The organism is Sphingomonas sp. URJC2 (genome assembly GCF_059803575.1).
Map to the genome: position 1 here is coordinate 1 of NZ_JAPFGX010000019.1, position 55,870 is coordinate 55,870.

Annotated in this window: 54 protein-coding genes and 1 pseudogene; 23 read left to right on the forward strand and 32 right to left on the reverse strand. The window is 69.4% G+C overall.

The annotated features are described in order from the left end of the window. Together OPU66_RS08675 and bchI are read right to left on the reverse strand one after the other, a co-directional pair. Positions 1-990, reverse strand: a pseudogene (locus tag OPU66_RS08675) (magnesium chelatase subunit D); the annotation flags it as partial. Next, complete coding sequence (gene bchI, locus OPU66_RS08680; protein ID WP_498553227.1) at positions 987-1,994, reverse strand: magnesium chelatase ATPase subunit I; 1,008 nt, start codon at positions 1,992-1,994, stop codon at positions 987-989. The pseudogene OPU66_RS08675 and the gene bchI, both read right to left, overlap by 4 nt. 77 nt (positions 1,995-2,071) lie before the next feature. Between bchI and idi the strand changes: the two genes are divergently transcribed. The 7 genes from idi (at position 2,072) to OPU66_RS08715 (ending at position 10,586) form a co-directional block, all read left to right on the forward strand. Next, the gene (gene idi / locus OPU66_RS08685) at positions 2,072-2,626 is read left to right on the forward strand and encodes an isopentenyl-diphosphate Delta-isomerase (RefSeq protein WP_498553228.1); all 555 of its coding nucleotides are present in this window, start codon (positions 2,072-2,074) and stop codon (positions 2,624-2,626) included. Between the two features lie 66 nt (positions 2,627-2,692). After that, a complete protein-coding gene (locus OPU66_RS08690; RefSeq protein WP_498553229.1) occupies positions 2,693-4,330 on the forward strand; it encodes an ATP-binding protein in 1,638 nt (545 codons plus the stop codon). Between the two features lie 33 nt (positions 4,331-4,363). Further along, entirely contained in the window at positions 4,364-5,074 is a 711-nt protein-coding gene (locus OPU66_RS08695) for a response regulator (protein ID WP_498553230.1), read from the forward strand. Continuing rightward, positions 5,071-6,375 (forward strand): ATP-binding protein, encoded by a 1,305-nt coding sequence (locus OPU66_RS08700; protein ID WP_498553231.1) that lies wholly within the window; start codon positions 5,071-5,073, stop codon positions 6,373-6,375. Before OPU66_RS08695 ends, OPU66_RS08700 begins: the two co-directional genes overlap by 4 nt. A 102-nt stretch (positions 6,376-6,477) precedes the next feature. Continuing rightward, on the forward strand, positions 6,478-7,176 hold the full coding sequence (locus OPU66_RS08705) for a carbonic anhydrase (RefSeq protein WP_498553232.1): 699 nt from the start codon (positions 6,478-6,480) through the stop codon (positions 7,174-7,176). Between the two features lie 74 nt (positions 7,177-7,250). Further along, positions 7,251-8,744 (forward strand): SulP family inorganic anion transporter, encoded by a 1,494-nt coding sequence (locus OPU66_RS08710; protein ID WP_498553233.1) that lies wholly within the window; start codon positions 7,251-7,253, stop codon positions 8,742-8,744. A gap of 255 nt (positions 8,745-8,999) precedes the next feature. Then, positions 9,000-10,586, forward strand: a complete 1,587-nt coding sequence (locus OPU66_RS08715; RefSeq protein WP_498553234.1) for a peptide chain release factor 3 — start codon at positions 9,000-9,002, stop codon at positions 10,584-10,586. Here the strand turns inward: OPU66_RS08715 and dctA are convergent, their stop codons facing one another. From dctA to plsY, 3 genes are read right to left on the reverse strand one after another with little or no spacing between them, the layout of a single operon-like run. Continuing rightward, positions 10,587-11,843 carry a C4-dicarboxylate transporter DctA gene (dctA, locus tag OPU66_RS08720; RefSeq protein ID WP_498553235.1) on the reverse strand — a complete coding sequence of 419 codons (1,257 nt, stop codon included), beginning with the start codon at positions 11,841-11,843 and terminating at the stop codon, positions 10,587-10,589. Between the two features lie 5 nt (positions 11,844-11,848). Next, positions 11,849-12,949, reverse strand: a complete 1,101-nt coding sequence (dprA, locus tag OPU66_RS08725) for a DNA-processing protein DprA (protein WP_498553236.1) — start codon at positions 12,947-12,949, stop codon at positions 11,849-11,851. Continuing rightward, positions 12,942-13,577 carry a glycerol-3-phosphate 1-O-acyltransferase PlsY gene (gene plsY, locus OPU66_RS08730; protein WP_498553237.1) on the reverse strand — a complete coding sequence of 212 codons (636 nt, stop codon included), beginning with the start codon at positions 13,575-13,577 and terminating at the stop codon, positions 12,942-12,944. The genes dprA and plsY overlap by 8 nt, the downstream gene beginning before the upstream one ends. 230 nt (positions 13,578-13,807) lie before the next feature. On the opposite strand from plsY, the gene murI reads away from it, so the two are divergent. The 3 genes from murI (at position 13,808) to OPU66_RS08745 (ending at position 16,668) form a co-directional block, all read left to right on the forward strand. Next, the gene (gene murI / locus OPU66_RS08735; RefSeq protein ID WP_498553275.1) at positions 13,808-14,590 is read left to right on the forward strand and encodes a glutamate racemase; all 783 of its coding nucleotides are present in this window, start codon (positions 13,808-13,810) and stop codon (positions 14,588-14,590) included. A gap of 87 nt (positions 14,591-14,677) precedes the next feature. Beyond that, entirely contained in the window at positions 14,678-15,892 is a 1,215-nt protein-coding gene (gene hemA, locus OPU66_RS08740) for a 5-aminolevulinate synthase (RefSeq protein ID WP_498553276.1), read from the forward strand. A gap of 2 nt (positions 15,893-15,894) precedes the next feature. Further along, positions 15,895-16,668 (forward strand): sulfite exporter TauE/SafE family protein, encoded by a 774-nt coding sequence (locus OPU66_RS08745; protein ID WP_498553238.1) that lies wholly within the window; start codon positions 15,895-15,897, stop codon positions 16,666-16,668. Here OPU66_RS08745 and OPU66_RS08750 read toward each other — a convergent pair. The 3 genes from OPU66_RS08750 to OPU66_RS08760 form a co-directional block, all read right to left on the reverse strand. Next, complete coding sequence (locus OPU66_RS08750; protein ID WP_498553239.1) at positions 16,636-17,367, reverse strand: class I SAM-dependent methyltransferase; 732 nt, start codon at positions 17,365-17,367, stop codon at positions 16,636-16,638. The two genes, OPU66_RS08745 and OPU66_RS08750, sit on opposite strands and share 33 nt — an antisense overlap. A gap of 20 nt (positions 17,368-17,387) precedes the next feature. Then, positions 17,388-18,620: a BtaA family protein gene (locus OPU66_RS08755; RefSeq protein ID WP_498553240.1), complete on the reverse strand. Its 1,233-nt coding sequence runs from the start codon at positions 18,618-18,620 to the stop codon at positions 17,388-17,390. Positions 18,621-18,702: 82 nt separating this feature from the next. Beyond that, positions 18,703-19,260 (reverse strand): YqgE/AlgH family protein, encoded by a 558-nt coding sequence (locus OPU66_RS08760; RefSeq protein WP_498553277.1) that lies wholly within the window; start codon positions 19,258-19,260, stop codon positions 18,703-18,705. Positions 19,261-19,397: 137 nt separating this feature from the next. On the opposite strand from OPU66_RS08760, the gene OPU66_RS08765 reads away from it, so the two are divergent. Both OPU66_RS08765 and OPU66_RS08770 read left to right on the forward strand, forming a co-directional pair. Continuing rightward, positions 19,398-19,880 (forward strand): peroxiredoxin, encoded by a 483-nt coding sequence (locus OPU66_RS08765; RefSeq protein WP_160593288.1) that lies wholly within the window; start codon positions 19,398-19,400, stop codon positions 19,878-19,880. A 114-nt stretch (positions 19,881-19,994) separates the two neighbouring features. Next, on the forward strand, positions 19,995-21,455 hold the full coding sequence (locus OPU66_RS08770) for an AMP nucleosidase (protein WP_498553241.1): 1,461 nt from the start codon (positions 19,995-19,997) through the stop codon (positions 21,453-21,455). 218 nt (positions 21,456-21,673) lie between these two features. Here OPU66_RS08770 and OPU66_RS08775 read toward each other — a convergent pair whose 3' ends face one another. Then, positions 21,674-22,435, reverse strand: a complete 762-nt coding sequence (locus tag OPU66_RS08775; protein ID WP_498553242.1) for an alpha/beta fold hydrolase — start codon at positions 22,433-22,435, stop codon at positions 21,674-21,676. After that, the gene (locus tag OPU66_RS08780; RefSeq protein WP_498553243.1) at positions 22,432-23,082 is read right to left on the reverse strand and encodes a 2-hydroxychromene-2-carboxylate isomerase; all 651 of its coding nucleotides are present in this window, start codon (positions 23,080-23,082) and stop codon (positions 22,432-22,434) included. Before OPU66_RS08780 ends, OPU66_RS08775 begins: the two co-directional genes overlap by 4 nt. Positions 23,083-23,289: 207 nt before the next feature. Between OPU66_RS08780 and OPU66_RS08785 the strand changes: the two genes are divergently transcribed. Genes OPU66_RS08785 through OPU66_RS08795 form a run of 3 tightly spaced genes read left to right on the forward strand, consistent with a single transcriptional unit; the run spans position 23,290 to position 25,669 of the window. After that, a complete protein-coding gene (locus tag OPU66_RS08785) occupies positions 23,290-24,303 on the forward strand; it encodes an adenosine deaminase (protein ID WP_498553244.1) in 1,014 nt (337 codons plus the stop codon). Continuing rightward, positions 24,303-24,821 (forward strand): phosphoribosyltransferase, encoded by a 519-nt coding sequence (locus OPU66_RS08790; protein WP_498553245.1) that lies wholly within the window; start codon positions 24,303-24,305, stop codon positions 24,819-24,821. The genes OPU66_RS08785 and OPU66_RS08790 overlap by 1 nt, the downstream gene beginning before the upstream one ends. A gap of 8 nt (positions 24,822-24,829) precedes the next feature. After that, positions 24,830-25,669, forward strand: a complete 840-nt coding sequence (locus tag OPU66_RS08795; RefSeq protein WP_498553246.1) for an HTD2 family dehydratase — start codon at positions 24,830-24,832, stop codon at positions 25,667-25,669. A 132-nt stretch (positions 25,670-25,801) separates the two neighbouring features. Here OPU66_RS08795 and OPU66_RS08800 read toward each other — a convergent pair whose 3' ends face one another. The 7 genes from OPU66_RS08800 to OPU66_RS08830 form a co-directional block, all read right to left on the reverse strand. After that, positions 25,802-26,191 carry a hypothetical protein gene (locus OPU66_RS08800; RefSeq protein WP_498553247.1) on the reverse strand — a complete coding sequence of 130 codons (390 nt, stop codon included), beginning with the start codon at positions 26,189-26,191 and terminating at the stop codon, positions 25,802-25,804. Between the two features lie 298 nt (positions 26,192-26,489). Beyond that, on the reverse strand, positions 26,490-27,224 hold the full coding sequence (queC, locus tag OPU66_RS08805; protein WP_498553248.1) for a 7-cyano-7-deazaguanine synthase QueC: 735 nt from the start codon (positions 27,222-27,224) through the stop codon (positions 26,490-26,492). Next, on the reverse strand, positions 27,215-27,847 hold the full coding sequence (locus tag OPU66_RS08810) for a phosphatase PAP2 family protein (RefSeq protein WP_498553249.1): 633 nt from the start codon (positions 27,845-27,847) through the stop codon (positions 27,215-27,217). The genes queC and OPU66_RS08810 overlap by 10 nt, the downstream gene beginning before the upstream one ends. Further along, on the reverse strand, positions 27,844-29,148 hold the full coding sequence (locus tag OPU66_RS08815) for a Xaa-Pro dipeptidase (protein ID WP_498553278.1): 1,305 nt from the start codon (positions 29,146-29,148) through the stop codon (positions 27,844-27,846). Before OPU66_RS08815 ends, OPU66_RS08810 begins: the two co-directional genes overlap by 4 nt. Before the next feature lie 93 nt (positions 29,149-29,241). Further along, positions 29,242-30,642: a dihydrolipoyl dehydrogenase gene (gene lpdA / locus OPU66_RS08820; RefSeq protein WP_498553250.1), complete on the reverse strand. Its 1,401-nt coding sequence runs from the start codon at positions 30,640-30,642 to the stop codon at positions 29,242-29,244. Between the two features lie 81 nt (positions 30,643-30,723). Further along, entirely contained in the window at positions 30,724-31,143 is a 420-nt protein-coding gene (locus OPU66_RS08825) for an acyl-CoA thioesterase (RefSeq protein WP_498553251.1), read from the reverse strand. Positions 31,144-31,154: 11 nt separating this feature from the next. Continuing rightward, the gene (locus OPU66_RS08830; RefSeq protein WP_498553252.1) at positions 31,155-32,429 is read right to left on the reverse strand and encodes a pyruvate dehydrogenase complex dihydrolipoamide acetyltransferase; all 1,275 of its coding nucleotides are present in this window, start codon (positions 32,427-32,429) and stop codon (positions 31,155-31,157) included. Between the two features lie 124 nt (positions 32,430-32,553). Here OPU66_RS08830 and OPU66_RS08835 point away from each other — a divergent pair, with 124 nt between their 5' ends. After that, complete coding sequence (locus OPU66_RS08835) at positions 32,554-33,009, forward strand: universal stress protein (protein WP_498553253.1); 456 nt, start codon at positions 32,554-32,556, stop codon at positions 33,007-33,009. A 12-nt stretch (positions 33,010-33,021) separates the two neighbouring features. Here the strand turns inward: OPU66_RS08835 and OPU66_RS08840 are convergent, their stop codons facing one another. The 5 genes from OPU66_RS08840 to OPU66_RS08860 all read right to left on the reverse strand — a co-directional run bounded on the left by OPU66_RS08840 (position 33,022) and on the right by OPU66_RS08860 (position 36,091). Beyond that, complete coding sequence (locus tag OPU66_RS08840) at positions 33,022-33,507, reverse strand: GAF domain-containing protein (protein WP_498553254.1); 486 nt, start codon at positions 33,505-33,507, stop codon at positions 33,022-33,024. A 77-nt stretch (positions 33,508-33,584) separates the two neighbouring features. Continuing rightward, positions 33,585-33,998: an alternative ribosome rescue aminoacyl-tRNA hydrolase ArfB gene (arfB, locus tag OPU66_RS08845; protein WP_498553255.1), complete on the reverse strand. Its 414-nt coding sequence runs from the start codon at positions 33,996-33,998 to the stop codon at positions 33,585-33,587. A gap of 4 nt (positions 33,999-34,002) precedes the next feature. Continuing rightward, positions 34,003-34,683: an RluA family pseudouridine synthase gene (locus OPU66_RS08850; RefSeq protein ID WP_498553256.1), complete on the reverse strand. Its 681-nt coding sequence runs from the start codon at positions 34,681-34,683 to the stop codon at positions 34,003-34,005. 56 nt (positions 34,684-34,739) lie between these two features. After that, a complete protein-coding gene (wrbA, locus tag OPU66_RS08855; protein WP_498553257.1) occupies positions 34,740-35,339 on the reverse strand; it encodes an NAD(P)H:quinone oxidoreductase in 600 nt (199 codons plus the stop codon). Positions 35,340-35,386: 47 nt separating this feature from the next. Then, positions 35,387-36,091 (reverse strand): pirin family protein, encoded by a 705-nt coding sequence (locus OPU66_RS08860; RefSeq protein WP_498553258.1) that lies wholly within the window; start codon positions 36,089-36,091, stop codon positions 35,387-35,389. A 105-nt stretch (positions 36,092-36,196) separates the two neighbouring features. Here OPU66_RS08860 and OPU66_RS08865 point away from each other — a divergent pair, with 105 nt between their 5' ends. Together OPU66_RS08865 and OPU66_RS08870 are read left to right on the forward strand one after the other, a co-directional pair. Then, on the forward strand, positions 36,197-37,093 hold the full coding sequence (locus OPU66_RS08865) for a LysR family transcriptional regulator (protein WP_498553259.1): 897 nt from the start codon (positions 36,197-36,199) through the stop codon (positions 37,091-37,093). Between the two features lie 3 nt (positions 37,094-37,096). Then, positions 37,097-37,762 carry an NUDIX hydrolase gene (locus OPU66_RS08870; protein ID WP_498553260.1) on the forward strand — a complete coding sequence of 222 codons (666 nt, stop codon included), beginning with the start codon at positions 37,097-37,099 and terminating at the stop codon, positions 37,760-37,762. Between the two features lie 9 nt (positions 37,763-37,771). On the opposite strand, the gene OPU66_RS08875 is transcribed toward OPU66_RS08870, so the two are convergent. From OPU66_RS08875 to OPU66_RS08885, 3 genes are all read right to left on the reverse strand, one after another. Next, complete coding sequence (locus OPU66_RS08875; protein WP_498553261.1) at positions 37,772-38,605, reverse strand: inositol monophosphatase family protein; 834 nt, start codon at positions 38,603-38,605, stop codon at positions 37,772-37,774. Then, positions 38,602-41,016: an HAD family hydrolase gene (locus tag OPU66_RS08880; protein ID WP_498553262.1), complete on the reverse strand. Its 2,415-nt coding sequence runs from the start codon at positions 41,014-41,016 to the stop codon at positions 38,602-38,604. The genes OPU66_RS08875 and OPU66_RS08880 overlap by 4 nt, the downstream gene beginning before the upstream one ends. Positions 41,017-41,214: 198 nt before the next feature. After that, positions 41,215-42,066 carry a flagellin gene (locus tag OPU66_RS08885; RefSeq protein ID WP_498553263.1) on the reverse strand — a complete coding sequence of 284 codons (852 nt, stop codon included), beginning with the start codon at positions 42,064-42,066 and terminating at the stop codon, positions 41,215-41,217. Between the two features lie 246 nt (positions 42,067-42,312). On the opposite strand from OPU66_RS08885, the gene OPU66_RS08890 reads away from it, so the two are divergent. Further along, positions 42,313-42,924 carry a DUF1826 domain-containing protein gene (locus OPU66_RS08890; RefSeq protein WP_498553264.1) on the forward strand — a complete coding sequence of 204 codons (612 nt, stop codon included), beginning with the start codon at positions 42,313-42,315 and terminating at the stop codon, positions 42,922-42,924. Between the two features lie 18 nt (positions 42,925-42,942). Here OPU66_RS08890 and OPU66_RS08895 read toward each other — a convergent pair whose 3' ends face one another. After that, positions 42,943-43,857: an MBL fold metallo-hydrolase gene (locus tag OPU66_RS08895; protein WP_498553265.1), complete on the reverse strand. Its 915-nt coding sequence runs from the start codon at positions 43,855-43,857 to the stop codon at positions 42,943-42,945. 109 nt (positions 43,858-43,966) lie between these two features. Between OPU66_RS08895 and OPU66_RS08900 the strand changes: the two genes are divergently transcribed. Genes OPU66_RS08900 through OPU66_RS08910 form a run of 3 tightly spaced genes read left to right on the forward strand, consistent with a single transcriptional unit; the run spans position 43,967 to position 45,621 of the window. Beyond that, on the forward strand, positions 43,967-44,305 hold the full coding sequence (locus OPU66_RS08900; protein ID WP_498553266.1) for an ArsR/SmtB family transcription factor: 339 nt from the start codon (positions 43,967-43,969) through the stop codon (positions 44,303-44,305). Between the two features lies 1 nt (position 44,306). Next, positions 44,307-44,834, forward strand: a complete 528-nt coding sequence (locus OPU66_RS08905) for a rhodanese family protein (protein WP_498553267.1) — start codon at positions 44,307-44,309, stop codon at positions 44,832-44,834. Between the two features lie 4 nt (positions 44,835-44,838). After that, positions 44,839-45,621 carry a sulfite exporter TauE/SafE family protein gene (locus tag OPU66_RS08910; RefSeq protein ID WP_498553268.1) on the forward strand — a complete coding sequence of 261 codons (783 nt, stop codon included), beginning with the start codon at positions 44,839-44,841 and terminating at the stop codon, positions 45,619-45,621. Here the strand turns inward: OPU66_RS08910 and OPU66_RS08915 are convergent. From OPU66_RS08915 to OPU66_RS08925, 3 genes are all read right to left on the reverse strand, one after another. Then, positions 45,618-46,391, reverse strand: a complete 774-nt coding sequence (locus OPU66_RS08915; protein WP_498553269.1) for a sulfite exporter TauE/SafE family protein — start codon at positions 46,389-46,391, stop codon at positions 45,618-45,620. The genes OPU66_RS08910 and OPU66_RS08915 overlap by 4 nt on opposite strands. A 57-nt stretch (positions 46,392-46,448) precedes the next feature. Further along, the gene (gene secA / locus OPU66_RS08920; protein ID WP_498553270.1) at positions 46,449-49,184 is read right to left on the reverse strand and encodes a preprotein translocase subunit SecA; all 2,736 of its coding nucleotides are present in this window, start codon (positions 49,182-49,184) and stop codon (positions 46,449-46,451) included. 120 nt (positions 49,185-49,304) lie between these two features. After that, a complete protein-coding gene (locus OPU66_RS08925; RefSeq protein ID WP_498553271.1) occupies positions 49,305-49,664 on the reverse strand; it encodes a hypothetical protein in 360 nt (119 codons plus the stop codon). Between the two features lie 117 nt (positions 49,665-49,781). Between OPU66_RS08925 and argJ the strand changes: the two genes are divergently transcribed. Beyond that, positions 49,782-51,008 carry a bifunctional glutamate N-acetyltransferase/amino-acid acetyltransferase ArgJ gene (argJ, locus tag OPU66_RS08930; protein ID WP_498553272.1) on the forward strand — a complete coding sequence of 409 codons (1,227 nt, stop codon included), beginning with the start codon at positions 49,782-49,784 and terminating at the stop codon, positions 51,006-51,008. Between the two features lie 98 nt (positions 51,009-51,106). Here the strand turns inward: argJ and trxA are convergent, their stop codons facing one another. From trxA to OPU66_RS08945, 3 genes are all read right to left on the reverse strand, one after another. Further along, a complete protein-coding gene (gene trxA, locus OPU66_RS08935; protein WP_498553279.1) occupies positions 51,107-51,427 on the reverse strand; it encodes a thioredoxin TrxA in 321 nt (106 codons plus the stop codon). Between the two features lie 72 nt (positions 51,428-51,499). Then, complete coding sequence (gene addA, locus OPU66_RS08940; RefSeq protein ID WP_498553273.1) at positions 51,500-55,006, reverse strand: double-strand break repair helicase AddA; 3,507 nt, start codon at positions 55,004-55,006, stop codon at positions 51,500-51,502. Further along, positions 55,003-55,870 (reverse strand): PD-(D/E)XK nuclease family protein (locus OPU66_RS08945; protein WP_498553274.1); only part of this gene is annotated, 868 nt, incomplete at its 5' end. The genes OPU66_RS08945 and addA, both read right to left, overlap by 4 nt.

Here is a 55,870-nt window from a genome sequence, read left to right on the forward strand (position 1 = left end):
CGCCCCGCGCCCGCGCTGACCGCCCTGCATCCGCCGCCGCTCGGCCGCCAGCCGCTCGAACAGCTCGGGCGGCAGGCTGGCGCGCACGGCATCGAGCACCAGATCCTCAAGCGGCAGCTCGGCCTCGGGCCGATCCTCCTCTGCCTCGGGCCGATCATCGGGCGCATCAGGCGGTTCCGGCGGCTCGGGCGGCGGATCGGCGGCGTCCTCGGGTTCGGCAGGCGGCAGGCGCGTGGCCCGTGGCCCCAGCACCAGCCGCGCGGCCAGCAGCGCATCGTCGCGCGCCACCGCATCGTGCCCGGCCAGTGCCGCGGCCGCCACCGCCGCCCTGAGCGCGAGCACGGGTGCCCGGCCCGATGCGATGCCAAAGGCGAGGCTCGCCCCGGCAAGCGCGGCCAGCGTCGTATCGTCAGCGGACGGCATCGCCCCGCCGGCAGGGGCCGCCGGACCGCCGGTCGCGGCCGGGGGCAAGGCCCGCAGCCCGCGCAGATCGACATGAAAGGCCAGCCGGTCGGTCAGCGACGCGGGCGGCACGGGATCATCCCCCTCCGCCTCTCCCGCCCGGCCGTCATCGACCAGCAGCAGCGCCACCTGCCGCGCATCGAGCGCCTGGGCGAGGCGCGCGGCCAGCCCGTCTTCGATCCGCCCGGCCCCGCGCAGGATCAGCAGCCCGCCCGCCGCCTCCTCGATCAGCCCGGCGACGCGCACCGGCCGGCCGGCGGCAAGGCTCGCCCCGATATCGATGCCGCCCAGCAGCCGGTCATCGTCGATGCCCAGCGGCAGACGCCGCCGCGCCATGGCGGGGGGCAGCGCCGCGTCGATCAGCGGCCGCAGCCGTTCGAACACCAGGTCGTCGCAGCGCAGCCAAAGCCCACCCAGGCCAAGAGGGTCGCAGGCGAACAGCCGGATCGCCGTCAGCGCATCGGCCAGATCGTCGGCCGGATCGTCAGGCTGCGCATCACCCGCAGCACCGGCCCCCGCCGCGGTCATGGCCAGAGTTCAGCCATCGCCCGGTCGATCCGGACCGTCGATCCGGTTTCGTCGAGGACGTTGCGGCGCAACCGGTGACGCAGCGCCAGCGGCGCGACCGCACGGATATGATCGCGGGTCACATCGTCCGCCCCGCCCAGCGCGGCCAGCGCCCGGGCCGCGCGCATCAGCGTCAGTTCGCCGCGCAGCCCGTCAACGCCAAGCGCGAGGCACAGCGCGGCGGCATCGGCCAGCGCCGCATCGCCGACCGAGATGGCGGGCAGCGCCGCCCGCGCCGCCGCGATCCGGCCGAGGATCGCACCGTTCTCCGCCGCAAAGCGCGCGGCAAAACCCGCCGGATCGCGGTCATGCGCGTCGCAGCGGCGCATGATCTCCACCCGTGCGTCGAGATCGGCGGGCGAGCGCACCTCGACCGCCAGCCCGAACCGGTCGAGCAATTGCGGCCGCAATTCGCCTTCCTCCGGATTGCCGCTGCCGATCAGCACGAAGCGGGCGGGATGGCGGATGCTCAGTCCCTCGCGCTCGACAAGATTCTCGCCCGACTGCGAGACGTCGAGCAGCAGATCGACCAGATGATCCTCGAGCAGGTTGATCTCGTCGATATACAGAAAGCCGCGATTGGCGCGGGCGAGCAGCCCCGGCTCGAACGCCTTTTCGCCGCCGACCAGCGCGCGTTCGATGTCGAGCGCGCCGGTGATCCGGTCCTCGGTCGCGCCCAGCGGCAGATCGACGAACGGCACCGGCACCTCGATGACCTCGCCGGCCGCGCAATCGCCGGCGGTCGCGGCACAGCCGCCCCGGTCGGGATCGCAGTTGAACCGGCAGCCGGCGGCAACCCGCATCGGCGGCAGCAGCGCAGCGAGCGCACGCGCCGCCGTCGACTTGCCGGTGCCGCGATCCCCGAACACCATCACGCCGCCGATTCGCGGCTCCACCGCCGCGATCAGCAGCGCGGTCTTCATTTCGTCCTGTCCGACGATGGCCGCAAAAGGAAATCCGCTCACCGGCACTCCACTGTCAGACTTAGTTGACACATGCTAGTGTCCGCAGCGGGCAAACGGCAAGAGCGGATCGCCGAACGATGAACGATGAAGAAGAAAGCGTCATTCTGGTCGACGAGCGGGACCAGCCAACGGGGCTGCACGCCAAGCTGAGCGCACACCGCAAAGCATTGCGCCACCGCGCTTTTTCCGTGTTCTTGTTCAACAGCGCGGGCGAGATCCTGCTCCAGCAGCGGGCGCTGTCCAAATATCATTGCGGCGGGCTGTGGTCGAACGCCTGTTGCGGCCATCCGCGCGCCGGCGAAGCCGATGCCGATGCGGCGGCGCGGCGGCTGCGCGAGGAAATGGGCCTTGCGCCCCGGCTGCATGCCGCCGGGCGGACCGCCTATCATGCCGAGCTGAACGATGGCTGGTATGAAAACGAGATCGTCCATCTGTTCATCGGCGAGACCGACGCGCCCCCGGCCCCCGACCCGCGCGAAGTCGGCGGCTGGCGCTGGATCGCGCCGGATGCGCTGGAGGCCGAATATGCGGCCCGGCCGCACCGCTTCACACCCTGGTTCGGGATTTATCTGCAAACAATCCCGGAGCTTGTGCTGGCAGCGCGGATCGGGGAACCCATGCCGGTCGCCTGATCCGCAGGCGAGTCGCACGCCGCAAAACGAGCCGGGGGGCATGTTCGCGCGCAAGGACCCGTCATCATGGCCTGGTTTTCCGAATTCCTGGAAGCGGGACGGCGCCTCGCCCCCCATGGCTATTGCCTGTTATGGGATCCCCGGCTGGTCTGGACGCATGTCATTGCCGATCTGCTGATTGCCGGGGCCTATTTCTCGATCCCGGTGGCGCTGATCAGTTTCGTCCGCCGCCGGCGCGACCTGGATTTCGGCTGGATTTTCTGGCTGTTCGCGCTGTTCATCGTCGCCTGCGGGACGACGCATCTGCTGTCGGTCTGGACGCTCTGGCACGCCGATTACGGCATCGAAGCGATCGTCAAGGTGGTCACCGCCATCGCCTCGATCGGCACCGCGCTGGTGCTGTGGCCGATGATCCCCAAACTGCTGATGGTCCCCTCTCCAGCCGCGCTGCGCGACCAGAATCTGCATCTGGAACGCACGCTGCAGCGGCTGACCCACGAGATTGCCGAGCGCAAGCGGGTCGAGGATGCGCTGCGCCAGGCCCATAAGATGGAAGCGGTCGGCCAGCTGACCGGGGGTATCGCGCATGATTTCAACAATCTGCTGCAAAGCGTCGCCGCCAGCCTCGCGCTCATCACCAAACATCCCGCATCGCCGAACGTGCCCAAATGGGCCGCGCTCGGCGCGCAGGCGGCGGACCGGGGGGCGCGGCTGACCGCGCAGCTGCTTGCCTTCTCGCGCACCCAGAGGCTGGAGTTGCGCCCCTGCGCACCCGGCCCGCTGATCGAGGCGATGCGTCCGCTCATTGGCACGGCGGTGGGCCAGGCGGTCACCATCGCCGTCGACATCGCACCGGATACGCCCGCCGTGCTCGCCGATCCGACCCAGATCGAGCTGGCGATCCTCAACCTTGCGATCAACGCCCGCGACGCCATGCCGGGCGGCGGCCGGATCACGATCCGCGTCGCCGCCGAACGGATCGCCGGCGACGCCGAACTGGCCGATGGCGATTATGTGCGGATCAGCGTCGGCGACACCGGCACGGGGATGACCGCCGAAACCGCCGCCCGCGCGTTTGACCCGTTCTTCACCACCAAGAGCGTCGATCGCGGCACCGGTCTGGGCCTGAGCATGGTCTACGGGGTCGCCCGCCAGTCCGGTGGCCGGGCGGAAATCGCCAGCCGGCTTGGCGAAGGCACGACCGTGGCGATCCTGCTGCGCGCAACCGTGCCCGGCCCCGCCGCTGCGCCGGCCGATACGGCCATGCCCGGCCAGCCCGCGAGGATCCCGCCAGCGCGCATCCTGGTGGTCGACGACGATGCCGATGTCCGTGCGATGACGGTCGCGATGCTCGAGGATCTGGGACACCGGCCGGTCGCGGCGGAAAGCGGCGCGGCGGCACTCGCCCTTGCAAGCGCCGAGCCGCCCGAGCTGATGATCGTCGATCTGGTGATGCCGGGCATGAACGGGGCCGACACCGCCCGCGCGCTGCGCGCGGCGGGGATCACCGCGCCGATCATCTTCGCCACCGGTTTTGCCGATACCGATCTTGTTCGCCGGGCGCTGGCCCCCGGCAGCCGGATGCTGCGCAAACCCTATGATCTGGCAAGCCTTGCCGCCAGCATCGCCGCCGCGCGCATGACGGCCAAGACGGGCGACGAGCCGGCCGGCCGCCCCCCGCCCGACGGACCGGCGCGTGATTGACCGGCGCCCGGCTCGTTTCTAGGTGATCAAGGGGTGAGCGCGCCAAATATCCTGCTGGTCGAAGACGATCCCGCGCTGCGTGCGCTGATGACGCGGGCGCTGCGCGAAAACGGTTTCGCCGTGCAGCCGGCCGCCGCCGCCCCCGACATGTGGCAGGCGTTCGAGCGCGGGCCGGTCGATCTTGTCCTGCTCGACGTGATGCTGCCGGGCACCAACGGCTTCGACCTGTGCCGCGCGCTGCGCCAGCGCAGCGCCGCGCCGATCATCTTCGTCAGCGCCAAGGACAGCGAGACCGACCGCGTGGTCGGGCTGGAGCTAGGCGCGGACGATTACATCGCCAAGCCGTTCGGCACGCGCGAGCTGATCGCCCGGGTGCGGGCGGTGCTGCGCCGCCCGCCTCTGGCCCCGGACCAGGGCGCGCGCGACGATGGCACATTGTCCTTCGACGGCTGGCGGCTGAGCCTGCCGCGCCGCCAGCTGCTGTCGCCCACCGGCGCGATCGTCGACCTGACCGGGGCCGAGTTCGACCTGCTTGTCGCCCTGTGCGACCATGCGCAGCGCGTGATCGCGCGCGAGCGGCTGATCGAGCTGTCGCGCGCCCGGCTGGGCGACAGTTCCGACCGCAGCGTCGACGTGCTGGTCAGCCGCCTGCGGCGCAAGCTGTCGGGTGCCGGACGCGATGCCCCGATCCTCACGGTGCGCGGCGTCGGCTATATGCTGAACGTGCCGGTGGAGCGCGGGTGAAGGGCCGGCCGCTTGGCCTGATCGGACAGATTGTCGCGATCCTGCTGCTGACGATCCTGATCGAATTTGCGATCTCGACGCTGCTTTACGAACGCGCCAGCCAGTTTTCGGTCCGCGACGACGAGGCGCGGCGGCTGGCCGAACATCTGGTGATTTCGCGCCATCTGGTCGAGGCGCGCCCCGCGGGCGAGCGGCCGGCGATGGCGCGCGACCTGACGACCGACCGTTATGGCCTGCGCTGGCAGCAGGCGGTGCCCAAGGCCCCGCCGATCGCGCCGCCGCTCGACGGGATGCGCGACCAGATCATTGCCTGGGAACCCTCGCTTGCCGACACGCGGCTGCAGGTGCGGCTGGCAGCGCCCGGGCGCAGTTCGGTCGTCACCGGTGCCTTGATGCTGAAGGATGGCAGCTGGCTGGCCTTCCGCACGCTGGAGCCGGTTCACGGCCTCAACCTCGCGACCGAACGGGTGCTGCTGGCGCTGATCCCGGCGGCGGCGCTGATTCTCTTGGGCAGCCTGCTGATCGGGCGGGTGCTCAGCCCGCTGCGCGCGCTCGCCAGCGCTGCGGACCGGTTCGGCAGCGGCGATGAACGCCCGGTCGCCGAACAGGGCCCGGCCGATGTCGCGCGCGTGATCGCCGCGTTCAACCGGATGCAGGCGCGCATCCATGCGCTGATCGCCGACCGCACCCAGGCGCTGTTCGCGGTCGGCCATGATTTCCGCACCCCGCTGGCGCGGCTGCGGCTGCGCGCCGATCATGTCGGCGATGCGGACGCGCGCGAGGCGATCCTGTCCGACATTGCCGAGATGGAGGCGATGGTCGGGTCGCTGCTCGCCTATCTGGGCGGCGACGACGATCCGGAAGAACCGGTCAGCACCGACATCGCGATCCTGTGCGCAACGGTGATCGACGATGCCGCCGACCGCGGGCTGGATGCCCGCTATCTCGGCCCGGTGCATCTGGAGGCGCTGGTCCGGCCGGTCGAGCTGAAACGCGCGCTCGGCAATCTGGTCGGCAATGCGCTGCATTATGGCGGCAATGCCGTGCTGACGCTCGCCAATATGGGCGACGAGCTGCTGATCACTGTCGAGGATGACGGCCCCGGCCTGCCCGAGGCGATGCTCGCCCGCGTGCTCGAACCGTTTGTGCGGGTGGACAGCGCGCGGCCGCGCGACACCGTCGGCTTCGGCCTCGGGCTGGCGATCGTTGCCCGCTATGCCGAGCGCGAGGGCGGGCGCATCCGCCTGCGCAACCGGGCGGCAGGGGGGCTGGCGGCCGAACTCGCCCTGCCCCGCCGCTGAACGCCCGCCAGCAACATTTCCTTACAAAGCCGCGGAGCGGCAGCAACGAACAGGCCCTAATCCTTTCACGTGAGGCATTGGGCACGAAAAGGGTTGGCGATCATGAACGAGCTGGCAGGGCGGGTGATCCAGTTTCAGCGGGACGTGTTTCCGCACCGCAGCGATCTGTACGAACGGCTCGCCATCCATGGCCAGCGGCCCAAGGCGCTGATGATCAGCTGCGCCGATTCGCGCGTGGTGCCCGAAGAAATCATGCATGCCAATCCCGGCGACCTGTTCGTGTGCCGCAACGCCGGCAACATCGTGCCGCCTTACGCCCAGGCCAATGGCGGTGTGACCTCGACCGTCGAATATGCGGTCGAGGGGCTGGGCGTGAACGACATCATCGTCTGCGGCCATTCGGACTGCGGCGCGATGAAGGCGCTGCTCGATCCGCAGTCGCTGTCGGCGATGCCCAATGTCGCCGCCTGGCTGAAGCACAGCCATGCGGTCGGCTGCATCGTCGAGAGCAGCTATGCCCATCTCGATCCGGCCGGCCGGCTGCGCGCCGCGATCCTGGAAAATGTCGTCGCCCAGCTTGCCCATCTGCGCACCCATCCGTCGGTCGCCGCGGCAATCGCGCGCGGCACGGTGTCGCTGCATGGCTGGTTCTTCGACATCCATGCCGGCGAGGTGCTGGCACTTGACGGGCAGACAAACCGCTTCGCCCCGATCCGCGAGGACCGGCCGATGCCGATCGCGCTTGAGGCGCGGCCGCGTCAGGCCGCCGACCTCAGCCTGATCGCCGAGGCAGCGGAATGACCGGCTTTGCCGGTCGCGTCGGAACAGCAGCGGCCGCACCGGCCGGCGGCGGCCTCGCCGGGTCCGCCAGGGCCATGACGCTGCGCGATCTGACCGCGTCGGTCGTCGTCTTTCTGGTCGCGATGCCGCTGTGTCTGGGCATTGCCATCGCCTCGGGCTTGCCGCCGGAAAAAGGGCTGATTACCGGCATCATCGGCGGCATCGTCGTCGGGATGCTCGCCGGATCGCCGCTTCAGGTCAGCGGCCCCGCCGCCGGGCTGGCGGTGATCGTGTTCGAACTGGTGCGCGATCTGGGGCTGGCGGCGCTCGGCCCGATCCTCGTTCTGGCCGGGCTGTTGCAGGTCGCCGCCGGGCTGTTCCGCATGGGCGGCTGGTTCCGGGCGATTTCGCCGGCGGTCGTGCACGGGATGCTCGCGGGCATCGGCGTGCTGATCGTTGTCGGCCAGTTCCATCTGCTGTTCGACGCCCGCCCGCTGGCGAGCGGGCTGGAAAATCTGGCCGCGATGCCGGGGCGGCTGCTTGGCCTGTCCTTTGCCGATCTGCAGGCGGCCGAGATGGCATTTGCCATCGGCCTGACGACCATTGCCGGCATGATCGGCTGGGAACGCTTCCGCCCGGCCGCGCTCAGGCTGGTGCCGGGCGCGCTGGTCGGCGTGCTGCTCGGCACCGGGCTGGCGCTCGCGCTGGCGGCGCTGGCCCCGACGATCGGGGTGACCCGGGTCAGCGTGCCGGACTCGCTCGCCAGTGCCATCACCCTGCCCGGCGGCGGTTTCCTCGGGGCGCTCGCGACCCCGGCGGTGATCGTGGCCGCGCTTGCCATCGCGTTCATCGCCAGCGCGGAAACGCTGCTGTCGGCCGCCGCCGTCGACAAGATGCATGACGGTGTGCGCACCGATTACAACCGCGAACTGCGCGCCCAGGGCATCGGCAATCTGCTGTGCGGCCTTGCAGGGGCGCTGCCGATGACCGGGGTGATCGTGCGCAGCTCGGCCAATGTGCAGGCGGGCGCGGTGTCGCGGCTGTCGGCGATCCTGCACGGCGTGTGGATCCTCGGCTTTGTCGCGCTGCTGCCGTTCGTGCTGGAAGCGATCCCGATGGCGAGCCTTGGCGCGGTGCTGGTCGTCACCGGGCTGCGGCTCGTCAGCCTCGATCATGCCCGGCATCTGCTGCGCGATTATGGCGTGCTGCCGGCGCTGATCTGGGCGGCAACGCTGATCGCGGTCGTCACCACCGATCTGCTGACCGGCGTGCTGCTCGGCATCGCGCTGTCGCTGGTCGAGCTGATCCCGCATGTGAAGCGGCTCGGGCTGAAGGTCGACACCGGCAGCGACGGCGACACCCATGCGATCCGCCTCGACGGCACGGCGACCTTCCTCACGCTGCCGCGCCTGTCGGCTGCGCTCGATTCCGCCCCCGCCGCGGGGCCGGTCAGGCTCGACGTGCGCGGCCTTGCCGATGCCGACCATACATCGGCCGAACTGCTGCGCGACTGGCTGCAACGCCGCCGGGCGGCGGGCGGCCGGGTGGACATGGACGGAGAGATCGGGCCGCTCAGCCGCGCCGGCTGAGCCGTTCCCGGCCCGGCCAGCGGCAGCGCCGCCGCCGGGCCACCCAGTCCGGGCACGGCGGACCACCGCTCCCGCACGGCCTTTGCCGGCCGCATTTTCCGGGCCGCCGGGTGTTTCCCCCCGGCTTGAAAATGCGTTGGTGCGGCCGCCGCCGCGGTTGCGCCACACGGGCCGCGCCAGCTTGCCCGATGGTCGCATTTTCCGGGCCGCCGGGTGTTTCCCCCCGGCTTGAAAATGCTCTAAGGCCCCGCGACCATGGACGCACGCCCCCTGACCCGCCCTGACCGGCGCACCTTTGCGATCATTTCGCATCCCGATGCCGGCAAGACGACGCTGACCGAAAAGCTGCTGCTGTTCGGTGGCGCGATCCATGCCGCGGGCGAGGTCAAGGCGCGCGGCGCGGCGCGGCGGGCGCGGTCCGACTGGATGAAGATCGAGCAGCAGCGCGGCATCTCCGTCACCTCGTCGGTGATGACGTTCGAGCGCGACGGGCTGACCTTCAACCTGCTCGACACGCCGGGGCATGAGGATTTTTCCGAAGACACCTATCGCACGCTGACCGCGGTCGATTCGGCGGTGATGGTGATCGACGCCGCGCGCGGGATCGAGGCGCAGACGCGCAAGCTGTTCGAAGTGTGCCGGCTGCGTTCGGTGCCGATCATCACCTTCATCAACAAGGTCGACCGCGAAGGGCGCGAGCCGTTTGCGCTGCTCGACGAGATTGCCGATCAGCTGGCGCTCGACGTCGCGCCGATGAACTGGCCGGTCGGCATGGGCGGCACATTCGAAGGGCTGTATGATCTGGAAGGCGGCCGGCTGATGCGCCCGGCAGCCGACGGCACGGCCGCGTTCGAGGGCGACGTCACGACGGTCAGCGGACTTGACGATCCCCGGCTGGCGGCGGCGATCAGCGCCGATGCGCTGGCGCGGCTGACCGAGGAGACCGAGCTGGCCGGGGCCGGCTATGCCGCTTTCGATGCCGAGGCCTATCGCCATGGCGATCTGACGCCGGTCTATTTCGGGTCGGCGCTCAAGGATTTCGGCGTCGCCGAGCTGATCGACGCGCTCGCCCGCTTTGCCCCCAGCCCGCGCCCCCAGCCGGCCGATCCCGCCCCGGTGTCGCCCGACGATCAGGCGGTCACCGGCTTCATCTTCAAGGTGCAGGCGAATATGAACCCGATGCACCGCGACCGGGTGGCATTCATGCGCCTGTGCTCGGGCCGGTTCCGCCGTGGCATGAAGCTGACCCAGGTCGGCACCGGCAAGGCGATTTCGGTCCACAGCCCGATCCTGTTCTTTGCGCGCGAACGCGAAACCGCCGAGGAAGCCTGGCCGGGCGACATCATCGGCATCCCCAATCACGGCACGCTGCGCGTTGGCGACACGCTGACCGACGGCGCGCCGCGCGTGATTACCGGCCTGCCCAATTTCGCGCCCGAACTGCTGCGCCGCGTCGCGCTCAAGGACCCGACCAAGACCAAGCAGCTGCGCAAGGCGCTCGACGATCTGGCCGAGGAAGGCATCATCCAGGTCTTCTACCCCGAAATCGGCAGCCAGTGGGTGGTGGGCGTGGTCGGCCAGCTCCAGCTCGAAGTGCTCGTGTCGCGGCTGGAGGCGGAATATAAGGTCGATGCCCGGCTCGAGGCTTCGCCCTGGGATACGGCGCGCTGGATCGCGGGCAGCGATGCCGATCTCAAAAGCTTTGCCGAGTTTCACCGCGCCGCGCTCGCCCGCGACCGCGACGAGGCGCTGGTGTTCATGGCCAAGGATGCGTGGGAAGTGAATTATGTCGCCGGCCGCTATCCGGCGATCCGCTTCAGCGCGACGCGCGAACGCGCCTGATCAGGCGCGCGGCCCCAACTTCCGCGCGCCCAGTTCCCGGGCCAACGTGTCGCGATCGAGCGCGCCTTCCCAGCGGGCGATGGCGATGGTCGCGACGCCATTGCCGATCAGATTGGTGATCGCCCGTGCTTCCGACATGAACCGATCGACCCCCAGGATCAGCGCAATGCCCGCCACCGGCACGGTATCGACGGCGCTGAGCGTCGCCGCCAGCGTCACGAACCCCGCCCCCGTTACCCCCGCTGCGCCCTTGGAGGTGACGAGCAGCACCGCGAGCAGCGCCAGCTGATCGGCCAGCGACAGCTCAACCCCCACCGCCTGGGCGATGAAGATCGCCGCCATCGTCAGATAGATTGACGTACCATCGAGGTTGAAGCTGTAGCCGGTCGGCACCACCAGCCCGACCACCTGGCGCGCACAGCCGAGCTTTTCGAGCTTCGCCATCAGCGGCGGCAGCGCGGTTTCGGACGATGAGGTGCCGAGCACGATCAGCAATTCATCGCCGATATAGCGCAGGAACGCCCACAGGCTGAACCCCGCCAGCCGCGCGATCACCCCCAGCACGACGGCGATGAACAGCGCGCAGGTCAGATAAACGCTCGCCATCAGCGCGCCGAGCTGGGCGAGCGTCCCGATCCCGTAGCGGCCGATGGTGAAGGCCATCGCCCCGAAAGCGCCCAATGGGGCCAGCCGCATCAGCAGCGCGATGATCTGGAACAGGAAATCGCCGATCCGTTCCATCACGTCGAGCGCGCCTGCGGCATGGCTGCCGCCGCGCGCGAGTGCGATCCCGCTCAGCACCGCGACCAGCAGCACCTGAAGCAGCTCGCCCCCCGCCAGCGCGCCAAGAAAACTGTCGGGAATGATGCCGAGCAGAAAATCGCTCACCCCGCCCGCCTCGGCGCGCGCGCCATAGGCGGCGACCGACCCGGCATCGAGCGTCGCCGGATCGGCCCCGATCCCCGCCCCCGGCCGCACCAGATTGACGACCACCAGCCCGATCACCATCGCCAGCGTTGTCACCGCCTCGAAATAGACGAACGCCTTCAGCCCGACCCGGCCGACGGCGCGCAGATCGCCGACCTTGGCGATGCCCAGCGTCACGGTCACGAAGATGATCGGGCCGATCAGCATCCGGATCAGCTTGATGAACGCATCGCCGAGCGGCTTCATCGCCGTGCCCGCCTCCGGCCACAGCGCGCCCAGCAGCACCCCGGCAAGGATCGCCAGCAGCACCTGCACATACAGCCCCGGCATCCGCATCAGACGAGGCTCACCCGCGCCCCGGCATGGCGTTCGAGCCGCCCGGCCAGTTCCAGTTCCAGCAGCACCGTCTGCACGACCGGTGCGGCGCGGCCCGACTGGCGGATCAGTTCATCCACCGGCACCGGCACCGGGCCGAGCAGCGCGATCAGCGCCGCGCGGTCGCCATCATCGGCATCGGCGGCAATCGGCGGCGCGCGATAGCCCCCCGCCGGCCCGGCGACGCTGCGCGGGTCGATCGGGCGCAGCGCCTCCAATATGTCGGCGGCGGACTGCACCAGCGTCGCGCCCTCGCGGATCAGCGCGTTGCAGCCCTGCGCGCGCGGATCGAGCGGCGATCCCGGCACCGCCATCACCTCGCGGCCAATCTCCCCGGCCAGCCGCGCGGTGATCAGCGAGCCGGAGCGCGGCGCGGCCTCGATCACCACCGTGCCCAGCGCCAGCCCGGCGATGATGCGGTTGCGATAGGGAAAATGGCGCGCGCGCGGCTCGGTGCCCGGCGGTTGTTCGGCGATCAGCAGCCCATCGACGGCGATGCGTTCCTGAAGCTCGGCATTTTCGGGCGGAAACACCGTGTCGATCCCGCCCGCGATCACCGCCACCGTGCCGCCGGCCAGCGCGCCGACATGCGCGGCGGTGTCGATCCCGCGCGCCAGCCCCGAGACGATGCTCAGCCCCTCGCCGCCAAGGCTTTCCCCGGCCAGCTGCTGCGCCAGCCCGCGCGCAAAGCGGCAGGCGGCGGCCGAGGCGTTGCGCGCGCCGACCATCGCCAGGCACGGCCGGTTGGCGAGCGCCATGTCGCCGCGCACGGTGAGCGCCGCCGGGGCATTGTCGAGCGCGGCGAGCAACGCCGGATAGCCGGGATCGTCGAGGAAGATCATCCGCGCGCCCAGCCGGTCGACCGCCGCCAGCTCACGCTCGACGGCGCGGGGATCGGCGGCGACGAAGCCGCGCGCCCCGCCGCGCGCCGCCAGGCCGGGCAGCGCATCCAGCGCCGCCTCGGCCGAGCCGAACCGGGCCATCAGCTGACGATAGGTGACGGGACCGATATTGGGCGTGCGGATCAGCCTGAGCCTGGCCCTTTGCCCGCCATCAGCCATTGCCGCGCCCGATCCGCGGTTCGGTGCCGGCGATCAGGCGGCGGATATTGTCGCGGTGACGCCAGAAGACGAGCAGCGCAAAGCCCGCAAACAGCAAGGCCGCGCCCGGCCGCCCCCAGCCCCAGGCGGCAAGCGGCGCGGCAAGCGCCGCCGCAAAGCCGCCGACCGAGGAAATGCGGCTGGCCAGCAGCACTCCCAGCCAGACGCCCAGATAGACCAGCCCCAGCGGCCACCACAGACCGAGCGCGACGCCGCCAAAGGTCGCCACCCCCTTGCCGCCCCGAAAGCCAAGCCATACCGGATAGCAATGGCCGACAAAGGCCATCGCCCCGCCGATCAGCGCGCCCGCGCTTTCGGCATCGCCGCCGCTGAGCGCCATCCCGGCCCACACCGCCGCCGCGCCTTTCAGCGCATCGAGCAGCAGCGTCGCCGCTGCCAGCCCCTTGCGGCCGGTGCGCAGCACATTGGTCGCGCCGATATTGCCCGATCCGATACGGCGCAGATCGCCCGCCCCGGTCGCGCGGGTCAGCACCAGACCGAACGGGATGCTGCCGAGCAGATAGCCGATGGCGGCAATGGCAAACAGGCCGGGCAACGCGGCCGGTGACACGAGCTGGATATCCCCCATGGCGCGCGACCATAATCGCCGCGCGGGCCGACACAAGAGCGGGCGGGAGCGTGGCCGTGGTGGTGCCTGCTCCCCCTCATCCCGCATGTGCCATGCCGCCGGGCGGATTCCACCCGGCGCGCAAATGCGCGGGAGCAGCCGCTCCCGGTTTTGGATGTGTCGCATTTGCCGGGCCGCCGGGCGGATTCCACCCGGCTCGCAAATGCTCTAGGGCAATCGGCGTGACCGATATGCGCCCCCTGCTCTTCTTCGATTCAGGCGTGGGCGGCCTGTCTGTGCTGGCCGCGGCGCAGCGGCTGCTGCCGACCGCGCCCATCGTCTATGCCGCCGACAGCGCCGGCTATCCCTATGGCACGCGCACCGAGGCGGAGATCGCCGCGCGCGTGCCCGCTCTGCTCGGCCGGCTGGTCGAGCGGTTCCAGCCGCGCGTCGCGGTGATCGCCTGCAACACCGCCTCGACCATCGCGCTCGGCCATGTCCGCGCCGCGCTCGACCTGCCGGTGGTCGGCACGGTGCCGGCGATCAAGCCGGCCGCGCTTGCCTCGAAAAGCCGGGTGATCGGCGTGCTCGGCACCGAAGCGACGGTGCGCCAGCCCTATGTCGACCGGCTGGCGGCGGAGTTTGCCGGCGACTGCACGGTGCTGCGCCACGGCACCGCCGAACTGGTCGATCTGGCCGAGGCCAAGCTGCGCGGCGAGGCGACCGATCCGGCCGCCTATGCCCGGATCCTGCGCGGCCTGACCGACCAGCCGGGGGGCGAGCGGATGGATGTGGTCGTGCTTGCCTGCACGCATTTCCGGCTGGTCGAACCCGAACTCGCCGCCGCGCGCCCGCTCACCTATCTCGACGGTGCGGACGGCATTGCCCGGCGCATCGTCCATCTGACGGAAGGACAGGACTGGCCGGAATCGCCGGTGCCGGGTACGGCGATCTTCACCCGGCTCGATCCCGCTACCAAGGCACTGCGCCCGGCGCTGGCGCGTTTCGGGCTGCAGAAAATCGATCAGCTTTAGCGATTTTTCTGCGAGACGTTCGCGCTGGCGAGCATGGGGCGATTTGGAGTATGGGCGCTGCCGGACCCGATGACGCGAGCGGCAACCTTGGACTATCAGCGCATCTTCACCCAGGCGATCGACCGGCTGCATGCCGAGGGCCGCTACCGGGTGTTCATCGACATCCTGCGCAACAAGGGCATGTTCCCCAATGCGCGCTGCTTTGCCGGGCATAACGGCCCCAAACCGATCACCGTCTGGTGCTCGAACGACTATCTGGCGATGGGCCAGCATCCCAAGGTCATCTCCGCGATGGAAGCCGCGCTGCACGATGTCGGCGCGGGATCGGGGGGCACGCGCAACATCGGCGGCAACACCCATTATCATGTCGATCTGGAAAGCGAGCTTGCCGATCTGCACGGCAAGGAAGCCGCCTTGCTGTTCACCTCCGGCTATGTGTCGAACGAAGCGACGCTGTCGACGCTGGCGAAGATCCTGCCCGGCTGCGTGATCTTCTCCGACGCGCTCAACCATGCCTCGATGATCGCGGGCATACGCAATTCGGGCTGCGAAAAGCGCGTGTTCCGCCACAACGACCTCGCCCATCTGGAAGAGCTGCTGGCCGCCGAAGCGCCCGACACGCCCAAGCTGATCGCGTTTGAAAGCGTCTATTCGATGGACGGCGATGTCGCGCCGATCGCCGAGATCTGCGACCTTGCCGACAAATATCGCGCCATCACCTATCTGGACGAGGTTCATGCGGTCGGCATGTATGGCGCGCGCGGCGGCGGCATTTCCGAACGCGACGCGGTCGCCGACCGGGTGACGATCATCGAAGGCACGCTCGGCAAGGCATTCGGCGTGATGGGCGGCTATATTGCCGCCGATCAGGTGATCGTCGACGTCATCCGCTCCTATGCGCCGGGGTTCATCTTCACCACCTCGCTGTCGCCGGTGCTGGTCGCGGGCGCGCTGGCGAGCGTCCGCCATCTGAAGGCCTCGGCCGAAGAGCGCGACGGCCAGCAGGCCGCCGCCGCCACGCTCAAGCGGCTGTTCGCCGAAGCCGGGCTGCCGGTCATGGCATCGACCACCCATATCGTGCCGCTGATGGTCGGCGATCCGGTGCGCGCCAAGCGGATCAGCGACATTCTGCTCGCCGAATATGGCGTCTATGTGCAGCCGATCAACTTCCCGACCGTGCCGCGCGGCACCGAAAGGTTGCGCTTCACCCCCGGCCCGTCGCACACCGAAGCGATGATGCGCGACCTGACCCGCGCGCTGGTCGAGATCTGGGACCGGCTGGAGATGAAGCTGGCGGCCTGAGCGTGACGCCCGTGCTGTCCGTGGGCGCGTTCGGTCTGCTCGCGCTGGCGGGCTTTGCCGCAGGCGCGATCAACGCGATTGCCGGCGGCGGTTCGCTGATCAGCTTTCCTGCGCTGATCGCGGTCGGGCTGCCGCCGATTGTCGCCAACATCACCAGCAGCGTCGCCTTGCTGCCCGGCTATCTGGGCGGAACGCTCGGCCAGCGCGCCGATCTGGCCGGTCAGGGCCGCACGCTGGTGCGGCTGCTGCCGATTGCGCTGCTCGGCGGGCTGGCCGGGGGCGCGCTGGTGCTGGTCAGCGGCGCGCGCACCTTTGCCGCGCTCACCCCATGGCTGCTGATCGCCGGCTGCCTGCTGCTCGCGGGTCAGCCACGGCTCAAACGCTGGCTCGCCGCGCGGCGGACGGCAGGCATGCGCCCGGCGGCAGGCGCGCTTGCGCTGGCGGCGGCGGTGTTCGCCGCCTGCGTCTATGGCGGCTATTTCGGCGCGGGGCTGAGCGTGATGCTGCTCGCCCTGCTGGCGCTGGGCAGCGATGACACGCTGGTGCGGCTCAACGCGCTCAAACAGGGCCTCGCGCTGGCCGCCAATCTGGGCGCGGTGCTGCTGTTCGTCACCGCCGCCCCGCCCGATTGGGCAGCGGCAGGGGTGATGGCGCTTGCGGCGCTCGCCGGGGGCATGGCGGGCGGCAGGCTGGCGAGGCGGATCGATCCCGACCGGCTGCGCGCGCTGGTCGTGATGCTCGGCCTAGGTGTTGCCACGCTGCTCTTGTGGCGCTGAGCCGATCGGCACCGGCCGGTCGAGCCGCGCCTGCCAGGCATAGCCGCGAAACAGCCGGGTGAAGCGCAGCACCAGCCCATGCCGGTCGGCAAGCGCCGCCAGCTCCGCCTCCAGCTCGGCACGCGGCGACACGTCGAACCGCGCCAGCCAGGCGAAAAGCAGCCGCCCGAACCAGCGCGGCAGCCGTTCCTGCTGGCCGAAATCGACGATGTGCAGCCGCCCGCCCGGGGCCAGCGCCCGCGCCGCCTGATCGAGCGCGGCCCGCCAGTCGGGGATCATCGACAGCGTGTAGGACATGAACAGCCGGTCGACGCCGCGCGCCAGACCGACCGGTTCGTCCGCGCCGAACAGCGCGGCGAGATCGAACGCGGTCGCATCGCCGCGCGCCAGCCGCACCGTCCCGTCCAGCCCGGCGCGGCGCACCGCCCGCCCCGCCGTGTCGAGCATCGCGGCCGAAATATCGATGCCGAACCAGCGCGCCCCCGGCCAGGCGCGGGCGGCGGCGATCAGGTTGCGCGCGGTGCCGCAGCCGATTTCGAGCACCGTCCCGCCCGGCGGCGGGGCCAGTTCGGCGATCAGCCGGTCGCGGCCGAGCAGATAATATTTGCGCGTCAGATCATAGATATGGCGCTGGCTGCGATAGATCGCATCCATCCGCCCCGCGACCGTGCCCGGCCCGGCCAGCGATCCGTCAGCCATGCCGCACCCCCCGCCGCCGCTCAGCCGCGCAGCACATAGAGATGGACGCCGCCATAGATTGACGACCGGTCGCGCCGGGTCAGGTCGCGCGACTGTTCCTCGGCATAATCCCAGCGGTCCAGAATCGCGTCGGGCACGCGCCCGGGCAGCAGCGTCGGCGCGGCGGCGGTGCGGAACAGCACCCGCGCGCCCGGCCGCGCAGTGCGGGTGATTTCACGCCACAGCGCGGTCAGCTGCGCATCGGTCATCCAGTCCTGCGCGTCGAGCAGCACATAACGGTCAAGGCTGGCATCGGGCTGTTCGGCCAGATGGTCGGTGAAGTTGGCGTGGCGCACCGTCACCCGGTCCACCCGCCCGGTCACCAGCTTATGGTTGGCGGCCTGCAGATAGGGCGGCAGCGGGGCGGCCGGTTCCTTGCCATAGCCGCGCCCGAACGCCTGCCAGGCGAAATAATTGTCGCGAATGTCGAAATCGCAGGCGAGCTTTTCCAGCCGCGCGCGCAGCACCGCCGCCATCCCCGCCGGTTCGTCGCCGGCCAGCGCCTCATATTGGGCGGGCGGGATGCCGAGGCCGAACAGCGAGGCCGGCTGGTCGGTCAGCCAGCGGATCAGCTTCCTGTCGAACACCGGGGCGAGGCGGCGGTCAAAGATCGCGCGCTGTTCCTCGACGGTGCGCGCGGCGAGCAGCTCGCGCGGGTCGACACGGTAGAGCCGCGCCAGCCCATGGGCGAGGCCGATAAAGCCGCCGAGCAGCCCGCGCTTGTAGATGCCGTGCGCAAAGCCGCGGATGCGCCGCCGGCCGATCAGGTCGCGCCCTTCCCAGTAGCGGCGCGACACCTCGTCCAGATGCGGGCGGACATGGTCGCGATAGGCGCGGATGTTCTCGGGGGTATCCGCCTCGGCGAAAAAGCGCCGGAACGCCGCATAATCGGGCAGATGCCGCGCCGCCACCAGCTTCAGCCGGTTGAGCGCGACATGCGCGGTGTTGAGATCGACCGCGGTGATATGCGCGGGATCTGCGGTCAGATAGCTGAGCACGTTGCAGCCGCCGCTGGCAATCGCGACCATCCGGCTGTCGGGCCGGATGGCAAGCGCCTCCATATCGACATCGGGGTCCTCCCAGATCTGCGCATAGACCAGCCCGCGAAACGCAAAGGCAAAGGCGCGTTCGAGCAGGCCCTGACGCGACAGCCCCTTATGCTGGATCGCGGCGGCCCCGACCGCCTTCATCGTCGCTGCCCGTCCATGTGCCATATGCCGGTCCCCTCAAGCGTCCGGCCCGCCCTATGAGCGGGCGGTGACGGCTTGATGACGGGCGGGACGGGAGCGTTCCGGCTCAGGCCAGCCCGGCAGTGGGGGCGAGCAGGCGCGGATCGATGCCGGCCTGACGATAGGCCGCGCCCCAGCGTTCATTGACCGGCGTGTCGAACAGCAGCTTTTCCTCGGCCTCGGTCATGAACCAGCCATGCCGGGTCAGCTCCTCCTCCAGCTGCCCGTCCGCCCAGCCGGCATAGCCGAGCGCGGCGAGCCAGCGCGCCGGCCCCTTGCCCGCCGCAATCGCGCGCAGCACATCGACGGTGTTGGTGAGCGCGAACCGCCCCGCCACCTCGATCGTGTCCTGCCCGCCCCAGTCGAGCGTGTGGAGCACAAAGCCGCGCTGCGGCTCGACCGGCCCGCCGATATGCACGGGCACGTCCGGGGCCTCGCCGGGCGCGATGCCGAACTGGCCGAGCAGCGCGTGAAAGCCGAACCGGGGCGCCAGCTTGCCGATGCCGATGCCCAGCGCTCCGCGCTCGTCATGCGCGCACATGGCGATCACCGCCCGCTCGAAGCGCGGATCGCCGATGCCCGGCAGGGCAAGCAGCAGCTGGCCGGAAAGGAAGCGCGACTCCATCGCCTCCATATAGGCCCGTCGCGGACGAAGCCCAATCCGCCCGCAAACCGGTTCGGCCCGCTTGACCTGAGGCCGCGCCGACCCGACCTAGCGGCGCGTCCCCGACTCGAGGGGCCGGTGCGACAAAGGAGATCCGCATGACCATCAATGCCGGCGACAAACTGCCCGCCGTGACGCTGACCAAGGTGACCGAATCGGGCCCCGATCAGGTGTCTTCGGAGGATTTCTTCAAGGGCCGCCGCGTCGCCCTGTTCTCGGTTCCCGGTGCCTTCACCCCGACCTGCTCGGCGCGCCATCTGCCGGGCTTTGTCGACAAGATCGACGAGCTGAAGGCCAAGGGCGTGGACGAAGTGGCCTGCACCGCCGTCAACGACGCCTTTGTGCTCGCCGCCTGGGCGAAGTCGGCGGGTGCCGAGGGCAAGGTGACGATGCTGGCCGACGGCAATGGCGATCTGGTCGAAGCGCTCGGCCTGACGATGGACGGCAGCAAATTCGGCATGGGCAAGCGCGGCCAGCGTTTCTCGATGATCGTCGAGGACGGCGTGGTGCGCGAACTCAATGTCGAAGCGCCGGGCGAGTTCCGCGTCAGCTCGGCCGAGCATCTGCTAGGCCAGCTGTAACCATGGCACGGGGGCGGGCCAGCCCGTCCCCGTTTCGCGGCCGGCCTTCACCCCACCGCCGGGCCGACCAATGGCCGTCTTGGCAACGTCATGCCGGCCCGGTATCTGCTGGTCATGACAGCACAGACCATCGAACAAACCCCCGCCGCGCTGATCGACGAACTGGCGCGCATCTACGACGCTGCGGTCGAGGCGCTTCAGGCCGCCATTTCCGCCTTTGTGGTCGACGGCATCAAGCCCGACCGCGCCGCCCGCGAGGCCGGGCTGTTCTGCTATCCCGAACTGCGCATCCGCTACCGGGGCGACTCGCCAACGCCGCCGCCGCTGCGCGCCTTTGGCCGGCTGGTCGCGCCGGGCATCTATGCAACCACCGTCACCCGCCCGCGCAGCTTTGCCGGCTATCTGACCGAACAGCTCGACCTGCTGATGTCGGGCTATGGCGTGACCGTGGAAGTGGCGCGCAGCCGGCAGGAAATCCCCTTCCCCTATGTGCTCGATCCCGGCCATGACCTGACGCTCGAAGGCGTCGCCCCGGCCGAGCTGGCGCGCTGGTTCCCGGCGACCGAGCTGGCGCATATCGGCGACGAGATTGCCGATGGCCTGCCCTCCGACGATCCCGACACGCCCCGGCCGCTGGCGCTGTTCGACGGGCTGCGCACCGACTTCTCGCTGGCCCGGCTGCGCCACTATACCGGCACGCCGCCCGAGCATGTCCAGCGCTACATCCTGTTCACCAACTATCACCGCTATGTCGACGAGTTCGTGCAATGGGCATGCCGGACGCTGAAGGAGGATGAGCGCTACACCGCCTTGTCCGGCCCGGGCGGGCTGTTCATGACCCGCGAGACGCTCGACCCCGAACGCGCGGTCGCCGATTATGCGTGGCGGCGGCACCAGATGCCCGCCTGGCACCTGATGGCCGGTGACGGGACCGGGATCAGCCTCGTCAATATCGGCGTCGGCCCGTCCAACGCCAAGACGATCACCGACCATCTGGCGGTGCTGCGGCCCGAGGCATGGCTGATGATCGGCCATTGCGGCGGCCTGCGCCCCAGCCAGCGCATCGGCGATTATGTGCTCGCCCATGCCTATCTGCGCGACGATCATGTGCTGGACGATGTGCTGCCGCCCGAAATCCCGGTGCCGGCGATTGCCGAAGTGCAGCAGGCGCTGGCCCGCGCGGCCGAGACGGTGTCGGGCGAAAGCGCCGACATGCTCAAGCGCCGGCTGCGCACCGGCACCATCGTCACCACCGACGATCGCAACTGGGAACTGCGCTATTCCAAATCTGCGCTGCGTTTCTCGCAGTCGCGCGCGGTCGGCGTCGACATGGAATCGGCGACCATCGCCGCCCAGGGCTTCCGCTTCCGCATCCCCTATGGGACGCTGCTCTGCGTGTCGGACAAGCCGCTCCATGGCGAGCTGAAGCTGCCCGGCCAAGCCAACCGCTTTTACGAGCGGGCGATCAACGAGCATATGCAGATCGGCATCGAAGCCTGTGCCGAACTGCGCCGCGAAGGGGCCAAGCTCCACAGCCGCAAGCTGCGCGCGTTCAACGAGCCGCCGTTCAGATAAGCCTTGCGCTGCGGGGCCGGGGATCCCGGCCCCGCCAATTTCTCGTCTTTTAATTCGCCGCATTTTCCGAGTCGCCGGGCGTGGCCGCCCGGCTCGAAAATGCTCTGTGATTTGCCGCATTTTCCGAGTCGCCGGGCGTATCCGCCCGGCTCGAAAATGCTCTGTGATTTACCGCATTTTCCGAGCCGCCGGGCGTGGCCGCCCGGCTCGAAAATGCTTTAGGCCGCCGGTCCCAGCCAGGCGGCGAGCGCGTCGCCCAGTTCGCGCTTCACCACCGCCGACATGTGCCCGCCCGGAATCTCGACCAGCGCGCCATGCGGCAGCGCCTCGGCCAGCGCCGGGGCGGAGCCATTGTCGCGGTCCTCGACCCCGCACAGCACCAAAGTCGGCATGGCGATCGCGCCGATCGCCTCGGCCGGGGTGTCGGTAAAAGTGTCGAGAATGTGGATCAAAGCCGCCGGATCGCCGCCGGTGGTCTTCAGAAACGCCTCGGCATTCCATTCGGGCGTGCCGCGCGCAAAGCTGCCGAGATTGGTCAGGATATGGCGGAAATGCGCCGCCCGCCCCGATGTGCCGATCAGCCCTTCCAGCCCCATGCCCGACAGGATGGCGCGGCCCGGCGTCGCGCCGCGCACGATCATCCGCATCGTCGTGCGCGCGCCGAGCGAATAGCCCCCCAGATCATAATCGGTCAGCCCCAGATGCGCGATCAGCGCCAGCCCGTCATCGGCGAGCACGTCACCCGGATAATGGCGCGCATCATGCGGCGCATCGCTCTGCCCGTGCGCGCGCAGATCGGGCATGATCACCCGGTAGCCGAGCGCCGCCACCTTGGCGGCATGGCCATAACGGATCCAGTTGGTCGCCGCGTTGGAAAACAGCCCGTGGATCAGGATCAGCGGCCGGCCGGTGCCGAGTTCATGCCACGCAAGGCGGATGCCGTCATTCGCGGTGAAAAAATGCGTCGTCGCCCCGGTCATTCGCGTTCCGTCAGTCCTGCCTGTTGCATCCGCCATTTGGCGAGTTCGATCCGGTCCTGCCCGAAAAACGGCTCGCCCTGAAACACCAAGGTCGGCACGCCCCAATGGCCCGCCGCCTCCAGCGCCTGCTGATTGCCCTCGATTTCCTGATCGAGCGCGGCGGCATCGTCGGCCACCTCGGCGTCCAGCTCCTCGAGCACCAGCCCGGCCCAGGCGGCGGCGCTCGCCAGATGCGCGCCCTCATGCCAGTTTTCGGTCCCGCCCCAGATCAGCCGCGACACCTCATCGGCAAAGGCAAAGCCCGCGCCGCGCCGCGCCGCCGCCTGACCAAGGCGGACGAGCCGGCGGATGAACGGCTGTTCGGCGGCGATCTCGCCGGTGTCGATGTCCTGCACGATCGGATCGGGCCGGGGCGGCGCAAACGGCACGCCATGGAAATCGGCCAGCCGCAGCACGTCCAGCCGCGTGTATTTCAGCCAATTGGGGTGATTGTGCGCGAAAAAGCCCGGATCGCGGACCGCGAGCGGCCATACCGGGCGCAGCACGATCTCCAGATCATGGTCGCGCACCAGCGCGCGGTAACGCGGCATGGCGAGATAGGAATAAGGGCTGCGGAACGACCAGAACAGGTCCGCTTTCAACGTCATGGCCGTGCCTCTCCACCAAAGTCCGGTCTGTTCGCTGGCCCGTTCCTCCGGGCCGGTTTTCGCGGCAGCATCCTTCCCTCTTAGGCCGCTCGCCGGCAAATGGTCAAAAATCCGTTCATGTTGATCGCGCCGGCCCGCCGCCGGCGGGGCTTGTGCGGCGCGCGGAAAGCCGCGATCCTGAGGACCATTGCCATCCCTGGGGCCATAATGTCAGACCTTCGCACCTTCATCACCGGCCTGCCCAAGGCCGAGCTGCACCTTCATATCGAAGGCAGCCTGGAACCCGAGCTGATGTTCGCGCTCGCCGAACGCGGCGGCATCGCCCTGCCCTATGGCTCGGTCGAGGAGCTGAGATCGGCTTATCAGTTCAGCAATCTGCAGGACTTTCTTGATATCTATTATCAGGGTGCGGCGGTGCTGCGCACGGCGGCGGATTTTCACGATCTGGCCGCCGCCTATTTCGCACGCGCGGCCGCTGACGGCGTCGTCCATGCCGAAATCATGTTCGATCCGCAGACCCACACCGCGCGCGGCGTGCCCTTTGCCGAAGTGATCGAGGGGCTGTCGGCGGCCTGTGCGGCGGCTGAGCGCGATCTGGGGATCAGCTCGCGGCTGATCATGTGCATCCTCCGCCATCTGGACGAGGCCGACGGCTTTGCCACATTGGCAGCCGCAGCGCCCTATCTCGACCGCATCGCCGCCATCGGGCTCGATTCGTCGGAGCGGGGCCACCCGCCGGAGAAATTCGCCCGGCTGTTCGCCGCCGCCGGCGCGCTTGGCCTCAGGCGCGTCGCCCATGCCGGGGAGGAAGGGCCGCCCGATTATGTCGTGCAGGCGCTCGATCTGCTCGCCATCGACCGGCTCGACCATGGCAATCGCGCGCTCGAGGATGCCGCGCTGACCGCGCGGCTGGCGCGCAGCGGCATGACGCTGACCGTGTGCCCGCTGTCCAATCTGAAGCTGTGCGTGATCCCGTCGCTGGATGCCCACCCGATCGACCGGATGCTGGAACTGGGGCTGCGGGCGACGGTCAACTCCGACGATCCGGCCTATTTTGGGGGCTATATCGGCGACAATTACCATGCCGTGGCAACTGCGCGCGGCCTTGACCGGGCGGCGCTCGCCACGCTGGCGCGCAACAGCTTTCTGGGGTCGTTCCTCGACGACGAGACGGTCGCGCGCCATCTGGCGGCGATCGACGCCTATCTGGAGACGGCCTGATGCCGGTGTTCACCGAAATCGCCTATGACCGGTTCGTCGCCGATGTCCGCACGCTGGCGGCGGGGATTGCCGCCGAGCCGGACTGGCGGCCCGATTTCCTGATCGGCATCGGGCGCGGCGGGCTGGCCCCGGCGGTGTTCCTGAGCCATGCGACCGGCATCCCCACCCTGTCCTGCGACCTGTCGAGCGCGGTCAAGGAGTTTGCCGACGATGTGCTGGCGCGGCTCGCCGCGCGCGCGCGGGCCGGCGAGACGCTGCTGTTCGTCGACGACATCAATGACAGCGGCGGGACGATCCTGAGGCTGAGGACCAGCCTTGCCGCCGAAGGCGCGCCGGCCGAGCGCATCCGCTTTGCGGTGCTGATCGACAATGTCGTGTCGCGCGCGACGGTCGAATATCGCGCCCGCACCATCGACCGCACCGAGGTGAAGGACTGGTTCGTGTTTCCGTGGGAAGCCATGGCCCCGCAACAGTCGCTCGACAGCGACGCCGCGGCCCAGCCCGCGCGCATCGCCTGAGCGGCCGGATGACCGACTGGCAGGACTGGGTCGGCCGCAGCGTCATGGCCAGCGATGTGGCGACGCCGGGGCTGGCCACGCGCTACCGGGCGACGCTCGATCTTGGTGCCGATGCGCCGCTGCTGGGGCTGGGCTGGTGCCTGTGCCTGCCCGATGCGGCGACGGCGATGCTCGGCCCCGACGGGCATCCGCCGCGCGGCGATTTCCTGCCGCCGGTGCCGCTGCCCCGGCGCATGTGGGCAGCATCGGAGCTGGTGCTGCACCATGGCATCGCGCCGGGCATGGCGGTCAGCCGCACCAGCCGGATCGCGGCGGTGCGCGAGAAACAGGGCGCGACCGGGGCGCTGCTGTTCGTCGAGGTTGGGCATGCGCTCCACGCCGACGACCGGCTGGTGCAGGAAGAAACCCAGACGCTGGTGTTCCGCGCCCCCGCAGACGCCCCCGCGGATTCCACGGCGCCTGCCAGCCCGCCATCTGCCCCGCCGCCCGCGCGCGACGACTGGCCGCACCGGCAGACGATCACGCCCGGCCCGGCGCTGCTGTTCCGTTATTCGGCGCTGACCTTCAACAGCCACCGCATCCATTATGATCTGCCCTATGCCCGCGCGGTTGAGGGCTATGCCGGGCTGGTCGTGCACGGACCGCTGGTCGCGACCCTGCTGCTCCATCTCGCGCAGGATGTGCTGGGCGACCGCCCGGTCGGGCGGTTCGGGTTCCGCGCCCTCGCCCCGGCCTTTGCCGACCGGCCGCTGACGCTGTGCGCACGGGAGGATGCAGACGGGCTGGCGCTGGCCGCGTTCGATGATCGCGGCGCGCAGACAGTCACGGCCCACGCCGCCGCGCGCTGACACACGAAAACGGCCGGGGTGGCCATGCCGCCCCGGCCGTTCGACGCTCCGCCAGCAGGCAGACGCGATCAGAGCATTTTCGGGCCGGCCAGGCTTACCCGGCGGCCCGGAAAATGCGGCAGATCAAAAGGGTCAGAGCACCGGACCCAGATCGACCCGGTCGTGGCGACGGACATCGCCCTTGACGATCGCCGCTTCGACCAGCCGGCCTTCGCCCGCGCCGGTCACGCGCACGGTGGCGCGCTCGGCATTGATGAACATCGGCTGGCGGCCGGCACCCTGGGCCGGCACGAGGCGACGGACGGTCAGCAGCGCACCTGCCTCAAGCTGCTGCTTGCCGGCGCAGATCACCACCTTATCGGCTCCGGCCTCGACCACCATGCCGGCCGCGCAGCTGGCAGGATCGGCGGCCAGCGCCGGCACCGAAAGAAACGCACCGCCCAGCGCGGCTGCAACCACAATCTTGTTCTTGAACACCGACATTTCTCGCTCCTCCACGATCAGGATACGAGCGTCGATCACCAAAGCCGGGCAGAAAACGAAACCAGACCCGATCATCGAGCTTGCTCGATGCGGTCCGACATCACGATCACCGAAATGATCGCCAGAGGGGCCCGGCCCGCATGGATGCTGATTTAATGCCTGCCGCTTAACGCGCAAGAGCCACCGCAATCAGGAATATCCCGTAGATAAACAAAATCCGATACAGAAACGGCCCCGCTCCAGGGGTGGAAGAGCGGGGCCGCCTCATGGGGTCTATCACGAACCGGGAGGGGTAGGCCCGGCCACGAACCCGTTATGCGGCGCGGCTGTCGCAAGCCTATGTCGCGGCACCGGCGATTTTGTCGCGATTTGTCGCAAAGCCCTGCCACCCGGCGGCACGCAGGTCGCAGGCCGGGCAATGGCCGCAGCCATAGCCCCAGTCGTGCAGGACCGTCCGGTCGCCCAGATAGCAGCTATGGCTGTCGACGCGGATCAGTTCGACCAGCCCCGGCCCGCCCAGCCGTTCGGCCATCGCCCAGGTCGCCGGCTTGTCGCGCCACATCAGCGGCGTGTGCAGCACGAAGCGCCGGTCCATGCCAAGGTTGAGCGCGACCTGAAGCGCTTTCAGCGTATCGTCGCGGCAGTCGGGATAGCCCGAATAATCGGTCTCGCACATGCCGCCGACCAGATGGCGGATGCCGCGCCGATAGGCGACCGCGCCGGCCAGGGTGAAGAACAGCAGGTTGCGCCCGGGCACGAAGCTGTTGGGCAGCCCCTCCGCCCCCATTGCGATTTCGGCATCGCGGGTGAGCGAGGTGTCGGAAATCGCCCCCAGCACGGCCAGATCGAGCAGATGGTCCTCGCCCAGCCGCGCGGCCCAGCCGGGCTTGAGCGCGGCCATGCCGGCGCGCAGCTTCAGCCGGGTGTCCAGCTCGATCGCATGGCGCTGGCCATAGGCAAAGCCGATCGTCTCGACCCGCGCGAACCGCTCCAGCGCCCAGGCAAGGCAGGTCGCGCTGTCCTGCCCGCCCGAATAGAGCACCAGCGCCGCTTCATGTTCGGTCAGTTCCATCTCTTCCAACCCGTTTCCGCCCGCGCCGCCATGCGCCAGCCGATCAGCGCAAAGCCGGCCCCGGCGAGCCAGCCGCCGATCACGTCCGACGGCCAGTGCACGCCCAGCGCCACCCGCGACACGCCGACCGCGATCACCAGCGGCACCCCCGCCCAGGCCAGACGCCCGTCGACGAGCAGCGTGGCGAGCAGCCACACACAGGCCGTCTGCGCGGCATGGCCGCTCGGATAGCTCAGGTCCCAGACATGGTCGAGATGCGGCAGCAGATCGGGCCGCGGCCGGCCGAACCCCCATTTGAGCGCGGAGTTCGCAAGCGTCTGGACAAGCAGGGTCAGCATCAGCACCGCCGCCGACCCGCGCCGCCCGCTGCGCGCCAGCCACAGCGCCGCCGCCAGCGCGACGCCGACCCGCGCCGGCCAGTCGCCCAGCCCGGTCACAGCGCGCCACAGGCCGGGCGCAAACGGCCCGTCGCTGCGCAACCGGCCCAGCGCCTCGACCGCCGCGACATCGCCGGGCAAGGGGCCGCCAAGGCGGATGACAAAGCCCAGCAGCAGCGCCAGCGTGATCAGCACCAGCCCGGGCAGCAGGCCCCGCCCAAAGCCCTGCGCGCGTCCGCCGCTCACGGCCGCGCCGCGATCACCTCGCCGCCCTTGATGACCATTGCCGGGCGTTCGAGCAGCCGGACATCGCGCGTCGGATCACCATCGACGGCCACGATATCGCCATAGCGCCCGACCGCGATCGCACCGACATCGCCGGTGCGCGCCAGCGCCTCGGCCGCGTTGCGCGTCGCCGCCTGGATCGCCTCCATCGGCGTCATCCCATATTCGACCATCACCCGGAACTGCCCGGCGGCGGTGCCGTGCGGCATCACCCCGGCATCGCTGCCGAACACCATCCGCACCCCGGCCTTGTGCGCCTTGCGGAAATTGTCGCGCTGGATCTGGGCGACCTCGCGGTCCTTGCGCAGATTGTCTTCCAGCACGCCGTTCTTCTTGCCTTCGGCCTGGGTGTATTCGGTGTTGAAGATGTCCATCGAAAACCACACCGGCTGCTTGCGCTCGGCCGCGAGGCGGATGCCTTCCTCGTCGACTAGGCTGGCATGTTCGATGGTGTCGATCCCGGCGCGGATCGCCGCCTTGATGCCGGCCGCGCCATGCGCATGGGCGGCGGTGCGCAGCCCCCATTGATGCGCCTCGTCGGCGATCGCGCGCAGCTCTTCCTCGGCCAGCTGCTGCTGCCCCGGTTCGGTGTTGCGCGAGAATACCCCCCCGGTCGCGCAGACCTTGATCACCTCGGCCCCGTATTTGCGCTGCTCGCGCACCTTCTGGCGCAGCTGTTGCGGGCCGTCGCCCACCGCTTCGCCCTTGGCGCGGAACGAGGGCGGCAGATAGGTTTCGTCGCAATGCCCGCCGGTCGCGCCCAGCGCATGGGCGGCAGGCACGATGCGCGGCCCGGCGATCAGCCCCTCGTCAATCGCCTGCTTGTAGGCGACATCGGCATAATCGGCCGACCCGACATTGCGCACGGTGGTGAAGCCGGCGCGCAGCATCGACTGCGCATTGGCGACGCCCTGCACCGCCCAGAACAGATCGGTGAACTGAAGCCCGGTATAGCCGCCATAGACCGGATTGCTGTCGAGATGGACATGCATGTCGATCAGCCCGGGCAGGATCGTCCGGTCGCCCAGATCGATCCGCTTCGCATCGGCGGGCAGATCGGCGGGTGCCTGTGTGCCGACCGAGGCGATGCGGCCGTCGCGGATCACCACCACCGGCCGCTCGACCATGCGGCCGGCGAGCACATCGACCATGCGGGCCGCGGTTACGACGACGACCTTGTCCCCCGCCGCCCGCGCATCCCCAGCCATGCCGCCCAGCGCCAGCGCCGTTCCCAGTGTCAGGCCAATCACATTCATGCGCATCATCAATCCTCCCGGCTGCTGTGCTGGCAGGAGCCGGGCGGGCTGACAAGCATGTCGTGCCGGTTTTGCCAGCGCCGTGCGGCACCAGCCCCGTCAGATGTGGAGCGCGCGTCCATAGGCGGCGAGCACGCTTTCATGCATCATTTCCGACAGCGTCGGATGCGGGAAAACGGTTGCCATCAACTCGGCCTCGGTCGTCTCCAGCGTCTTGCCGACGGTGAAGCCCTGGATCAGCTCGGTCACTTCGGTGCCGACCATGTGCGCGCCGAGCAGTTCGCCGGTCGCGGCATCGAACACCGTCTTCACAAAGCCTTCGGCCTCGCCCAGCGCAATCGCCTTGCCATTGCCGATGAACGGGAAGCTGCCGACCTTGACGTCATAGCCCGCCTCGCGCGCCCGCGCCTCGGTCAGGCCGACGCTTGCCACCTGCGGGTGGCAATAGGTGCAGCCGGGGATGTTGCGCGGGTCCATCGCATGGGGGTGGTGGCCGGCAATCGCCTCGGCGGCGATCACGCCTTCATGGCTCGCCTTGTGCGCCAGCCAGGGCGGCGCGGTGATGTCGCCGATCGCCCAGATGCCAGGCACGTTGGTGCGGCACATGGCGTCGGTCTTCAGGAAACCGCGCTCGTCCATCGCGACGCCCAGTTCGGACAGCCCGATATTCTCGGTGTTGGGCACGATGCCGACCGCGACGATGACATGGCTGAACGTCTCGGTCAGCTCCTTGCCGCTCTTGTCCTTGAGCTTTGCGGTCACGCCGTCCGCGCCGACCTCGAGCGCGCCCACGCCCGCGCCGGTCATGATCGTCATGCCCTGTTTGACCAGCGCCTTTTCGAGGAAAGCCGAGACCTCATGATCCTCGACCGGCACGATGCGGTCCATCATCTCCACGACCGTCACCTTAGCGCCCATATCGTTGTAGAAGCTGGCAAACTCGATGCCGATGGCCCCCGATCCGATGACCAGCAGTCGCGACGGCAGCTCGGTCGGCACCATCGCGTGGCGATAGGTCCACACCCGCTTGCCATCGGCCTTGGCGAACGGCAGCTCACGCGCCCGCGCGCCGGTGGCGACGATGATGTTCCTGGCCGCCAATTCGGTCGCCTTGCCGTCCGCGCCGGTCACGGTCAGCCGGCCGGGGGCGGTCAGCCGCCCCTCGCCCATATGCACGGCGATCTTGTTCTTCTTCATCAGATGGGTGACGCCCTGGTTGAGCTGCCTGGCCACCCCGCGCGAGCGCTTGACCACCGCATCCAGATCCGCGCCGATCTTTTCCGCGACAAGCCCGTAATCCTTGGCATGGCGCATATGGTGCAGCATCTCGCCCGACCGCAGCAGCGCCTTGGTCGGGATGCAGCCCCAGTTCAGGCAGATGCCGCCCAGCGACTCGCGCTCGACAATCGCGGTCTTCAGGCCCAGCTGGCTGGCGCGGATCGCCGCCACATAGCCGCCGGGGCCGGAACCAAGGACGACCAGATCGTAATTTTCCGCCATGTTCGCGTCACCATCCATCGTTGATGCGGGCAGCATCCGGCGGATGCGGCCCGGCGGCACCCGCGGGTGCCAGAAATATCGTCAGCCCGCCGCGATCACGCGCGGCCGCCGCGCCTCGTCAATCGCCACGAACACGAACCGCGCCTCGGTCACCTTGCACAGCTGCTCGCCATGCCGGTCGCGGCACCAGCTTTCGACCTCGATGGTCATGCTGGTGCGCCCCACCCGGACCAGCCGGGCATAGACCGACACCTCGTCGCCGACGACGACCGGGCGGTGAAACTGCATCGCATCGACGGCGATGGTCACCGCCCGCCCCTTGGCATGGCGCGCCGCGACCAGCCCGGCGGCCATGTCCATCTGGCTCATCAGCCAGCCGCCGAAGATGTCGCCATAGGGATTGGCGTCGGCGGGCATGGTGGTGACGCGCAGCGCCGGCTCACCGGCCGGGGGGGCGGGCGCATCCGATCCGGGCGTTTCGGAGGCAGGCGGGGAGGCCATTGCCGCGCCGATCAGGCGACAAGCGCGAGCGGCTGCTCGACGATCTCGCGGAACGCCTGCATCAGCCGCGCCCCGTCCGCCCCGTCAATGGCGCGGTGGTCGAAGCTGCCGGTCGCCGACATGACGGTCGCGATCTGCAGCGCGTCGTCGATCACGAACGGCCGCTTCTCGCCCGCGCCGATCGCCATGATCATGCCCTGGGGCGGGTTGATCACCGCCTCGAACTGCTTGATCCCGAACATGCCCATGTTCGACAGGCTGGCGGTGCCGCCCTGATATTCGTGCGGCTGCAACTTGCCGTCCTTGGCGCGGCCGGCCAGCTCCTTCATCTCGCTGGCAATCGCGGCGACGCCCTTGGCCTCCGCCCCGGTGATGATCGGCGTGATCAGCCCGTTGGGCACCGACACGGCGACCGCAATGTCGGCGCGGCTGTATTTGATCAGCTGGTCGCCGGCGAAGGTGACGTTGCATTCCGGCACCTGGCGCAGCGCGACGGCCAGCGCCTTGATCAGCATGTCGTTGACCGACAGCTTGACGCCGCGGGCGGCCAGCGCGCCATTCAGCTCGCCGCGCAGCTTGAGCAGCGCATCCAGCCGCACGTCGAGCGTCAGATAGATATGCGGGATCGTCTGCTTCGCCTCGGTGAGGCGGCGGGCGATGGTCTTGCGCATGTTGCTGAGCTTGATCGCTTCATGCGGAATGTCGGTCGCAAAGGCAGCGGGCGCAGCTGCCGCAACCGGGGCCGCGACGACCGGGGCGGAAGCGGCAACCGGGGCTGCAACCGGCGCAGCGGCGGCGGGCGCGCCGGCGGCATCGACATCGGCCTTGACGATCCGCCCGCCCGGGCCGGACCCGGTCAGCGCCGCCAGATCGACGCCGCGTGCCTCGGCCAGCCGGCGGGCGAGCGGCGATGCCTTGATGCGATCACCGGACAGCGCGGCCGCGACCGGCGCGGGCGACGGGGCAGCAGCTGCAGGGGCCGACGCGGGCGCAGGTGCAGCGGCGGGAGCCGGAGCCGGCGCGGCCACGGCACCGGCCTCTTCGCCTTCGCCCGCCAGGAGCGCGATCACCGTGCCGACCTTGACCCCGTCGGTGCCGGCGGCGACCAGAATCTGCGCGACAACACCCTCATCGACCGCCTCGAACTCCATCGTCGCCTTGTCGGTCTCGATTTCGGCGAGAATATCGCCCGAGCGAACGGCATCGCCTTCCTTGACGAGCCACTTGGCGAGCGTGCCTTCCTCCATCGTCGGCGACAGGGCGGGCATTTTGAGCTCGATCGGCATGGATCTTCCTTTACGTCTTCGTGCGCTGCGCTCCTTCGGCCAAGCGGCCCCATCGGGTCAAGCGCTTGCAGCGGCGCGGCCATTGGTTCATCCAGCCTTTTCGAAATGGCTTAGGGGTGTGGCCATGCGGACCTATCTGGCTGTCGTGGACGAGACGAAAGAGGCCGAACTGGCGCTGCGCTTTGCCGCGCGCCGGGCGGCCAAGACCGGCGGCGCGGTGCTGGTGCTGGCGCTGATCGAGCCGGCCGAGTTCGTGCAATGGGGCGGCGTGCAGGCGACCATCGAGGACGAAGCGCGCCAGCGCGCCGAAGCGCTGGTCGCCGCCGCCGCGGGCACGCTGGTCGAGGAAGCGGGGATCCGCCCGTCGATCATGGTCCGTCAGGGCGATCCGGTGCAGGTGGTGCGCGCGCTGCTCGCCGAACATGACGAGGTGGCGGCGCTGGTGCTGGGCGCGGCGGCAAGCGGCGCGCCCGGCCCGCTGGTCAGCTATTTTGCCGGGGCCGATGCCGGGCGGCTGCGCTGCCCGATCATGATCATTCCAGGCTCGCTGTCGCCCGAGGCGGTCGACCGGCTGAGCTAGAGCAGGGTTGAATCACCCCGCGATGCGCGGGGCGATCAGCGCCATCAGCGCGGCACAGCCCGCCGCATCTTCGGCATCGAAGCGCGCAAGACTGGGGCTGTCGAGGTCGAGCACGCCGATCAGCCGCCCGTCATGGATCACCGGCACCACCAGTTCGGATGCCGAGGCGGCGTCGCAGGCGATATGGCCCGGAAAGGCATGCACATCCGCCACCAGCTGGATCTCGCGCGTCGCCGCCGCCGTGCCGCACACGCCGCTGCCGATTGCGATGCGGATGCACGCGGTCTTGCCCTGAAACGGGCCGAGCACCAGCTCGTCGCCGATCAGCCGGTAGAAACCGGCCCAGTTCAGATCGGGCAGATATTCGTAGATCAGCGCCGCGGCATTGGCCATGTTGGCGATGGCATCGCGTTCGCCCGCCGTCAGCGCATCGAGCGCGCCGGCCAGATCGCGGTAAAGCTCGGCCTTGCTGCCGGCGGCGATGTCGAATTTGTACATGGCTGGTTCTCGTCTGAGGCGTCGGCAGTTAGGGACGCCGGCCCCCGCCTGCAAGCCCTGCCCGTTGCGTGCCCCGGTCAGTCCGGGGTGATCCGCCCCCGCCCCTGCTTGACGATGCTGCGGCTTTTCTTCGCATCGACGCGCCGGGCCTTGGCGGCGCGGCTGGGGCGCGTCTTGACGCGCTTGGCCGGGCGCTCGAACGCGCGGCCGACCAGCTCGGCCAGCCGGGCGCGCGCATCCTGGCGATTGGCATCCTGGGTGCGGTGGGCGCGGGCGGTGATCACGATCTCGCCCTCCTTGGTCCAGCGGCTGCCGGCCAGTTCCTTCAGCCGCTGATAGACGGGCGGCGGCAGGCGCAGCGCAAACACGTCGAGCCGGATCTGCACGGCGGTCGCCACCTTGTTGACATTCTGCCCGCCCGGCCCGGTGGCGGCGAGGAAGCGTTCCTCGATCGCCGCTTCGGGCAGCCGGGGCAGGTCGGGTGCCGCCACGGCGTCAGCCCGCCCCGGCCGGGGCGAACGCGCCGAAGCGTGCGGGCAGCGGCGCGGCGACGTCGATGGCGGGCTTGGTGCGGCGCGGCATCACCAGCCGGCTGGCATGGAGCAGCAGCGGCACATCGCTGCCAGCCCCGTCGGTCGCACCATCGGTCGGGCCATAGGTCGGATCGCCGACGATCGGCAGGCCAAGGCCGCTTGCCGCATGGACGCGCAGCTGGTGCGTGCGCCCCGTCTTCGGCTCGAACCGGACGAGGGCGCGCCCGCCAATCACCTGTTCGACCTGCCAATGGGTGACCGCCGGCTTGCCCTTGCGCGCCGGGATGATGCGCCAGCCGCCCGATGCGCTCGACACCTTGGACAGCGAGAGGTCGATCACGCCGGACTCGTCCTCCGGCACGCCGGCCAGCACCGCATGATAGGTCTTGGCCACCGTGCCTTCGGCAAAGCTGGCCGAAAACCGCCGGTGCGCGCCATGGTTGCGCGCGAGCAGCAGGCAGCCCGATGTGTCGCGGTCGAGCCGGTGGACCAGCCCCGGCGGCCGGGCAAAGCCGAAGCGCAGGCTGTCGGCCAGATCGGCCAGTGCCGGCGTGCCGTCGCGCGGGCGATCGACCGGCAGGCCCGAAGGCTTGTCGATCACCAGCGCTTCGGCGTCGATATAGAGGATGCGATCATCGAGCATCCCCGCTCCCTACCCCCTCTCCCGGACGTCCGGGAGAGGGAAATGCAGGCAAGGCTTCAGTTGGCGAGCCGGGCGGCGGTGCGCGCCGCGCGGGCGCCCAGATACCGGGCACCGGCCAGATCGGCCTCGCTCGGCTGGCGTTCGCCCTGCCCGCCCGCAATCGTCGTCGCGCCATAGGGCGCGCCGCCGCGCACCTCGTCATGGCCCAGCTGGCCCTGATAGCCATAATCCAGGCCGACAATGGTCATGCCGAAATGCAGCAGGTTGGTCAGGATCGAGAACAAGGTCGTCTCGTTCCCGCCATGCTGGCTGGCCGATGAGGTGAAGGCCGCGCCGACCTTGCCGTTGAGCGCGCCGCGCGCCCACAGGCCGCCCGCCTTGTCGAGGAACGCCGCCAGCTGCGACGGCATGCGGCCGAACCGGGTCGGCGCGCCGACGACGATGGCGTCATATTCGGCCAGCGCATCGACGCTCGCGATCTCGGCATGGGCCGGGGTCTGGAAATGGGCGGCGGCGGCGATTTCGGCCGGCACCGTTTCCGGCACCCGCGCAATCGTCACCTCGGCCCCTTCGGCGCGTGCGCCTTCGGCCACGGCCTCGGCCATCGCTTCGACATGGCCGTAGGAGGAATAATAAAGCACCAGCAGCTTCGTCATCGACATGCTCCCTTGATCAACGGGTCAGCGGATCTGCGGACCCGGCATTATTCGGAATCGACCATCACCAGCTCGGCATCGGCGCGGGCGGTGATGCGGAACCGGCCACCGCCCGACAGCGCGCCGCCATCGCGCGCCGCCAACAGCGTGCCATCAACCTCGACCTCGCCGGTCGCGGGCACCAGATAGCCGTGCCGCCCCTCGCCCAGCTCATAATCGATGCTCTCGCCCGCCTTGAGCGTCGCGCCCAGCACCCGGGCATCGGCGCGGATCGGCAGCGCACCGGCCGCGATCTCGTCGTCAAAGCCGCTCGCCAGCGTCACGAACCGGCCCGACCGGTCGCCCTTGGGAAAGGGCTTCGCGCCCCAGCCGGGCGTGCCGCCCAGCCGCTTCGGCTCGATCCAGATCTGGAAGATGCGCGTCACGTCGGGTTCGAGATTATATTCGGCATGGCGCACGCCGCTGCCCGCGCTCATCACCTGCACATCGCCCGCCTCGGTGCGGCCGACATTGCCCATCGAATCCTGATGGGTGATCGCGCCCGCGCGGACATAGGTAATGATTTCCATATTCTGGTGCGGATGCGGCGGAAATCCGCTGTTGGGCGCGATTTCATCGTCATTCCACACCCGGAGCGCACCCCAGCTGACCCGCGCCGGATCGTAATAATTGGCGAAGGAAAAATGGTGCCGGGCCTTCAGCCAGCCATGATCGGCATGGCCCAAAGTCGCAAAAGCTCGTTTCTCGATCATCGACAGTCTCCCGTCTTGCACCATCCCCAGATAGCGCGCAGGATCATTCCGAAAAGAGAAACGTCGGAAACCTATCGTTTCCTTTTGGGAGCCAATCGACCCATTATGCGCCTGCCCGATTTCGAAGCCTGGGCGATTTTCGCCCATGTCGTCGACCACCGCTCCTTCACCGGCGCGGCGCGGGCGCTCGGCCTGTCCAAGGCGACGGTGTCGAAAGCGGTGTCGCGGCTGGAGGAGCGGCTGGGGGCCAGCCTGTTCCACCGCACCTCGCGCACCCTGTCGCTGACCGAGACCGGCCGGGCGCTCGCCCCGCGCGCCGCACGCATCCTGGCTGAGGGGCAATGCGCGGAGGAAGACGCCGCCGATGCCGCGCTCAGCCCGCGCGGGCTTGTCCGGCTGGCAGCACCCATGACCTTCGGGCTTGAACGCATCGCCCCCGCCCTGCCCGATTTCTTCGCCCGCCATCCCGATGTGACCGTCGACCTGCATCTCGACGACCGGGCGGTCGATCTGGTCGAACAGGGGTTCGACGTCGCGCTGCGCATCGCCCAGCTGCCCGACAGTTCGCTGCGCGCCCGCCGGCTGGCCCCGATCGCGCGCCACACGGTTGCCGCCCCCGCCTATCTGGCGCGGCACGGCCGGCCGACGCACCCGGCGCAACTCGCCGATCATCGCTGCCTGTCCTACACCAACCTGCCGACCGATGTCTGGCGCTATGCCGGGGCCGATGGCAGCGAGATCGCGGTCCGCCCCCAGGGCCCGCTGCTCGCCAATAGCGGCGAGGCGCTGCTGCACAGCGTGCGGGCCGGGCTGGGCATCGCCGTGCTGCCCGATTTCATCATCGACGCCGATCTGGCCGCCGGGCGGCTGGAAGCGATCCTGACCGAATGGCGCTGGCCGCCGATTGCGCTGCATCTGGTGACGCCGCCCGGCACGCTGCGCCCGGCGCGGGTGACGGCATTGATCGACTTTCTTGCCGCGCGTTTTTCGGCCAAGACCTGATCCATGTCAGATGCCATTCCCGCCGCCACGCTCGTCCTGTTCCGCCCCGCCGCCAATGGCCCGCCCGAACTGCTGATGGTCGAACGCGGCGCGATCATGGCCTTTGCCGCCGGCGCGCTGGTGTTTCCGGGCGGGCGCATCGATGACGAGGATCGGGTGGAGGCGGCGCTGCCCGCGCTGGGGCTGACCGCGCTTGACCCCGACGATGCGGCGGCGCGGATCGCGGCGCTGCGCGAAACGCGCGAGGAAACGGGCAGCGACTATGGGCTGACGCCCGCCGACCTCACGCCCTTTGCGCGCTGGCGGCCCAACTTCAAGGAAAGCCGGACGTTCGACACCCGTTTCTACATCGCCCCGGTGCCGGCCGATGCGCCCGATCCGGTCGCGGACGGGACGGAGAATGTCCGCGCCTTCTGGGCGAGCGCTGCGGCGGTGCTCGCCATGGCGGCGCGCGGCGAGGCGCAGCTGATCTTCCCCACCCGGCGCAATCTGGAACGGCTGGCGCTGTTCGACAGCTTTGAGGATGCGCGCGACCATGCGCTCGTCCATCCGGTCGATCTGATCACGCCCTGGATCGAGGAACGCGACGGGGCCGCGCATCTGTGCATCCCCGACGGGCTTGGCTATCCGGTCACGGCCGAACCGTTCGCCGACGTCAGGCGCGGCTGAGGCGCAGGATCAGGCCGCGCGCGCGGCGCTCGCCATCAGCAGGCCGGGGGCGAAAAACGGCGCGATATCGGCGGCAACCCCCGGATCGCGCGCCAGCAGCACGCCATGCCCCGGCCCGGCCGGACAAAACGGGCTGCCGTCGAGACGGCGGGCGACGCCGCCCGCTTCCTCAAGGATCAGCGCGCCGGCGGCATGGTCCCAGACCAGAGTGCGCCAATAGACCGCATAATCGAGCGTTCCCGCCGCGATCAGCGGATATTCGGCCCCCGCGCAGCGGCGGCTGGGCCGGGGCGCGCCCCAGCGCGCGGCGAGCGCGGCAATCGCGCCCTCGGCCGCTGCCGGGCGTTCGAGCCGGCTGACAATGCCCGCCAGCGCCGGGCGCTCGGGTTCGCGCATGTCCCGGTCCAGCCCGGTCACGCCCGCGCCGCGCTCGGCCACGATCATCCGCCCGTCGGCCGGGTGATGGATCCAGCCGCCCACCGTCTCGCCATCGATCAGCCGGGCGACCATCATCGCAAACGGCCCTTCGCCGGCGGCGAAATTGCCGGTGCCGTCGATGGGATCGATGATCCACACCTCGCCGGTGGCCAGATCGTCCATCAGCCGGGGATTGGCGGCGACCGCTTCCTCGCCGATCACCCGCGCCCCCGGGGCGAGCGCCGCCAGCCCGGCGGTCAGCAGCAGCTCGGCCTCGCGGTCGGCGACCGTCACCAGATCGCCGGGCGTCTTTTCGTCGATCTCGTCGGCGGCAAGGCGGCAGAAACGCGGCATCACCGCCTCTGCGCCCACCCGCGCGATCAGCGCCGCGACATCCTGGGCCAGGCTCGGGCGAGCGGGCCTCATGCCGCGCGCACCGCCTCGGCCGGGGTGGCCGGCGTCGCCATGTCGTCGGCGCGTGCCACGATCGGGCGGAACACGACGGTCAGCACCATGTCCGGCCCGCCGCGCTTGCCCGCCGGCGGGATCATCATGAACCCGGCCGGATCGGTGCAGTGCACCAGCCCGCCCGACACGGCATCAAAGCCTTCGAGCGAGGGCTTGGCCTCGAACGTGACAAGGTTCTGCACCGCCTCGCCGAACAACAGGCCATTGGCCGGCACGAAATCGGCGGAGCGGATCTCGACCCATTCATACAGCCGGCCGAACTGCACGCCGACCGAGAAACGGTAATCCCCGACCGGAATGGCGACGGCGAAAAACCCGTCATGGGTGCGGCTGGCGCTCACGCTCGCCATGCTGACATTGCCGCCCTCGGCGATGATGATCGGCAGCTCGATCGTCGGTTCCTCGAAATCTGCGCGGCGCAGCTCGAGCGCAAGGCGGCGCTGCGAGAACAGCGCGAGGCTGAGCGGCAGCCCCTGCCCGCGCAGTTCGGCGGGCTGGAACATGCGGGTGGCATTTTTCATGTAGAACAGCCCGTGGCGGCGCAGCCCTTCGGCCCCGCCCGGACGGTCGAACAGCTTCACCATCTTCTGGCCACCCAGATTGAGGTCATGGTCGAACTGCTCGAGCACCTTCAGCTCGGATTCGAGAGGCAGGAAGGTGAACCGCGCCAGCACCGCAGCGGCCGCCGCGCGGCGCGTCTCTTCGGTGTCCGACGCGGGCGACTTGGCCCAGTGCGGAAAGCCCGCCTTGCCATATTCAAGGCATGCCAGCTGGACGAGATCGCGGATCTTGCCCTGATCGTCGGCGACGTGGTTTTCCGCCCGGATCGGCGCGCCATCGACGGTGTAATCGACAACGCTGCCCTGGTTCATGGTCGCCAGCTGTTCAACGGCTGCGATATTGTCGACCAGCGTGGCCAGCGCGGCCACGTCATAATGACGCTGATCGAACAGCCCGGCCTTGTCATGGCCGGTCATCTGATCTTCCTTCAGGATCATGTAGCGGCCCGCGACATGCACGCCGAGCCGCTGGGCGAACAGCGGTTCAATCGCATTCTGAACGCTGCCGTTATAGCCAAGGTCAACCAGCATCAGCGTGTCGCCCGGCTGCGGGTCGCAGGCAGCACGGACATGGGCGAGCAGCCGGTTCCCGAACACCCGCGACCGGCGCATGATCTGGCCGAGCATCTGGCGGCGCTGCACCTTTTTCAGAAAATCGAGATGCAGTTTGCCGTCGTCGCTGTGGACGCCCAGCGCCTTTGCCTCGGCCTTGGTGAACAGCAGCTGGTTGGCCATGGTGGCGAAGTTGCCGGTGCCCGCCGCCTGCGCCAGGTATCGCCGGACATCGGCTTCGTTCAGGAAGCTCGAGGCGAAGCTGGTGTAGCGGCTGATTTCCACCCGGTGCGCAGCGACATCGGGATGGCCGCCCGAGGCTTCCCACATCGCATGCGGCAGATGGCCGTCGCGCAGCAGGAACAGCGCATGGACCCGCCCGCCCGGCCGCGCGGCGGCAAGCCGGCTGGCCTCGTCCTTCAGCCAGCGGTCGAACGTCGCGAACAGCGGCCCCATGACGGAATAGCCAAGGATCGCGGCGGGATCGCCGATCTGCGGCTCGGCAATGGCGATGCGCGCGCGGTGCGGCTGCCATGCGGTCTGCGCGCGGCGGCTGCCATGCAGCATCGCAAAGGCATTGGCCTCCAGCCGCAGCCGCTGTTCGGTTTCCTCGCTGAACTGGCGCAGATGCAGCGCCTGGATGCCCAGCTCGGTCGGGGCCCGCCAGTCGGCATCGTGATTGTCGCCGATGTGCAGGATGTCGGCCGGCGCGACCTTGAGCTGGTCGAGCACATGGCGAAACAGGCCCATCGGCTTGCCGACGCCATAATCGGCCGAACAGAAGATCCGGTCGATCAGCTGGGCGACGTCAGGCCCCGCCGCCGCCGCGATCAGGCCGCGCAGTTCGGCTTCGTTCAGATAGGTGTCGGACACGATGATGATCCGCGCGCCCTGGGCACGGGCATTGCGCATCAGCGCGATCGTCGGCGCAAAGCCGTAGCAGTGGCGCTGCTCTGCCGCGACTTCGGCGGCGGCGGCGCGCGCCCAGTCCTCTGGCGTCCCGTTCGGCATCGCGCGCGCATAAATGTCGGGCAGATGCACCTCGGCCGCGCCGCGCGACAAAAAGGAATAGCCGCGCGCTTCGGACTCGGCGCGCACCCGCTGGTCGTGCACCGGCATGTCGGGGCCGAAATCGGCGAACACGTCGGTCGGCCTGTGTCCATGCCGCCACAACAGGGTGTCGAAACAGTCGAGCGACAGGATGCTCGCCGGATGGTTGGCGAGCGCGTCGGGCAATTGGTGCGGAAAGATGCTCATTCAGGATGGTCCCCGACCGGGGATCCCGCCCCCGGTTTACCATCTCATCATAGAACGGCCCGGCCCCCGGGCGGGCTGGCACTGGGAAAAAACTGCCGCCCGGCGCGCCACGCAGCCTGACGGAAACCCTCAAAAGAAAAGGGGCCGGTCCCGAAAGACCGGCCCCCCGAAGTTTGCCGTAGAGTTCTGGCCGTCCGATTAACGGAACAGCGAGATGATCGCCTGCGGCGCCTGGTTGGCGATCGACAGCGCCTGGATACCCAGCTGCTGCTTCACCTGCAGGGCCTGCAAGCGGGCCGATTCCTTCGCCAGATCCGCATCGACCAGGTTGCCGATGCCCGACTCGACGACGTCGCTCAGCTTGCTGGTGAAGGTGAGCTGCGCGTCGATCCGGCGCGAAGCCGCGCCGAGCGTGCTCAGCGTGGTCTTCAGGTTGTTCTGGGTCGTGGTGATGGTGTCGATCATCGACTGGGCGGCAGCCTGGGTGTTGATCTGGCCGCCCGAAGCGATGGTGACGACCGAACCGCCAAGGCCCAGAGCCTGGTTGGCGACCGACAGCGAGTCCGGCTGCCAGGCCGAACCCGTGCCCGAGGTCTGCAGCGACTGGAGCGCCGAAACGCTGCCGCCACCGCTCTTGAGCAGGTTGGTGCCGTTGAAGTCAGCCGAGTTCACGATCGTGGTGATCCGGTCGCGCAGCGCGACGAAATCCTGGTTGATCGCATCGCGGCTCGCCTGGTCGATGCCAGCGTCCGCCGCTTCATAGGCCTTCTTCTTCATCTCGTTGACGATGTCGGAAATCTGTTCCGCACCGGCAACGGCCACGTCGGTCACGCTCTTGGCGCGGTTGAGCGACGACGTCACCGCCTTCAGCCCGCCCAGGTCGCCACGCAGCGTCTGGGCAATGGTGAACGACGCGGAGTCGTCCTTGGTCGAGGAAACCGACAGGCCGGTGTTGATGCGGCTCTGAACGGTCGCCATGCCCTTGTTGGTCGCAGAGAGGCTCTGCAGGGCAGCCATCGCGCCGACGTTGGTGTTCACGGTAAACGACATAGTGATATCCTTCTGGAAGCAAGGCCGCCTTCTGCGGCCCTGGGCCGGTATCGCCGGCCCGCGACGGCCGAATTCTTCCGGCCGCCCTTCATTGTGGAAAGAGTTTCGCCGGTCCGGCCGCGAAACGGTGATTTTTTTTGGGTTTACCGGCCGTTAATCGAACCTTGCCGCCGTGCGGCGGTCCGGTCGCCACACTGCGGGCGGCGCCTCTTGAGCAATGCGACGTTATGACATAACAGGCAGCTGATGCTGAACCTGCACGCTCCAGCCCCGCTGCCTGCTGATGCGACGCCCATCAGCGACCCGGTGACGATCATTGACGATGCCGGTCCCGCAGGGTGGTCGGCGATCCACGATGCGGCGACCGGACTGCTGATCGGCCTGCGCTCAGCTCCGGTCGGCACGGCCGAACTGGATGCGCTGCTGGCCGACTGGCCGGGCAATCTGCACTATGCCGGCCCGCCCGCCGGCATTGCCGCGGCGCTTGACCGGTTGCCGCCTGTGCTCGCGACCGACATAGCCGAATTGGCGGGGCGCTTTGCCGCCCTGACCGGCCATGCGGCGGTCAGGCTGCGCCTCGACCGGATCGAGACCGATGCCTGCCGCAAATGGCATCTGGACTATACCGACCTGCGGCTTGTCACCAGCTATGCCGGGCCGGGGACGCAGTATCGCCTGCCGGGTGCCGACCGGATATTCGACATCCCGACCGGGGCAGTCGCCCTGTTCAAGGGGCGGCATGCCCCGCCCGGCCACATGCTGGTCGAGCACCGGTCCCCGCCCATTGCCGGCACCGGGATCAGCCGGCTCGTCCTTGTCATCGACACCCCGGCCGATGACGCGAACCGGCCGGGCTGATCGGCGAGCAATGGTCGGTCAGCCGGCAACGGGTGCCGGCTGATCGATCGCAGCCAGCATGGCCTCGGCCCCCGCCTTGGGGCGAACGGGAATGCGCAGGAAGCGCACGCCATTGGCCTCTGCCGGCGGGAAGCGCCCGGCGCGGATATTGACCTGGATCGACGGCAGCAGCAGCCGGGGCGCGGCCAGCCCGGCATCGCGCGCGGTGCGCATGGCGACGAACGCATCCTCGTCCACCCCGTCATGGACATGGACGCTGTGATCGCGCTGGTCGCCGACCGTCGTTTCCCAGGCATAGGCGTCGCGGCCCGGCGCCTTGTAATCATGGCACATGAACAGCCGGGTCGCGCGCGGCAGCGCCAGCAGCCGGCGGATCGAACGGAACAGCTGCCGGGCATCGCCGCCGGGGAAATCGGCGCGGGCAGTGCCGTAATCGGGCATGAACAGCGTATCGCCGACAAACACCGCATCGCCGATCCGGTAGCTGACATCGGCCGGCGTGTGGCCGGGGGTGTGCATCACCTCGACCTCCAGCTTGCCGATCGCAAAGCGTTCGCCGTCGACGAACAGCCGGTCGAAATCCCCGCCATTGGCGGCGACGTCATGGGCATCGAACATCGGGCGGAAAATCTGCTGCACCTGGGCGATCTCGGCGCCGATGCCGATCAGCGCGCCGGTGCGGGCCTTGATATAGGGTGCGGCCGTCAGATGATCGGCATGGGCATGGGTTTCGAGCACCCAGGTGATCCGCGCCCCGGCAGCGGCGGCCGCGGCGAGGATGCGGTCGGCCGAGGCGATGTCGACCGTGCCGGCCCCGGCATCATAATCGAGCACCGGATCGATCACGGCGGCATCGCGGGTTTCGGGGTCGATGACCAGATAGCTGACGGTGTTGGTCGGTTCGTCGAAAAAGGCGGTGATGGTGGCGGTCATGGCCATTCTCCTCCTGCGCGCGCGGCCGGTAGCCGGCGGCTTCTGCGGCTGTGCTTGACAATATATTAGCATCGTCTTATTTAGCAAGTGCTAATGGAGAAGCGTCCCGATGTCGTCTGCCGTTCCCCTGCCCATCCATCCGCCGCTGGCGATGGCCGATTTCGAGGCCAATGCCGCGATGGTGGCCGACATTCTGAAGGCGGTCGCCAACCAGCGCCGGCTGATGGTGCTGTGCCGTCTGGTCGAACAGGGCGAGATGACGGTCGGCGATCTGGCCGATCAGGCCGGCCTGTCCCAGTCGGCGCTGTCGCAGCATCTCGCGCGGATGCGCGACGAAGGGCTGGTGACGTTCCGGCGCGACGGCCAGTCGCTCTGGTACCGGATCGCCGATCCGCGCATCGAGACGCTGCTCGCCACCCTGTATCAACTCTATTGCGAGGCGAAGTGACATGACCCCGATCTCCCCGACCCAGATTTCTCCCACGGATGCGCGGGCGCTGATCGCGCGCGGTGCGCTGCTCGTCGATGTCCGCGAGGCGGACGAACATGCGCGCACCCGCCTGCCCGGCGCGCGCAACATGCCGCTGTCGCGGCTGGTGCCGATCGATCCCGGCACCGCCCCGGCGATCATCTACCATTGCCGCTCGGGGGCGCGCACGGCGGCGCATGCCCGCCGGCTCGATGCCGCGTCGCCCTGCCCGGCCTATGTGCTCGAAGGCGGGCTGGAGGGGTGGCGCAAGGCCGGCCTGCCGGTCATCAAGGAGGCCGGCCAGCCGATCGAGCTGATGCGTCAGGTGCAGATCGCCGCCGGGCTGCTGATCCTGACCGGGCTGATCCTCGGCCTCACCGTCGCGCCGGGCTTCATCGCGCTGTCGGCCTTTGTCGGCTGCGGCCTCACCTTTGCCGGCGTGACCGGCTGGTGCGGCATGGCGCGGCTGCTCGGCCTGATGCCGTGGAACCGCCGGGCACGGGCCTGAGACGATGGACCCGACCGCCGCTGCTCTGGGGGCCGGCGCGCTCATCGGCCTTGTGCTGGGGCTGATCGGCGGCGGCGGATCGATTCTGGCGACGCCGCTGCTCGTCTCGGTCGTCGGCATCGCCTCGCCGCATGTCGCGATCGGCACCGGCGCGGTTGCGGTCACGCTCAATGCGCTTGCCGGGCTGGCCGGCCATGCGCGGGCGGGGCGCGTCAAATGGCCCTGCGCGGCGACCTTTGCCGCATCAGGCCTTGCCGGCACGCTGATCGGGGCTGAAGCCGGCAAGGCGATGGACGGTGCGCGGCTGCTCGGCCTGTTCGGGCTGCTGATGGTGGTGATCGGCGCGGCGATGCTGCGCCCCCGGCGTGGCGGGCAGGACCCCGATGTCCGGCTGACGCGCGACACCGCCCCCCGGCTGCTGCCCCGGCTGGTGCCGATCGGGCTGGCGGTCGGGCTTTTGTCGGGATTTTTCGGCATTGGCGGCGGGTTTCTGATCGTGCCGGGGCTGATGCTCGCCACCCGCATGCCGATGGCCAATGCGGTCGCCACCTCGCTGGTCGCCGTCGCGCTGTTCGGCGCGGGCACCACCCTGTCCTATGCGCTGTCCGGCCGGGTCGACTGGGCGGTTGCCGCGCTGATGGTCGCGGGCGGCGTGCCGGGGGCGGCAGCGGGGATCCTGCTCGGCAGCCGGCTTGCCGGGCAGAAACGGCTGATCGAAACCGGCTTTGCGCTCGTCGTCATCGCCATTGGCGCGCGGCTCGCGCTCGGCGCGTGGGGGTTAATCTAAAAACCCGCCACCTGCGCGATCAGCCGCAGCGCGACATACAGGATCAGCAGCCCGGTCAGCCGCCTGACCAGCGCCTCGCCCATCAGCCGCGCTCCGGCGAACGCGCCGATCTGCCCGCCGACCAGCACCGCAAGCGCAAGCGGCCATGCCCCGGCGGCCGCGCCCGCCAGCCCGGCCCCGGCAAGCTTCTGCACCTGCCCGGCCAGCCCGGCGAGCGAGTTGACGAGAATGAACAGCGACGCGGTCGCCGCCACCTGACGCGGCGGTGCCCAGCGCGTCAGATGCAGCACCGGGGCAAGGAAAATCCCCCCGCCAATGCCGACCAGCCCCGACAGATAGCCAATCCCGGCCCCGATCACCGGCTCGCGCCACGCCGGGCGCGCATCATCGCGCGATGGGGCCGCCGAATGCGGCGGGGCAAGCAGCAGGGCGAGTGCCGCGACCAGCAACGAGATGCCGAGCAGCCCGAGGAACAGCCGCTCCGCAACCGGGGTCAGCCCGCCCGCCCAGGCAAAGGGGGCGGCGATGGCGGCGAGCGGGAGCGCCCGCCGCCATGGCAGCTGCCGGGCAGCGGCAAAGCGGATCGTGCCGCCGGTGACGACAATCAGATTGCAGCTGAGCGCAATCGCCGGCAGCAGCCGATAGTCGAAGCCCGACAGCGCGAGCAGCGCGGCATAGGTCGAGCCGCCGCCAAACCCGACACTGGCATAGAGAGCGGCGGTGAGCGCAAAGCCCCCGGCGAGCGGCCAGAGGGCCGGGCCCGCCGACATCGCCCAGGGGGCGACGGGGCCGGGCATGATTGCCCTACCCCGCCCGCGCCGGGCGCGTCACAGCGCGCCGTGGCAATGCTTGTATTTCAGCCCCGAACCGCACGGGCAGGGCGCGTTGCGGCTCACCCGGCCCTCCCACCCGGCGGGATCGTCGCCCAGCTCCTCACCCATGTCCGGCTGCACGATCTGGAGCGGCGGCAGCCGGGTGGTGACCAGCCCGTTCGGGTCGAGGCCGCGGCTGTCATCCTCGCCGGTCAGCGGATCGATATGGGTGGTGAAGATGTCGGGCATGGCCGGCAGCGGCGGCGCCGGCTCCTGCGGCATGAAGCGGGCAAAGGCGAGCGTGCGGGTCACATCCTCGCGGATCACCTCGAGCATGCGCTCGAACAGCGCAAAGGCTTCCTGCTTATATTCGTTGATCGGCGTCTTCTGCGCATAGGCGCGCAGATGGACGACCTGACGCAGCGCATCGAGCGTCGCCAGATGCTCCTTCCAGTGATGGTCGAGCGTTTGCAGCAGGATGCTCTTTTCCACCTGCGTCCAGGTGTCGGCCTCGAGATCGGCGGCCTTGGCCGCCATCTCGGCGTCGAGCATCGTGCGCAGCCGCTCCTCGATCATTTCCGGTTCGACCGCCTCTTCCTTCACCCAATCGGCAATCGGGGCCTGAAGATTGAGCGTCGCGGCCACGGTTTCGGTCAGCCCGGCCACATCCCATTGTTCGGGATAGCTGCCCGGCGGGCAGGCAGCGGCGACCAGCGTGTTCACCGTGTCGTGGCGCATGTCGGTGACGACATCGTCCAGCGTCTCGGCATCCATGATGTCGGTGCGCTGTTCATAGATCACCTTGCGCTGATCGTTCATGACGTCGTCATATTCGAGCAGCTGCTTGCGGATGTCGTAGTTGCGCCCTTCGACCTTTTTCTGCGCGGTCTCGATGGCCTTGTTGAGCCAGCGCGAGCCGATGGCCTCGCCATCCGCCAGATTGGCGTTCATCATCTTGGCGAACATCGTATCGGGACCGAAGATGCGCAGCAGATCATCGTCGAGCGACAGATAGAAACGGCTCAGCCCCGGATCGCCCTGACGGCCCGAACGGCCGCGCAGCTGGTTGTCGATGCGCCGGCTTTCGTGCCGCTCGGTGCCGAGCACGAACAGCCCGCCTGCCGCGCGCACCTTTTCGCGCTCTTCGGCCACTTCGCGCTTGATGCGGGCAATCGCCGCCTCGCGCTCCGGCCCTTCGGGCAGGTCCTTCAGCTCGTCATCGATGCGGAACTCGACATTGCCGCCCAGCTGGATGTCGGTGCCGCGCCCGGCCATGTTGGTGGCGATGGTCACCGCCCCCAGCCGCCCGGCCTGGGCGACGATATGCGCCTCCTGCTCGTGGAAGCGGGCGTTGAGCACATTGTGCGGGACGTTGAGCTGGCGCAGATATTCGGACAGCATCTCCGACTTTTCGATCGACACCGTGCCGACCAGCACCGGCTGGCCCTTGCTCGAATGTTCCTCGATCGACTTGGCGATGGCGGCGAATTTGTCCTTGATGTTCTTGTAGAACTGATCGTCCTCGTCGACGCGGCTGACCGGCAGGTTGGTCGGGATGGTGACGACGTTCAGCTTGTAGATGTCGTGAAACTCGCCCGCCTCGGTGGCGGCGGTGCCGGTCATCCCGCCAAGCTTCGGATACATGCGGAAATAATTCTGGAAGGTGACCGATGCCAGCGTCTGGTTTTCCGGCTCGATATTGACGCCTTCCTTGGCCTCGACCGCCTGATGCAGCCCGTCCGACCAGCGCCGCCCGTCCATCATGCGGCCGGTGAACTCGTCGATGATCACCACCTTGCCGCCGCGCACGATGTAATCGATGTCGCGCTTGAACATCACATTGGCGCGCAGCGCCTGATTCAGGTGATGAACGACCTGGGTGTTTTCGAAATCATACAGATTGGCACCGTGCAGCAGCCCGGCCCCTTCCAGCAGCCGTTCGGCCTTTTCGGTGCCGTCTTCGGTCAGGATGATCGACTTCTGCTTTTCATCCAGCTCATAATCCTCGGCGACCAGCTGCTTCACGATCGCGTCGACCGCGATGTAAAGCTCCGACTTGTCGTCGGTCGGGCCGGAGATGATCAGCGGGGTGCGCGCCTCGTCGATCAGGATCGAATCGACTTCATCGACGATGGCGAAGTTGAACGGCCGCTGCACCATCTGGGCGCGGTCATATTTCATGTTGTCGCGCAGATAGTCGAAGCCGAACTCGTTGTTCGTGCCATAGGTGATGTCGGCGGCATAGGCCTCGCGCCGCTGCGTGTCGTTGAGATTGGGCACGATCACGCCGACCGTCAGGCCGAGAAAGCGATAGACCTGCCCCATCCATTCGGCGTCGCGCCGCGCCAGATAGTCGTTGACGGTCACGACATGCACGCCCTTGCCGGGCAGCGCGTTCAGATAGGTGGCCAAGGTGGCCACCAGCGTCTTGCCCTCGCCGGTGCGCATTTCGGCGATCTCGCCGCGATGCAGCACGATCCCGCCGATCATCTGCACATCATAATGGCGCTGGCCGAGCGTGCGGCGCGCGGCCTCGCGCACCGTGGCAAAGGCTTCGGGCAACAGGCTGTCGAGCGTCTCGCCGCCCGCCAGACGCTGGCGGAACAGCACGGTCTGGTTCGACAGCTCGTCGTCGGTCATCGCCTCCATGTTCTTTTCGAACCCGGCGATGCGCGCGATCAGCGGCTGGAGCGATTTGACGTAGCGGTCGTTCGACGACCCGAAAATGGCCTTGGCGATGGCGCCGAGCATGGGATGATCCTGTCTGCAAATCGAAATGGTCGGAAAGCTGCGGCCCGCACGCGCAACTCGGTGCCCGGACGCCGCGCAAGAAATGATACCGCCGGTGCCAGTGCACCGGCGCGGCAGGCGCTATTCGCGCCGGCGCTCCGGCACGGGTCGCGGCTGGGCTGGCAGGCGCATGGCGCGCGGCAGCGCCAGCATGATGGCCACCCGCCGCGCATCGGGCCGCACGGCGAACGCAAGCGCCGGGCGCACCGCGCGCACCGCCCATGCCGCCGCCTGAACGGCCGCACGCGGGGCCGACACCATCGCCACCTGTTCCCCGCGCGCACCGGCATCGACCCGGTGGCCGCCAAGGCCGGTCAGTCCGGCAAACAGGGCAGTGAGGAGAAGGAAAAATTCCAAAGGTGTCGCCATCCCAGCTGACGGGCATTCGCCCATGCCCGAGCGGACATAATCCGCCCCACGCGCTTCGCCAATGATTTTCATGACCGGCACGCGCCGCCCGCTCTAGCCGGGCCGGGATGAACGCCCGGTCAACGCGCGCGGATGCGGGCGGCGCGCGCCGGTCTTGCCAGCAGGACCTGGGAACGCCATGGCGCAGCCATGTCGACCAGCGTTTCGCCCCTCGCCCGCCCCTTTCCCGACCTGCCGCCGGTTGCCGGCGCGACGCACAGCGTCGCGTGTGCCGGTTACAAGGACTGGGACCGCAACGACATCACGCTGCTGCGCCTTGCCCCCGGCACGGCGGTGGCGGGCGTGCTGACGCGCAGCCTGTGCCCGTCGCCCGAGGTCGAATGGTGCCGGGCGGCGCTGGCGGGCGGCCGGGCGCGGGCGCTGGTGGTCAATGCCGGCAACTCCAACGCCTTTACCGGCGCGCGCGGCCGCGCGGCGGTGGCGGCGGTCACCGCACGGGTCGCCGAACGGCTCGGCTGCCGGACCGACGAAGTGTTCACCGCCTCGACCGGGGTGATCGGCGTGCCGCTGCCCATCGACCGGGCCGAAGCCGGGATCGACGCCGCCTTTGCAGCACCCGACTGTTCGTGGCGGGCAATGGCGGAGGCGATCGGCACCACCGACACCTTTGCCAAGGGGGCGTGCGAAACCGCCATCGTCGATGGCCGGACGGTAACTTTGGTCGGCGTCATCAAGGGTTCGGGGATGATCGCGCCCGATATGGCGACGATGCTGGGCTTCATCGTCACCGATGCCGCTGTCAGCCCGGCCTTTCTGCAGGCGGCACTTGCCGACGCCAATCAGCGCAGTTTTTCGTGCATCACCGTCGATGGCGATACCTCGACGTCCGACACCGTTCTCGCCTTTGCGACCGGGGCGGCCGGCCATGCGCAGATCGAGAGTGACGACAGCCCCGGGGCCGATGCGTTCCGCGCCGCGCTGGGGGCATTGTGCCGGACGCTCGCCCAGCTGGTCGTGCGCGACGGCGAAGGGGCGCGCAAGTTCATCACCGTGACGGTCGAGGGCGCGGCGAGCGACGACAGCGCCCGGCGCGTCGCGCTCAGCATCGCCAACTCGCCGCTCGTCAAGACGGCGGTGGCGGGCGAGGATGCGAATTGGGGCCGGGTGGTGATGGCGGTCGGCAAGGCCGGCGAACCGGCGGAGCGCGACCGGCTGGCGATCCGTTTCGGCGCGACGCTGGTCGCGCGTTCAGGCGCTGCGGTCGAGGGCTATGACGAAGCCCCGGTGGCCGCGCATCTGAAGGGCGAAGAGGTCGAAATCGGCGTCGATCTGGGCCTGGGCGGCGGCCGCGCAACCGTTTGGACGTGCGACCTGACCCATGGCTATATCTCGATCAACGCCGATTATCGCAGCTGATCGCGGGCAAAATAGGGGCCGCACTGCGAGTAGTGGGTGGGAGCCGGTGCCGGGATAAACACGCCCCCCGGCTCCTCACCACAAACCACGCTCCGGGTTTACAGCTCGCCTTCCAGCCAGCCCTTGATCTGGCTCTTGGGCGCAGCGCCGACCTTGGTCGCGGCGGCGACGCCGTTCTTGAACAGGATCATCGTCGGAATGCCGCGCACGCCATATTTCACCGGCGCATCGGGATGATCGTCGATGTTGAGCTTGGCGATGGTCACCTTCTCGCCCAGCTCGTCCGACAGCTCTTCGAGCGCCGGGCCGATCTGCTTGCACGGGCCGCACCATTCGGCCCAGAAATCGACCAGCACGGGCTTGTCGGCCTTGAGCACATCGGCCTCGAAGCTGGCGTCGCTGATTTCCTTGGTTGCCATCATGAATCTCCTTCGCGGCTCATTTAGGCAGTTGCGCGCCCCCGCTCAATGGCGCGCGCCCAAGCATCGCTGTCAGGGCTGAAACACCGGCTTGAAGCGATCGAGCGTCGCCGGATCGAGCGTCAGCAGCACCGGGGCGGCGGTGTAGAGCAGCCCCGCCTCGATCCGCCGGCCGGGAAAGATCTCGGCCAGCGCGGCGGCATAGGCGGCCATTTGGCGCAGATGCGCTTCGGGCGCGTCGGCCAGCGTCAGCGGCGCGCGGCGGCTGGTCTTGAAATCGACGACCAGCACCCGGTCATCGGCGACGCACAGCCGGTCGACCGTTCCGGCCACCACCCGCCCGGCAACCACCGCGGCAATCGGCGCTTCGGCCAGCGCATCGGGCGCGAACACCCGGGCGAAGCGCGGATCGGCGATCACCCCGCATGCCTGATCAACGAGCAGCGCGCGCAGCGCGGCATCGGCCACCCCGCCCGCCCCCGCCAGCCAGCGCTCGGCGACGATCCGCCGCTCAGCCTCAGCCACCGCCGGCAGCCGTTCGAACAGCGCGTGGAGCAGCCGCCCGCGCTCGGCGGCGGCGCGCAGCGCCGGGCCGGGCGGCGGATCGGCGGCATCATCCTCCCCCAGCGCCGATGGCGCGAGCGGCCGGGGCGGCTGCGCCTCTTCCGGGGCCGGGCGCAACAGCCAGTCAGGCAGCGGGTCCGGCGCGGCCGCAACAATGGCGGACGCCGCCCGGCCCGCGCCCGGCGCATCGCCGAACGGCTCGGGCTGCTGCCCCGCCCAGTCGCGCCGCGCGCCGCCGGCTTCATCATCGGCGGGGGCTTGAAGCGCGTCCATCGCCCGTTCGACCGCGGCATACCAGCTGTCGGCCGGCACCCGGCCGCGCGCGCGCGGGCCGAGCGCCCCGCCGACCACCAGCCTTTGTTCGGCGCGGGTCATCGCGACATAGAGCAGCCGCCAATGCTCGGCCCGGTCGCGGCGTTCGGCCTCGTCAATGTCCGCGGCGAGCGCGGGCGGCACCTCGGCCTTGCGCGGCCGGAACAGCGGCAGCGGCGCATCAAGGCCCGGCGCATGCCAGTCGATCCGCGTGCGGCGATTGCCGTCGGGATTGGTGGTCGCATCGGCAAGGATCACCATCGGCGCCTGCAAGCCCTTGGAAGCATGGGCGGTCATCACCCGGACGGCGGCAGGCTGGTGCGCCGGATCGCGGACGATTTCCACATCGCCGCGGTCGAACCAGTCGAGAAAGCGTTGCAGCGACGGATTGGCCTGCCCCTCGAACGCCAGCGCCGCCGACAGCAATTCCTCGATCGGGTCGCGCGCTTCCTCGCCCAGCCGCGCGAGCAGCCGGTGCCGCCCGCGCAGCGGGCCGGACAACAGCCCCTCGAAAAACCGGTAGGGGGTGACGAAATCGGCGGCATTCTGGATCGCGGTCAGCGCGTCGAGCGTCCCGCCGCCGCCGGCGCGCACCGCCGCCCATAGCCGCCCGCGCCGGGGCGCGGCGATGTCGAGCAGCCGCTCCTGGCTCCAACCGATCAAAGGCGAGACGAGCAACGCCGCGAGGTTGAGATCATCATCGGGCTGGAGCGCAAACCGCGCCGCCGCCAGCAGGTCGCGCACCGCCAGCGGCGCGTTCAGCCGCAGCCGGTCGACCCCCGCCACCGGCACGCCTTCGGCATAAAGGCGCGCGACGATCAGCGCCGCGAGGCTGCCGCGCTTGCGCACGAGGATCATGACATCGCCCGGCGACAGCGGCCGCACCGCGCCATGGCTGCCGCCGCCGATCATCAGCGGGCGCGCATCCGGCCCGATGCCCAGCCATTGGCGCAGCCGCCGCGCCAGCGCCCCGGCCCAGATGCGTTCGGGACGGCTGACCCAGCCCTCCTCGCCGGCATCGCTGCTGTCGCCGTCATCCTCCCCGTCGCCAGCTTCGTCCTCGGGGCCGGGATCGTCGTCGCCGGAGCCATCCTCCCCGTCCCCGCCCAGCCGCACCGGCGGCAGCAGCGTGACCAGCCCGGGGCCGGGCCGCGCGCTGACATGCGGCGCCAGCGCCACCCCGTCGCCCAGCGCGCCGTCGGGCAAGCTATCTATCGTGGCGTCGACCAGTTCGAGCACTGCCGGGGCGGTGCGGAACGAACGGCTGAGCGACAGATCGGCAAAGGCCTGCCCCGCCGCCTCGGCCAGCCGGGCGAATTCGTCGCGCGCGGCGGCGAAAAAGCGCGGATCGGTGCCCTGAAAACCGAAAATCGCCTGTTTGTGGTCGCCGACCGAAAAGATCGTCCGCACCGCCCCGCCGCGCGCGCCCTCGCCGGCGAAGAATTCGGCGGTCAGCGCACGAACAATATCCCATTGCCGGGCATTGGTGTCCTGCGCCTCGTCGACCAGCACATGATCGGTGGTCTGATCGAGCTTGTAGCCGATCCACTCGGCGATGCCGGGCTGGTCGAGCAGGCGCAGCGTCGCGCGGATCAGATCGTCGAAATCCACCCGGCCCGCCGCCGCCTTGGCCTGCGCCCATGCCTCGGCATAAGCGCGCCCGGCGGTCAGCGCGGCGGCAAAGCCGTCCGCCAGCCGCGCCGCGCCGACCGCCGCGATCATCGCCGCCACCCGTTCGAACAGCCGGGTGGCAAGCGGGCGATAACTGTCGATCTGCGCCTTGGGCGCGCGGCCGGGGGCAAAGGATTGCAGCTCGCCCTTGGCGGTCGCCCAGACCGAATGCAGCTCGGCCAGCGTCGCCGCGCGCCCGGCGGGATCGCGCGCGCGCCAGGCAGCGATGATGTCGGCGCGCTTCAGCCCGGTCGTCGTGCCCCAGTCGCGGTTGAGCGCGGCGAGTTGTGCCAGAGCGTTCATGTCGAACGCATCATCGCCCAGCTGCGCCGCCAGCCAGGCCTCGACGTCGCCCGCCGGCAGGTCGAACGCCGCGCGCATGAACGCGCCGATATCCGCCGGCAGCTGCGCCAGCGCTTCGGGCGCGCGGGCGGCATCGCGCAGAAACGCCTCCGCCCCGTCCTCGCCCAGCCTTTCGCTCAGCGCCTGCAACGCGCCGATCAGCGCGTCGCCGCGCGCATCGGCAGCGGCGACCAGACCGGCCAGCACCTGCCGGGCAAGTGCCGCTTCCTCGCGCCCTTCAAGCGGGCGAAAGCCGGGGGCCAGCCCGGCTTCGAGCGGAAAGCTGCCGAGCAGACTTTGCGCAAAGGCATGGATGGTCTGGATCCTGAGGCCGCCGCCGCGCGCATCGAGCACCCGCGCGAACAGGCTGCGCGCGCGGGCGATCAGCGCGGCATCGAGATGCTGTTCGCCCAGATTGAACAGCTCCTTGCGCAGCTCGGCCTCGCTCAGCCGCACCCAATGCGCCAGCCGCTCGCTCAGCCGGTTGGCCATTTCGGCCGCGCCCGCCTTGGTAAAGGTCAGGCACAGGATCGCCGCCGGATCGGCGTGCGGGCGCAGCAGCAGCCGCAGCACCCGCGCGACCAGCACCTGCGTCTTGCCGGTGCCGGCCGAGGCGGACAGCCACACCTGACCGCGCGGATCGGATGCGGCCCCCTGTTCGGCGATCAGCCGGGGCAGCGGGCGGATCATGCCGCCCCCTCGCCACTGTCGCGGCCATACCATTCGTCGAGCCGCATCAGCTGGTCATAATCGCCATAAGGTGCGCGTTCGGGATGCAGCTTGGCGGTAAAAGGCTGGTCGCCGGTCAGCCAGCGGCCGACCGCATCCTCCAGCTGGTGCGCGGCATGCGCGACGAACGCATCGCTGCGCACCCGCCCGCGCTTGCCCGCCGGATCAACGGGCGAGCTGATCGCGCCAAAGCCGCCCGCCTTGTTGCGGGCAAGCGACCAATAATCAAACGCCACCGCCTGCCCGGTAATCCCGGCAAAGCCGCCGCGTTCGGCCATAAGGCCGATCAGCCCCAGTTGCTGGGCAAAACCGGCGCTGACCGTGCGGCCATTGGGGGCGGCCCCGGTCTTGTAATCGATGATCGCCAGGCCGCCATCGGGCAGCCGGTCGATCCGGTCGGCCCGGCCGGACAGGGTGATGCCCGCCGTCTCGATCTCGCCGCGCGCCTCGACCGCGATCACCCGCCGCCCCTCGGCCATCTGCGCGGCCATGGTGGCGGCGATCCAGTCAATCGCCGCCATCAGCCGGGGCTGCCAAAGCGCGCGCAGCAGCGGGTGCGCGCCCAGCGACGCGAGCATCGCCTGCGCCCGGGCGTGCAGCCGCGCCGGATCGCCGCCATCCTCCAACGACCATTTTTCCAGCACATCATGCACCATCGTGCCGCGCCAGGCGGGGCTGGGTTCGGCATCGACCGGCTCGATCCGCCGCAGCCGCAGCATTGCCTGCGCGTAAAAGGCGAAGGGATCGGCCTTCAGCCGATCAAGATCGGTGACCGACAGCGCGCGCGGGCGGGCGGCGGCGGGCGGGCGCGGCGCGGGCCGGGCC

Excerpts from the sequence above, each read along its gene's own strand:
- idi (WP_498553228.1), top strand. The coding sequence starts at position 2,072 with ATGAACGATGAAGAAGAAAGCGTCATTCTGGTCGACGAGCGGGACCAG.
- OPU66_RS08690 (WP_498553229.1), top strand. The coding sequence starts at position 2,693 with ATGGCCTGGTTTTCCGAATTCCTGGAAGCGGGACGGCGCCTCGCCCCC.
- OPU66_RS08705 (WP_498553232.1), top strand. The coding sequence starts at position 6,478 with ATGAACGAGCTGGCAGGGCGGGTGATCCAGTTTCAGCGGGACGTGTTT.
- OPU66_RS08710 (WP_498553233.1), top strand. The coding sequence starts at position 7,251 with ATGACGCTGCGCGATCTGACCGCGTCGGTCGTCGTCTTTCTGGTCGCG.
- OPU66_RS08715 (WP_498553234.1), top strand. The coding sequence starts at position 9,000 with ATGGACGCACGCCCCCTGACCCGCCCTGACCGGCGCACCTTTGCGATC.
- dctA (WP_498553235.1), bottom strand. The coding sequence starts at position 11,843 with ATGCCGGGGCTGTATGTGCAGGTGCTGCTGGCGATCCTTGCCGGGGTG.
- dprA (WP_498553236.1), bottom strand. The coding sequence starts at position 12,949 with ATGGCTGATGGCGGGCAAAGGGCCAGGCTCAGGCTGATCCGCACGCCC.
- plsY (WP_498553237.1), bottom strand. The coding sequence starts at position 13,577 with ATGGGGGATATCCAGCTCGTGTCACCGGCCGCGTTGCCCGGCCTGTTT.
- murI (WP_498553275.1), top strand. The coding sequence starts at position 13,808 with ATGCGCCCCCTGCTCTTCTTCGATTCAGGCGTGGGCGGCCTGTCTGTG.
- OPU66_RS08750 (WP_498553239.1), bottom strand. The coding sequence starts at position 17,367 with ATGGCTGACGGATCGCTGGCCGGGCCGGGCACGGTCGCGGGGCGGATG.
- OPU66_RS08755 (WP_498553240.1), bottom strand. The coding sequence starts at position 18,620 with ATGGCACATGGACGGGCAGCGACGATGAAGGCGGTCGGGGCCGCCGCG.
- OPU66_RS08760 (WP_498553277.1), bottom strand. The coding sequence starts at position 19,260 with ATGGAGTCGCGCTTCCTTTCCGGCCAGCTGCTGCTTGCCCTGCCGGGC.
- OPU66_RS08765 (WP_160593288.1), top strand. The coding sequence starts at position 19,398 with ATGACCATCAATGCCGGCGACAAACTGCCCGCCGTGACGCTGACCAAG.
- OPU66_RS08770 (WP_498553241.1), top strand. The coding sequence starts at position 19,995 with ATGACAGCACAGACCATCGAACAAACCCCCGCCGCGCTGATCGACGAA.
- OPU66_RS08775 (WP_498553242.1), bottom strand. The coding sequence starts at position 22,435 with ATGACCGGGGCGACGACGCATTTTTTCACCGCGAATGACGGCATCCGC.
- OPU66_RS08780 (WP_498553243.1), bottom strand. The coding sequence starts at position 23,082 with ATGACGTTGAAAGCGGACCTGTTCTGGTCGTTCCGCAGCCCTTATTCC.
- OPU66_RS08785 (WP_498553244.1), top strand. The coding sequence starts at position 23,290 with ATGTCAGACCTTCGCACCTTCATCACCGGCCTGCCCAAGGCCGAGCTG.
- OPU66_RS08790 (WP_498553245.1), top strand. The coding sequence starts at position 24,303 with ATGCCGGTGTTCACCGAAATCGCCTATGACCGGTTCGTCGCCGATGTC.
- OPU66_RS08795 (WP_498553246.1), top strand. The coding sequence starts at position 24,830 with ATGACCGACTGGCAGGACTGGGTCGGCCGCAGCGTCATGGCCAGCGAT.
- queC (WP_498553248.1), bottom strand. The coding sequence starts at position 27,224 with ATGGAACTGACCGAACATGAAGCGGCGCTGGTGCTCTATTCGGGCGGG.
- OPU66_RS08815 (WP_498553278.1), bottom strand. The coding sequence starts at position 29,148 with ATGCGCATGAATGTGATTGGCCTGACACTGGGAACGGCGCTGGCGCTG.
- lpdA (WP_498553250.1), bottom strand. The coding sequence starts at position 30,642 with ATGGCGGAAAATTACGATCTGGTCGTCCTTGGTTCCGGCCCCGGCGGC.
- OPU66_RS08825 (WP_498553251.1), bottom strand. The coding sequence starts at position 31,143 with ATGGCCTCCCCGCCTGCCTCCGAAACGCCCGGATCGGATGCGCCCGCC.
- OPU66_RS08830 (WP_498553252.1), bottom strand. The coding sequence starts at position 32,429 with ATGCCGATCGAGCTCAAAATGCCCGCCCTGTCGCCGACGATGGAGGAA.
- OPU66_RS08835 (WP_498553253.1), top strand. The coding sequence starts at position 32,554 with ATGCGGACCTATCTGGCTGTCGTGGACGAGACGAAAGAGGCCGAACTG.
- OPU66_RS08840 (WP_498553254.1), bottom strand. The coding sequence starts at position 33,507 with ATGTACAAATTCGACATCGCCGCCGGCAGCAAGGCCGAGCTTTACCGC.
- OPU66_RS08850 (WP_498553256.1), bottom strand. The coding sequence starts at position 34,683 with ATGCTCGATGATCGCATCCTCTATATCGACGCCGAAGCGCTGGTGATC.
- wrbA (WP_498553257.1), bottom strand. The coding sequence starts at position 35,339 with ATGACGAAGCTGCTGGTGCTTTATTATTCCTCCTACGGCCATGTCGAA.
- OPU66_RS08860 (WP_498553258.1), bottom strand. The coding sequence starts at position 36,091 with ATGATCGAGAAACGAGCTTTTGCGACTTTGGGCCATGCCGATCATGGC.
- OPU66_RS08865 (WP_498553259.1), top strand. The coding sequence starts at position 36,197 with ATGCGCCTGCCCGATTTCGAAGCCTGGGCGATTTTCGCCCATGTCGTC.
- OPU66_RS08870 (WP_498553260.1), top strand. The coding sequence starts at position 37,097 with ATGTCAGATGCCATTCCCGCCGCCACGCTCGTCCTGTTCCGCCCCGCC.
- OPU66_RS08875 (WP_498553261.1), bottom strand. The coding sequence starts at position 38,605 with ATGAGGCCCGCTCGCCCGAGCCTGGCCCAGGATGTCGCGGCGCTGATC.
- OPU66_RS08880 (WP_498553262.1), bottom strand. The coding sequence starts at position 41,016 with ATGAGCATCTTTCCGCACCAATTGCCCGACGCGCTCGCCAACCATCCG.
- OPU66_RS08885 (WP_498553263.1), bottom strand. The coding sequence starts at position 42,066 with ATGTCGTTTACCGTGAACACCAACGTCGGCGCGATGGCTGCCCTGCAG.
- OPU66_RS08890 (WP_498553264.1), top strand. The coding sequence starts at position 42,313 with ATGCTGAACCTGCACGCTCCAGCCCCGCTGCCTGCTGATGCGACGCCC.
- OPU66_RS08895 (WP_498553265.1), bottom strand. The coding sequence starts at position 43,857 with ATGACCGCCACCATCACCGCCTTTTTCGACGAACCGACCAACACCGTC.
- OPU66_RS08900 (WP_498553266.1), top strand. The coding sequence starts at position 43,967 with ATGTCGTCTGCCGTTCCCCTGCCCATCCATCCGCCGCTGGCGATGGCC.
- OPU66_RS08905 (WP_498553267.1), top strand. The coding sequence starts at position 44,307 with ATGACCCCGATCTCCCCGACCCAGATTTCTCCCACGGATGCGCGGGCG.
- OPU66_RS08910 (WP_498553268.1), top strand. The coding sequence starts at position 44,839 with ATGGACCCGACCGCCGCTGCTCTGGGGGCCGGCGCGCTCATCGGCCTT.
- OPU66_RS08915 (WP_498553269.1), bottom strand. The coding sequence starts at position 46,391 with ATGTCGGCGGGCCCGGCCCTCTGGCCGCTCGCCGGGGGCTTTGCGCTC.
- secA (WP_498553270.1), bottom strand. The coding sequence starts at position 49,184 with ATGCTCGGCGCCATCGCCAAGGCCATTTTCGGGTCGTCGAACGACCGC.
- OPU66_RS08925 (WP_498553271.1), bottom strand. The coding sequence starts at position 49,664 with ATGAAAATCATTGGCGAAGCGCGTGGGGCGGATTATGTCCGCTCGGGC.
- argJ (WP_498553272.1), top strand. The coding sequence starts at position 49,782 with ATGTCGACCAGCGTTTCGCCCCTCGCCCGCCCCTTTCCCGACCTGCCG.
- trxA (WP_498553279.1), bottom strand. The coding sequence starts at position 51,427 with ATGGCAACCAAGGAAATCAGCGACGCCAGCTTCGAGGCCGATGTGCTC.
- addA (WP_498553273.1), bottom strand. The coding sequence starts at position 55,006 with ATGATCCGCCCGCTGCCCCGGCTGATCGCCGAACAGGGGGCCGCATCC.